Annotated in this window: 60 protein-coding genes and 1 riboswitch (2 of these 61 cut by a window edge); of the genes, 36 read left to right on the forward strand and 24 right to left on the reverse strand. The window is 54.0% G+C overall.

Going from position 1 to position 57671, the window contains the following annotated elements:
• The 10 genes from nadD to lipA form a co-directional block, all read left to right on the forward strand.
• Positions 1-612, forward strand: the 3' portion of a protein-coding gene (gene nadD / locus J5224_RS04195) for a nicotinate-nucleotide adenylyltransferase (RefSeq protein ID WP_264624158.1). It extends 45 nt beyond the left edge of the window; 612 of the gene's 657 nt are visible here — the last part of the coding sequence; the start codon falls outside the window, past its left edge; its stop codon occupies positions 610-612.
• Between the two features lie 210 nt (positions 613-822).
• On the forward strand, positions 823-1140 hold the full coding sequence (rsfS, locus tag J5224_RS04200) for a ribosome silencing factor (RefSeq protein WP_264624159.1): 318 nt from the start codon (positions 823-825) through the stop codon (positions 1138-1140).
• Position 1141: 1 nt separating this feature from the next.
• Complete coding sequence (rlmH, locus tag J5224_RS04205; RefSeq protein WP_264624160.1) at positions 1142-1612, forward strand: 23S rRNA (pseudouridine(1915)-N(3))-methyltransferase RlmH; 471 nt, start codon at positions 1142-1144, stop codon at positions 1610-1612.
• 34 nt (positions 1613-1646) lie between these two features.
• Positions 1647-3551: a peptidoglycan DD-transpeptidase MrdA gene (gene mrdA, locus J5224_RS04210; RefSeq protein ID WP_264624161.1), complete on the forward strand. Its 1905-nt coding sequence runs from the start codon at positions 1647-1649 to the stop codon at positions 3549-3551.
• 8 nt (positions 3552-3559) lie between these two features.
• Positions 3560-4672: a peptidoglycan glycosyltransferase MrdB gene (gene mrdB / locus J5224_RS04215; protein WP_264624162.1), complete on the forward strand. Its 1113-nt coding sequence runs from the start codon at positions 3560-3562 to the stop codon at positions 4670-4672.
• Positions 4673-4686: 14 nt separating this feature from the next.
• On the forward strand, positions 4687-5793 hold the full coding sequence (gene rlpA / locus J5224_RS04220; protein WP_264624163.1) for an endolytic peptidoglycan transglycosylase RlpA: 1107 nt from the start codon (positions 4687-4689) through the stop codon (positions 5791-5793).
• Between the two features lie 163 nt (positions 5794-5956).
• Positions 5957-7168 (forward strand): D-alanyl-D-alanine carboxypeptidase DacA, encoded by a 1212-nt coding sequence (dacA, locus tag J5224_RS04225; protein WP_264624164.1) that lies wholly within the window; start codon positions 5957-5959, stop codon positions 7166-7168.
• Positions 7169-7303: 135 nt separating this feature from the next.
• Entirely contained in the window at positions 7304-7567 is a 264-nt protein-coding gene (ybeD, locus tag J5224_RS04230) for a DUF493 family protein YbeD (protein WP_252319101.1), read from the forward strand.
• A 113-nt stretch (positions 7568-7680) separates the two neighbouring features.
• The gene (gene lipB, locus J5224_RS04235) at positions 7681-8370 is read left to right on the forward strand and encodes a lipoyl(octanoyl) transferase LipB (protein ID WP_264624165.1); all 690 of its coding nucleotides are present in this window, start codon (positions 7681-7683) and stop codon (positions 8368-8370) included.
• Between the two features lie 214 nt (positions 8371-8584).
• On the forward strand, positions 8585-9550 hold the full coding sequence (gene lipA, locus J5224_RS04240) for a lipoyl synthase (protein ID WP_264624166.1): 966 nt from the start codon (positions 8585-8587) through the stop codon (positions 9548-9550).
• Positions 9551-9649: 99 nt separating this feature from the next.
• On the opposite strand, the gene tatE is transcribed toward lipA, so the two are convergent.
• A complete protein-coding gene (tatE, locus tag J5224_RS04245) occupies positions 9650-9859 on the reverse strand; it encodes a twin-arginine translocase subunit TatE (RefSeq protein ID WP_222160988.1) in 210 nt (69 codons plus the stop codon).
• A 172-nt stretch (positions 9860-10031) separates the two neighbouring features.
• Positions 10032-10093, forward strand: a riboswitch (Fluoride riboswitch).
• Positions 10094-10168: 75 nt separating this feature from the next.
• On the opposite strand from tatE, the gene crcB reads away from it, so the two are divergent.
• A complete protein-coding gene (gene crcB / locus J5224_RS04250) occupies positions 10169-10552 on the forward strand; it encodes a fluoride efflux transporter CrcB (protein WP_264624218.1) in 384 nt (127 codons plus the stop codon).
• 53 nt (positions 10553-10605) lie between these two features.
• On the opposite strand, the gene cspE is transcribed toward crcB, so the two are convergent.
• The gene (gene cspE, locus J5224_RS04255) at positions 10606-10815 is read right to left on the reverse strand and encodes a transcription antiterminator/RNA stability regulator CspE (RefSeq protein WP_222159976.1); all 210 of its coding nucleotides are present in this window, start codon (positions 10813-10815) and stop codon (positions 10606-10608) included.
• 220 nt (positions 10816-11035) lie between these two features.
• On the opposite strand from cspE, the gene J5224_RS04260 reads away from it, so the two are divergent.
• Positions 11036-11734 (forward strand): aspartate/glutamate racemase family protein, encoded by a 699-nt coding sequence (locus J5224_RS04260; RefSeq protein ID WP_264624219.1) that lies wholly within the window; start codon positions 11036-11038, stop codon positions 11732-11734.
• 190 nt (positions 11735-11924) lie between these two features.
• Here the strand turns inward: J5224_RS04260 and J5224_RS04265 are convergent, their stop codons facing one another.
• Positions 11925-12140 carry a hypothetical protein gene (locus J5224_RS04265; protein ID WP_264624167.1) on the reverse strand — a complete coding sequence of 72 codons (216 nt, stop codon included), beginning with the start codon at positions 12138-12140 and terminating at the stop codon, positions 11925-11927.
• A 44-nt stretch (positions 12141-12184) separates the two neighbouring features.
• Here J5224_RS04265 and J5224_RS04270 point away from each other — a divergent pair, with 44 nt between their 5' ends.
• Genes J5224_RS04270 through J5224_RS04285 form a run of 4 tightly spaced genes read left to right on the forward strand, consistent with a single transcriptional unit; the run spans position 12185 to position 14538 of the window.
• Complete coding sequence (locus J5224_RS04270) at positions 12185-12547, forward strand: ArsC family reductase (RefSeq protein ID WP_264624168.1); 363 nt, start codon at positions 12185-12187, stop codon at positions 12545-12547.
• A 1-nt stretch (position 12548) separates the two neighbouring features.
• Positions 12549-13676, forward strand: coding sequence for a succinyl-diaminopimelate desuccinylase (dapE, locus tag J5224_RS04275; protein ID WP_264624169.1), 1128 nt, complete (start codon positions 12549-12551; stop codon positions 13674-13676).
• The gene (locus J5224_RS04280; RefSeq protein ID WP_264624170.1) at positions 13673-14347 is read left to right on the forward strand and encodes a M15 family metallopeptidase; all 675 of its coding nucleotides are present in this window, start codon (positions 13673-13675) and stop codon (positions 14345-14347) included. The genes dapE and J5224_RS04280 overlap by 4 nt, the downstream gene beginning before the upstream one ends.
• Before the next feature lie 2 nt (positions 14348-14349).
• Positions 14350-14538 carry a YpfN family protein gene (locus J5224_RS04285; protein WP_195314740.1) on the forward strand — a complete coding sequence of 63 codons (189 nt, stop codon included), beginning with the start codon at positions 14350-14352 and terminating at the stop codon, positions 14536-14538.
• 48 nt (positions 14539-14586) lie between these two features.
• Here the strand turns inward: J5224_RS04285 and J5224_RS04290 are convergent, their stop codons facing one another.
• The gene (locus tag J5224_RS04290; protein WP_264624171.1) at positions 14587-15492 is read right to left on the reverse strand and encodes a LysR family transcriptional regulator; all 906 of its coding nucleotides are present in this window, start codon (positions 15490-15492) and stop codon (positions 14587-14589) included.
• Positions 15493-16167: 675 nt separating this feature from the next.
• On the opposite strand from J5224_RS04290, the gene J5224_RS04295 reads away from it, so the two are divergent.
• The 6 genes from J5224_RS04295 (at position 16168) to J5224_RS04320 (ending at position 21859) form a co-directional block, all read left to right on the forward strand.
• Positions 16168-17490, forward strand: a complete 1323-nt coding sequence (locus J5224_RS04295) for a CitMHS family transporter (RefSeq protein WP_264624172.1) — start codon at positions 16168-16170, stop codon at positions 17488-17490.
• 49 nt (positions 17491-17539) lie between these two features.
• Positions 17540-18880 carry an acyclic terpene utilization AtuA family protein gene (locus tag J5224_RS04300; RefSeq protein WP_264624173.1) on the forward strand — a complete coding sequence of 447 codons (1341 nt, stop codon included), beginning with the start codon at positions 17540-17542 and terminating at the stop codon, positions 18878-18880.
• Positions 18880-19179 carry a hypothetical protein gene (locus tag J5224_RS04305; RefSeq protein ID WP_195314736.1) on the forward strand — a complete coding sequence of 100 codons (300 nt, stop codon included), beginning with the start codon at positions 18880-18882 and terminating at the stop codon, positions 19177-19179. Before J5224_RS04300 ends, J5224_RS04305 begins: the two co-directional genes overlap by 1 nt.
• Positions 19180-19360: 181 nt before the next feature.
• Complete coding sequence (atoD, locus tag J5224_RS04310) at positions 19361-20017, forward strand: acetate CoA-transferase subunit alpha (protein ID WP_264624174.1); 657 nt, start codon at positions 19361-19363, stop codon at positions 20015-20017.
• A complete protein-coding gene (locus J5224_RS04315) occupies positions 20017-20664 on the forward strand; it encodes a 3-oxoacid CoA-transferase subunit B (protein WP_264624175.1) in 648 nt (215 codons plus the stop codon). Before atoD ends, J5224_RS04315 begins: the two co-directional genes overlap by 1 nt.
• A gap of 10 nt (positions 20665-20674) precedes the next feature.
• A complete protein-coding gene (locus J5224_RS04320) occupies positions 20675-21859 on the forward strand; it encodes an acetyl-CoA C-acetyltransferase (RefSeq protein ID WP_264624176.1) in 1185 nt (394 codons plus the stop codon).
• Between the two features lie 41 nt (positions 21860-21900).
• On the opposite strand, the gene J5224_RS04325 is transcribed toward J5224_RS04320, so the two are convergent.
• The 9 genes from J5224_RS04325 to dapA form a co-directional block, all read right to left on the reverse strand.
• The gene (locus J5224_RS04325) at positions 21901-23571 is read right to left on the reverse strand and encodes a methyl-accepting chemotaxis protein (RefSeq protein WP_264624177.1); all 1671 of its coding nucleotides are present in this window, start codon (positions 23569-23571) and stop codon (positions 21901-21903) included.
• Between the two features lie 359 nt (positions 23572-23930).
• Entirely contained in the window at positions 23931-24548 is a 618-nt protein-coding gene (gene ypfH, locus J5224_RS04330) for an esterase (RefSeq protein ID WP_264624220.1), read from the reverse strand.
• A 181-nt stretch (positions 24549-24729) separates the two neighbouring features.
• Complete coding sequence (locus J5224_RS04335; protein WP_264624178.1) at positions 24730-25137, reverse strand: NUDIX hydrolase; 408 nt, start codon at positions 25135-25137, stop codon at positions 24730-24732.
• Between the two features lie 7 nt (positions 25138-25144).
• Positions 25145-25729, reverse strand: a complete 585-nt coding sequence (locus J5224_RS04340; RefSeq protein ID WP_264624221.1) for a TIGR00730 family Rossman fold protein — start codon at positions 25727-25729, stop codon at positions 25145-25147.
• A 64-nt stretch (positions 25730-25793) separates the two neighbouring features.
• Positions 25794-27875, reverse strand: a complete 2082-nt coding sequence (locus J5224_RS04345) for a tRNA(Met) cytidine acetyltransferase TmcA (protein ID WP_264624179.1) — start codon at positions 27873-27875, stop codon at positions 25794-25796.
• A 13-nt stretch (positions 27876-27888) separates the two neighbouring features.
• On the reverse strand, positions 27889-28341 hold the full coding sequence (locus tag J5224_RS04350; protein ID WP_222159962.1) for a DUF441 domain-containing protein: 453 nt from the start codon (positions 28339-28341) through the stop codon (positions 27889-27891).
• A 193-nt stretch (positions 28342-28534) separates the two neighbouring features.
• Complete coding sequence (gene purC, locus J5224_RS04355; protein ID WP_264624180.1) at positions 28535-29248, reverse strand: phosphoribosylaminoimidazolesuccinocarboxamide synthase; 714 nt, start codon at positions 29246-29248, stop codon at positions 28535-28537.
• A 128-nt stretch (positions 29249-29376) separates the two neighbouring features.
• Entirely contained in the window at positions 29377-30414 is a 1038-nt protein-coding gene (gene bamC, locus J5224_RS04360) for an outer membrane protein assembly factor BamC (RefSeq protein WP_264624181.1), read from the reverse strand.
• A gap of 16 nt (positions 30415-30430) precedes the next feature.
• Entirely contained in the window at positions 30431-31309 is an 879-nt protein-coding gene (gene dapA / locus J5224_RS04365; RefSeq protein WP_264624182.1) for a 4-hydroxy-tetrahydrodipicolinate synthase, read from the reverse strand.
• A gap of 187 nt (positions 31310-31496) precedes the next feature.
• On the opposite strand from dapA, the gene J5224_RS04370 reads away from it, so the two are divergent.
• The 4 genes from J5224_RS04370 (at position 31497) to arsC (ending at position 34687) form a co-directional block, all read left to right on the forward strand.
• Positions 31497-32102 carry a glycine cleavage system transcriptional repressor gene (locus tag J5224_RS04370; RefSeq protein ID WP_264624183.1) on the forward strand — a complete coding sequence of 202 codons (606 nt, stop codon included), beginning with the start codon at positions 31497-31499 and terminating at the stop codon, positions 32100-32102.
• A gap of 2 nt (positions 32103-32104) precedes the next feature.
• On the forward strand, positions 32105-32572 hold the full coding sequence (bcp, locus tag J5224_RS04375; protein WP_264624184.1) for a thioredoxin-dependent thiol peroxidase: 468 nt from the start codon (positions 32105-32107) through the stop codon (positions 32570-32572).
• Positions 32573-32894: 322 nt separating this feature from the next.
• A complete protein-coding gene (locus J5224_RS04380) occupies positions 32895-34310 on the forward strand; it encodes a tetratricopeptide repeat protein (RefSeq protein WP_264624222.1) in 1416 nt (471 codons plus the stop codon).
• A 20-nt stretch (positions 34311-34330) separates the two neighbouring features.
• Complete coding sequence (gene arsC / locus J5224_RS04385; protein ID WP_264624185.1) at positions 34331-34687, forward strand: arsenate reductase (glutaredoxin); 357 nt, start codon at positions 34331-34333, stop codon at positions 34685-34687.
• On the opposite strand, the gene hda is transcribed toward arsC, so the two are convergent.
• From hda to upp, 5 genes are all read right to left on the reverse strand, one after another.
• Positions 34682-35389: a DnaA inactivator Hda gene (gene hda / locus J5224_RS04390; protein ID WP_264624186.1), complete on the reverse strand. Its 708-nt coding sequence runs from the start codon at positions 35387-35389 to the stop codon at positions 34682-34684. The two genes, arsC and hda, sit on opposite strands and share 6 nt — an antisense overlap.
• A gap of 88 nt (positions 35390-35477) precedes the next feature.
• Complete coding sequence (locus J5224_RS04395) at positions 35478-35681, reverse strand: hypothetical protein (RefSeq protein WP_264624187.1); 204 nt, start codon at positions 35679-35681, stop codon at positions 35478-35480.
• A complete protein-coding gene (locus J5224_RS04400) occupies positions 35665-35997 on the reverse strand; it encodes an SEL1-like repeat protein (RefSeq protein WP_264624188.1) in 333 nt (110 codons plus the stop codon). Before J5224_RS04400 ends, J5224_RS04395 begins: the two co-directional genes overlap by 17 nt.
• Before the next feature lie 89 nt (positions 35998-36086).
• A complete protein-coding gene (gene uraA, locus J5224_RS04405; protein WP_264624189.1) occupies positions 36087-37385 on the reverse strand; it encodes a uracil permease in 1299 nt (432 codons plus the stop codon).
• Positions 37386-37596: 211 nt separating this feature from the next.
• Positions 37597-38223, reverse strand: a complete 627-nt coding sequence (gene upp, locus J5224_RS04410) for a uracil phosphoribosyltransferase (RefSeq protein ID WP_264624190.1) — start codon at positions 38221-38223, stop codon at positions 37597-37599.
• A gap of 318 nt (positions 38224-38541) precedes the next feature.
• Here upp and purM point away from each other — a divergent pair, with 318 nt between their 5' ends.
• The 6 genes from purM (at position 38542) to J5224_RS04440 (ending at position 46467) form a co-directional block, all read left to right on the forward strand.
• A complete protein-coding gene (gene purM / locus J5224_RS04415; RefSeq protein ID WP_264624191.1) occupies positions 38542-39579 on the forward strand; it encodes a phosphoribosylformylglycinamidine cyclo-ligase in 1038 nt (345 codons plus the stop codon).
• Complete coding sequence (purN, locus tag J5224_RS04420) at positions 39579-40217, forward strand: phosphoribosylglycinamide formyltransferase (protein WP_264624192.1); 639 nt, start codon at positions 39579-39581, stop codon at positions 40215-40217. The genes purM and purN overlap by 1 nt, the downstream gene beginning before the upstream one ends.
• Before the next feature lie 209 nt (positions 40218-40426).
• Entirely contained in the window at positions 40427-41551 is a 1125-nt protein-coding gene (locus J5224_RS04425; RefSeq protein WP_264624193.1) for an ABC transporter substrate-binding protein, read from the forward strand.
• Positions 41541-43661, forward strand: coding sequence for a TonB-dependent siderophore receptor (locus J5224_RS04430; protein WP_264624194.1), 2121 nt, complete (start codon positions 41541-41543; stop codon positions 43659-43661). Before J5224_RS04425 ends, J5224_RS04430 begins: the two co-directional genes overlap by 11 nt.
• 138 nt (positions 43662-43799) lie before the next feature.
• On the forward strand, positions 43800-44375 hold the full coding sequence (speG, locus tag J5224_RS04435; protein WP_264624195.1) for a spermidine N1-acetyltransferase: 576 nt from the start codon (positions 43800-43802) through the stop codon (positions 44373-44375).
• Between the two features lie 427 nt (positions 44376-44802).
• Entirely contained in the window at positions 44803-46467 is a 1665-nt protein-coding gene (locus J5224_RS04440) for a methyl-accepting chemotaxis protein (protein WP_264624196.1), read from the forward strand.
• A 97-nt stretch (positions 46468-46564) separates the two neighbouring features.
• Here J5224_RS04440 and ybbP read toward each other — a convergent pair whose 3' ends face one another.
• On the reverse strand, positions 46565-48994 hold the full coding sequence (gene ybbP / locus J5224_RS04445) for a putative ABC transporter permease subunit YbbP (RefSeq protein WP_264624197.1): 2430 nt from the start codon (positions 48992-48994) through the stop codon (positions 46565-46567).
• Positions 48991-49710: a putative ABC transporter ATP-binding protein YbbA gene (ybbA, locus tag J5224_RS04450; protein WP_264624198.1), complete on the reverse strand. Its 720-nt coding sequence runs from the start codon at positions 49708-49710 to the stop codon at positions 48991-48993. Before ybbA ends, ybbP begins: the two co-directional genes overlap by 4 nt.
• On the opposite strand from ybbA, the gene tesA reads away from it, so the two are divergent.
• The 3 genes from tesA to J5224_RS04465 all read left to right on the forward strand — a co-directional run bounded on the left by tesA (position 49648) and on the right by J5224_RS04465 (position 52239).
• A complete protein-coding gene (gene tesA, locus J5224_RS04455; RefSeq protein WP_264624223.1) occupies positions 49648-50313 on the forward strand; it encodes a multifunctional acyl-CoA thioesterase I/protease I/lysophospholipase L1 in 666 nt (221 codons plus the stop codon). The genes ybbA and tesA overlap by 63 nt on opposite strands.
• A 71-nt stretch (positions 50314-50384) precedes the next feature.
• Complete coding sequence (locus J5224_RS04460; protein ID WP_264624199.1) at positions 50385-51161, forward strand: SDR family oxidoreductase; 777 nt, start codon at positions 50385-50387, stop codon at positions 51159-51161.
• Between the two features lie 199 nt (positions 51162-51360).
• Positions 51361-52239, forward strand: a complete 879-nt coding sequence (locus J5224_RS04465; RefSeq protein ID WP_264624200.1) for a co-chaperone YbbN — start codon at positions 51361-51363, stop codon at positions 52237-52239.
• Between the two features lie 356 nt (positions 52240-52595).
• On the opposite strand, the gene J5224_RS04470 is transcribed toward J5224_RS04465, so the two are convergent.
• Complete coding sequence (locus J5224_RS04470) at positions 52596-53792, reverse strand: nicotinamide mononucleotide deamidase-related protein YfaY (protein WP_264624201.1); 1197 nt, start codon at positions 53790-53792, stop codon at positions 52596-52598.
• A 206-nt stretch (positions 53793-53998) separates the two neighbouring features.
• Between J5224_RS04470 and tyrP the strand changes: the two genes are divergently transcribed.
• A complete protein-coding gene (gene tyrP / locus J5224_RS04475) occupies positions 53999-55207 on the forward strand; it encodes a tyrosine transporter TyrP (RefSeq protein ID WP_264624202.1) in 1209 nt (402 codons plus the stop codon).
• A gap of 87 nt (positions 55208-55294) precedes the next feature.
• On the opposite strand, the gene J5224_RS04480 is transcribed toward tyrP, so the two are convergent.
• From J5224_RS04480 to menC, 3 genes are all read right to left on the reverse strand, one after another.
• Entirely contained in the window at positions 55295-55837 is a 543-nt protein-coding gene (locus J5224_RS04480) for a YfaZ family protein (protein WP_264624203.1), read from the reverse strand.
• Between the two features lie 120 nt (positions 55838-55957).
• A complete protein-coding gene (menE, locus tag J5224_RS04485) occupies positions 55958-57376 on the reverse strand; it encodes an o-succinylbenzoate--CoA ligase (RefSeq protein WP_264624204.1) in 1419 nt (472 codons plus the stop codon).
• Positions 57364-57671: the final stretch of an o-succinylbenzoate synthase gene (gene menC, locus J5224_RS04490; protein WP_264624205.1), read on the reverse strand. It continues 667 nt past the right edge of the window; only the last 308 of its 975 coding nucleotides appear in the window; the start codon falls outside the window, past its right edge — the gene reads right to left on this strand; its stop codon occupies positions 57364-57366. The genes menE and menC overlap by 13 nt, the downstream gene beginning before the upstream one ends.

Raw genomic sequence — 57671 nt, forward strand, 5'->3', positions numbered from 1 at the left:
ACCTTTGATCCGATTCATTATGGGCATTTACGCCCAGTCACCGCATTAGCGGATGAAATAGGCGTAACGCGCATCACGCTGATGCCCAATAACGTACCGCCTCACCGCGAACAGCCTGAAGCCACCGCGCAACAGCGCAAACGCATGGTGGAACTCGCCATCGCCGAGACGCCATTATTCAGCGTGGATGACCGCGAATTGCAGCGCATCACGCCGTCTTATACCATTGATACCATGGAGATGATCCGCGCAGAAATGGGCGATAACATTCCGCTGGCCTTTATCATCGGCCAGGATTCGCTGCTCACATTACACACCTGGCACCGTGGACGCGATCTGCTCAACGTCTGTCATCTTCTGGTCTGCGCCCGTCCAGGCTACCGCACCATGTTGGACACACCAGAACAGCAGGCGTGGCTGGAAGCGCACAGCGCTGAAAATGCCGCCGCTCTTCACACACAGCCGCACGGATTGATCTATTTGGCGCATACGCCACTGGTCACTGTTTCTGCCACAGATATTCGCCAGCGCCGTCAGAAGGGCGAGTCCTGCGACGATTTGGTTCCCCCTGCCGTGCTGCATTTTATGGATGCTCACGACTTATACCGTTAACCCGCTTCCCACATACCACTCTCTCAGCGGGCATGCTATACTCCGCCGCTGGTTTTTCAGTCCGGTAAAAACGGTAAAGCGCGTTGTCTACGCCACCAAATGGGTCGTTAATACCCTGAAACACCAGCGGTGCGTCACGCATAAACACGCAACCTTTTTTACCCCGCCGGAGCACATTTCTCCGGATGAACCGCCAAGCAGGAGGAACCTTTGCAAGGCCAAGCACTCCAAGATTTTGTTATTGATAAAATAGATGATTTAAAAGGCCAGGATATCGTTGCGCTGAACGTGCGTGGCAAATCCAGCATTACCGACTGCATGATCATCTGCACCGGAACATCCAGCCGCCACGTCTCGTCTATCGCTGACCATGTGGTACAAGCCTCGCGCGCCGCCGGAATGATCCCACTGGGTGTTGAAGGTGAACAGGGTGCTGATTGGGTGGTTGTCGATCTCGGTGATGTGATGGTGCACGTGATGCAGGAAGAGAGCCGCCACCTGTACGAACTGGAAAAGCTGTGGAGCTAGCATGAGGCTGCAACTGGTCGCCGTTGGTACCAAAATGCCAGACTGGGTGCAAACAGGCTTTTCGGATTATCTGCGACGCTTTCCCAAAGACATGCCCTTCGAGCTCACAGAGATCCCTGCCGGTAAACGGGGCAAGAATGCGGATATCAAACGCATTCTCGAGCGCGAAGGTGAACTGATGCTGGCGGCAATAGGCAAAGGTAACCGCATTGTGACGCTGGATATTCCCGGTACGCCGTGGGAAACGCCGCAGCTTGCCAGCCAGTTAGAACGCTGGAAACAGGATGGACGCGATGTCAGCCTACTGATTGGTGGCCCGGAAGGGCTGGCCCCCGCTTGCAAAGCGGCGGCGGAGCAAAGCTGGTCGCTGTCACCGTTAACGCTGCCGCACCCGCTGGTGCGTGTATTGGTGGCCGAAAGCCTGTATCGAGCGTGGAGCATCACCACCAATCACCCTTACCATAGAGAGTAAGACTGTACGATGAAACACACGAAATAGTTGCCGGATGAAAACAGAACATAAACCCTTTCGTGATTATTCGGCGGAATCCGCCCTTTTCGTACGTCGTGCTTTAGTGGCGTTCATCGGCATTTTGCTGCTTTCCGGCGTGCTGGTGACCAATCTGTACCATTTACAAGTGGTGCGCGTTGATGACTACCGCACACGCTCAAACGCAAACCGTATTAAGCTGGTGCCCATCGCGCCCAGCCGCGGCATCATTTACGATCGCAACGGTATCCCACTGGCGCTCAACCGCACCATTTACCAGCTTGAGTTGGTGCCGGATAAAGTTGATAACCTGCAAGATACGCTGGCTGCTCTGAAACCCATCGTCAATCTCACTGATGATGATTTGGAAAACTTCGAGAAAGAACGTAAACGCTCACGCCGCTTCACCTCCATTCCGGTTAAAACCGCCTTAAGCGATGTTGATGTCGCCCGGTTTGCCGTCAACCAATACCGTTTTCCCGGCGTGGAAGTCAAAGGCTATCAACGCCGCTATTACCCGTATGGCTCTGCCCTCACCCATGTCCTCGGCTACGTATCAAAAATCAACGATAAAGACGTAGAGCGACTGAGTAAGGAAGAAAAAATTGCTGATTACGCCGCCACGCGCGACATCGGGAAACTGGGCATTGAGCGCTATTACGAAGATATTCTGCACGGTAAACCCGGTTATGAAGAGGTAGAAGTCAATAACCGTGGTCGCGTCATCCGTCAACTGCACGAGCAGCCGCCACAAGCGGGTCAGGATATCTATCTCACCATCGATCTCAACCTGCAAATCTACGTTGAAAAACTGCTGGAAGGCAGCCGGGCAGCGGTGGTGATTATCGACCCACGCGATGGTGGCCTACGCGCGCTGGTTTCCACCCCGAGCTACGATCCTAATCTGTTCGTTGACGGCATCTCGGCCAAAGACTATCGGGCACTGCTTAATGATCCTAACAAACCGCTGATCAATCGTGCCACGCAGGGGCTGTATCCTCCGGCTTCAACGGTGAAACCCTATATTGCCGCCTCTGCCTTAAGTGCCAATGTGATTACCCCCACCACCTCGCTGTTCGATCCCGGCTGGTGGCAATTACCGGGTTCAGAAAAACGGTTCCGCGACTGGAAAAAGTGGGGGCATGGCCGCTTGAACGTGACCAAATCCCTGGAAGAATCTGCGGATACCTTCTTCTATCAGGTCGCTTATGACATGGGTATCGATCGCTTGGCAGAATGGATGAACAAATTCGGCTACGGTGAATACACCGGCATCGACCTGGCAGAAGAACGCTCCGGCAATATGCCCACGCGCGAATGGAAGCAAAAACGCTTCAAACGCCCCTGGTATCAAGGGGACACCATTCCGGTCGGCATTGGTCAAGGCTACTGGATTGCCACGCCGATTCAAATGGCGAAAGCACTGACGACGCTTATCAACGATGGCAACGTGAAAACACCACACCTGCTTTATAGCGCTCGCAATAGCGGCATCATCGTGCCTTATCGTCAGCAAGAAGTGTCACGACTTAGCGATGTACGTGCCAGCTATTGGGAAATCGCCAAAGACGGGATGTACGGGGTGGCTAACCGTCAGAACGGTACTGCGCATAAATTTTTCGCTGATGCGCCTTATAAGATTGCGGCAAAAACCGGTACCGCGCAGGTATTTGGCCTAAAAGAAAATGAGACCTACAATGCGCATAAAATCGCCGAACACCTGCGCGACCACAAACTGTTGACGGCATTTGCCCCCTATAACAACCCCAAAATTGCCATCTCAATCGTTTTGGAGAATGGCGGTGCAGGTCCTGCGATCAGCGCCTTGGTACGCCAAATGCTCGACCACATTATGCTGGGCGATAACAACACCACATTGCCCGATGCGCCCCCCAGCGCACCCGGTTCTGAAAGCGAGTAACCGCCGCCATGACTGAAAGCCAACAAAAAAGGTCGATTTGGACCAAGATTCATATCGACCTGCCCTTTCTGCTCTGTATTCTGGCGCTGCTGGGGTACAGCTTATTCGTGATGTGGAGCGCCAGCGGCCAGGATATCGGCATGATGGAGCGTAAAGCGGCACAGGTAGCCATTGGGCTTGCCGTAATGATCGCCATGGCGCAAATTCCGCCACGTGTCTACGAAGGCTGGGCCCCCTATCTCTATATCGTGTGCGTCATTCTGTTGATCATGGTGGATGTGTTCGGCCAGATCAGTAAGGGGGCACAGCGCTGGCTGGATCTTGGCTTTGTCCGTTTTCAGCCGTCAGAAATTGCCAAAATTGCCGTGCCGTTGATGGTGGCGCGTTTTATCAACCGTGACATGTGCCCACCGTCGCTGAAAAACACCGGAATCGCCCTGATATTAATCTTTTTACCGACCCTGCTGGTGGCGGCGCAACCCGACCTGGGGACATCGATTCTGATCGCCGCATCCGGCCTGTTTGTGCTTTTTCTCGCGGGCATGAGCTGGCGACTGATCACCGTGGCGCTGGTGTTACTGGCCGCGTTTATTCCGGTGCTCTGGTTCTTCCTGATGCACGATTACCAACGCGCCCGCGTGATGATGCTGCTCGATCCAGAAAGCGATCCGCTGGGGGCGGGCTACCATATTATTCAATCCAAGATTGCTATCGGCTCCGGGGGCTTGTCAGGTAAAGGTTGGTTGCAAGGCACCCAGTCACAGCTCGAATTTCTGCCAGAACGCCACACCGACTTTATTTTTGCCGTATTGGCAGAGGAACTGGGGTTGATTGGGGTGCTGATTCTTATCGCCATGTACCTGTTTGTTATCATGCGCGGTCTGGTGATTGCCGCCAATGCCCAAACCTCGTTTGGTCGGGTGATGGTCGGCGGCCTGATTCTCATTCTGTTCGTCTATGTTTTTGTTAACATCGGTATGGTGAGTGGCATATTGCCCGTGGTTGGGGTGCCACTCCCGCTTATCAGTTACGGCGGCTCGGCGTTGGTGGTGTTGATGGCCGGATTTGGCATCGTGATGTCAATCCACACGCACCGTAAGATGCTCTCGAAAAACTTATAAAGTGAGGTAAACACATGCGTAAGGACTGGCTTTGGGTCAGCATCGCCACCGTGATGCTCGCAGCCTGTACCACCACGGAAACCCCGCGAGCACCGGTCACACAAGCCCCGGCGTATAACGGCCCGGTAGAAGAGATTGGCGGAGCCGAGCCGCGCTATGAGCCCTATAATCCGGGCACGTTGCAGGATTACACCGTCAAGGGCAAAACCTACAAGGTTGTCCAGAATGCGCAGAACTTCTCCGAAGTCGGTCTGGCAACCTGGTACGGTGCTGAAGCCAACGGGAATCGTACCTCTATCGGCGAAATCTTCGATCCCAACGCCATTACTGCCGCACACCCCACACTGCCATTGCCCAGCTATGTCCGCGTGACCAACCTGAGCAACGGCCGCCGTCTGGTGGTTCGCGTGAACGATCGCGGCCCGTATACGCCGGGCAGAATCATCGATCTGTCCAAGGCGGCAGGCGATCGCCTCAATATCTCCAATAACACCAAAGTGAAGGTTGAAGCGATCGTGGTCGCGCCGGATGGCACGCTCTCCGGGCCGGGCACCATTGGGACGACCGTCGCCAAGCAGAGTTTCGCCTTGCCCGATCGCCCGAACCTCGGGGCCAGCGGACTGGGTACGCCCATGATGGAAACCAGTGTGCCGACAGCCATCGCCAGCAGACCCGTCAGCAACAGCGCCATCGGCGTGCAAAATAACAGCGACATGCCCGCCAGCAGCACCAGCACGCGCCAAAGCGGGTTTCTTGGTGCCCCTACCGCCCTGCGTTCTGGCGTATTGGAAGATACCCATGCCGCGACGCCCGTGACCAGCGCACCGGCAACCACAGCCGCGCGCCCGATGTCAGTGGCTCCCACAGCGACACCGATTGGCAACAGTAACGGACGCTATCTGGTGCAGGTCGGGGCACTGAGCGACCCACAGCGTGCGCAAACCTGGCTGAAAAGCCTGAGCGAACGCTTCCACGTAACGGGAAAAGTGACGCCGAGCAACGGATTGTATCGCGTTCAGCTCGGCCCGTTTCAAAACCGCCAGCAGGCCACTGACCTTCAGCAGCGTTTGGCAACGGAAGCGCAGCAGCACGCCTTTGTCACAGCGGCAGACGCGCAATAATCCTCTCGCCCCCTGTCCGCCTGATAACGAGCGGACAGGGGGGATGTTACGCCATTCTGCTTTAGCAAAATCACGTAACGGAATGTCTGGTGCCGCGCTATAACGCATCTGCTATAGTACGGCTCGTTTTTCACTTCACTCCACGGATGTTGTAGTTCCAATCATGAATATTGTTATCACGTCTCGTTTCACCCTAGGTACAGCGCTGGGCACGCTGCTTGCCGTCAGCCTTGCCACAACGGCCCATGCGGAAGACGTCAATCTCAAGACGATGATCCCCGGCGTACCACAAATCGACGCCGAGTCGTACATCCTGATTGATTACAACTCTGGCAAAGTGTTGGCAGAAATGAATGCCGATGCGCGCCGCGATCCCGCAAGCCTGACCAAAATGATGACCAGTTATGTTATCGGTCAGGCGCTGAAATCCGGTAAGATCACCCAGAATGACATCGTGACCGTCGGTAAAGACGCCTGGGCAACCGGCAACCCGACCTTCCAGGGTTCATCGCTGATGTTCCTGAAACCGGGCGATCGTGTACCGGTTTCACAACTCAGTCGCGGCATTATTCTGCAATCGGGTAATGATGCTTGCGTTGCGATGGCAGATTATGTGGCCGGTAGCCAAGATGCCTTCGTTAGCCTGATGAACAACTATGTGAAAGCATTGGGCTTGCAGAATACCAATTTCCAGACCGTGCACGGTCTGGACGCGCCGGGGCAACACAGCTCTGCGCGCGATATGGCATTGATTGGCCAGGCGTTGATTCGCGATGTGCCGGACGAGTACGCCATTTATAAAGAAAGAGAGTTCACGTTTAACAACATCAAACAGACCAACCGTAATGGCCTGTTGTGGGACAGCAGCCTGGCCGTCGACGGCATAAAAACCGGTCACACCAATGCGGCAGGTTACAATCTGGTTGCTTCGGCGACCGAAGGTCAAATGCGTTTGATCTCGGTCGTGATGGGCGGACGCACTTTCAAAGGCCGTGAAACCGAGAGCAAAAAGCTGCTCACCTGGGGTTTCCGTTTCTTTGAAACCGTTGCACCGCTGAAGGCTGGCAAAGAATTTGCGTCTGAACCTGTCTGGTTTGGCGATAGCGACAGGGTTTCCCTGAGCGTGGAAAAAGATGCCTATCTCACCATTCCGCGCGGCCGGATGAAAGATCTGAAAGCCAGCTACGTGCTCAATAACACCGAACTGCACGCCCCGCTGAGCAAGAATCAAGTGGTTGGTACCATCAACTTCCAACTTGATGGCAAAACCATTGAGCAGCGCCCGCTGGTCGTGATGAATGAAGTGAAAGAAGGGGGCATTTTTGGCCGCCTGTTTGACTACATTCGCCTGATGTTCCATCGCTGGTTGGGCTAAGCCCTTGGGTTAGCCATTTTTGGCCCCATATTCAGAGATAATTACTCCCGCTGCGGCGGGAGTTATACTTTATGTTGAACCAAACGCTATTTAATCGCGACGATCAGCATGGGCACCGATCCATCTGGAGAACACATGAAAACCAAACTCAACGAACTGCTCGAATTTCCCTGCTCATTCACCTACCGGGTGATGGGACACGCGCAGCCAGAATTGGTAGACCGCGTTGTCGAAGTGGTGCAACGCCATGCGCCGGGCGACTATAGCCCGCAGGTTAAACCAAGCAGCAAAGGCAACTACCATTCGGTTTCCATCACCATTACCGCCACGCACATTGAACAAGTCGAGACGCTCTATGAAGAGCTGGGCGCTATCGATATCGTGCGCGTCGTGCTGTAAGGGCATGACCCTGCCCGACTGTATAATCGCGGGAAAATGTGTTTCAGTGCTGTTCGCTGGCGCTTCCCGCGACTATAATCGGCTCCATTGTTTTCCTTAACCTGAAGATCACGATGTTGCTACAGGATAAGATCATCGTACGCCAGCTTGGCGTACAACCCTATGAGCCAGTCTCATTGGCAATGCATCAGTTTACCGATTTGCGTGACACACAGAGCGCAGATGAGCTTTGGTTGGTGCAGCACCCTCCCGTTTTTACCCAAGGTCAGGCAGGCAAGGCAGAGCATCTGCTGACTACCGGCGATATTCCGGTCATCCAGAGCGATCGCGGCGGTCAGGTAACCTATCACGGGCCGGGCCAGCAAGTGATGTATGTGCTGGTGGATTTAAAACGCCGAAAAGTGGGCGTGCGGGAATTGGTCACCGCGATTGAAAATACCGTGGTCGGCACGCTGGCGCAGTGTGGTATCACTGCTCATGCCCGCGCTGATGCGCCGGGTGTGTATGTGCAGGAATCTAAAATCTGTTCACTGGGGCTACGCATTCGCAAGGGCTGTTCTTTCCATGGGTTGGCACTCAACATCAACATGGATCTGACACCGTTCCTGCGCATTAACCCGTGCGGTTATGCAGGCATGGTGATGACGCAGGTCAGTCAGCACAAACCCGGCGTGGACGTGGCAGATGTCGCTCCGCTACTGGTAACCACCTTCATGCAACAGCTTGGCTACGCGCAACACACGCCGCTGGTGTGGGATTGGGCGACGCAGGGCGCGCCCGCACCGCACAGTATATCAGCGTGAAATCATGCCGTTGGGGTTATGCTTATCGGTACCAAATCACATTCCGTTTACATTATTTATGCATTTGTGCGACGTAAAGGCTGAATGTCAGACGGCAAAGATGGTATAATTTTTTATAGTTTTTAAAAAAAAGTTTAATTAAAAACATAATCCATTGAATCATAGAGCTTAAATCATGATTCAACCTGTGATTCAGAACTGGAACCTGGCTATCATGAGTAAACCGATTCAGATGGAACGCGGCGTTAAATACCGCGATGCAGACAAAATGGCACTCATCCCGGTACGCACCGTCGTCACTGAGCGGCAGGAGCTACTGCGTAAACCTGAATGGATGAAAATCAAGTTACCTGCCGATTCCAGCCGTATTCAGGGCATCAAGGCAGCCATGCGCAAAAATGGCCTGCATTCTGTCTGTGAAGAAGCCTCTTGCCCGAATCTGGCTGAGTGTTTCAATCACGGTACGGCAACGTTCATGATTCTGGGTGCCATTTGTACCCGCCGCTGTCCGTTCTGCGACGTGGCACATGGTCGCCCGGTCACACCCGATGCCAATGAGCCAGAGAAACTGGCGCAGACCATTCATGACATGGGATTGCGCTACGTGGTTATCACCTCCGTAGACCGTGATGACCTGCGTGACGGTGGCGCACAGCACTTTGCTGACTGCATCGCCGCTATTCGCCGTAAAAACCCGCATATTCGCATTGAGACGCTGGTGCCCGATTTCCGTGGCCGTATGGATAAGGCGTTGGATATCCTGAATGTGATGCCGCCGGATGTGTTCAACCACAATCTGGAAAACGTGCCGCGTCTGTACCGTCAGGTACGCCCTGGAGCTAACTACGAGTGGTCATTGAAGCTGCTTGAAAACTTCAAAGCCATGCATCCTGAAATCCAGACCAAATCCGGCCTGATGGTTGGGCTGGGGGAAACCAACGCCGAGATCGTTGAAGTCATGCGTGACCTGCGTCGCCACGGTGTCACCATGTTGACGTTAGGGCAATATTTGCAGCCGAGCCGTCATCACCTGCCGGTGAAACGCTATGTCAGCCCAGAAGAGTTTGATGAGATGAAAGCCGAGGCGATGGCGATGGGCTTTACCCACGCCGCCTGCGGCCCGTTCGTGCGTTCGTCGTATCACGCCGATCTGCAAGCGAAAGGGATTGAGGTTAAGTAAGCACGTCGGGTGTAACAATATTTAGTTACACATTGACCCTATTACTCGTATACCTCAGCAAAAGGGCGCCCAGTGGGCTGCCCTTTTTGATTCAGGCGATTAGTCCTTGTTATGACGAATTTCACCGGCAGGCGCTGCATCATCCCCTGCGGTGGTCGGTTTCACTGACTGATCGTCATTCATCGCTTTCTTGAAGCCTTTGATTGCGGCCCCCAAGTCGCCGCCCAGCGAGCGCAGTTTATTGGTGCCAAACAGTAAAACAATCAGTGCGCCAATCACCAACAGTTTGGCAATGCTAATACCTTCCATCACACACCTACCTGATTACGAATACTGGAATACCAGCGAATAAAAACGATATTTCTTATTTATGCCTGCGACAGCGCGAACACAACATCCATTTGTAACAAAATTAGACCCCACTGCTGATACGCCTATTGCCAGTACTTGAATCCAGATACCCCTAGCTACTACACTGGTGTCGTCACAAGGAGATAGCATTCCTCCCTAACCGCCCTTTGGGCTGATGATGCCTACGTACGCCTCAGAGCAGGCGCGTAGGGATCTGCCCGCTCTGAATCACTTTCAACGAAAAATAATGCACAACACGAGGTCATGATGTGGATGATGTTTCTTGCCGTGTTTATCGGCGGCGGAGCGGGAAGCGTTGCTCGGTGGGCATTGGGAATGCGCTATAACACCACAGCGGTGTCAGTACTGCCTGTGGGTACGCTGATGGCAAACCTGATCGGGGCGTTTGTTATCGGTGGTGCCCTCGCCTATTTTTCCCGTCATGCGGAGTTGCCACCGCATTGGAAACTGCTGATAACCACCGGACTGTGTGGCGGATTAACCACATTTTCCACCTTCTCGGCGGAGACGTTTCTGTTTATCAATCAGGGCCAACTCTCAGCCGCGGTCATCAACATTCTGTGTAATCTGGCCGGCTCACTGCTCATGACGGCGCTGGCATTCGCACTGGTCAACTGGTTGGTATCCTGAAAACAGGATAAAAAAAACCCGCCATAAGGCGGGTTTTCAAGAAATCGGTATTATTAAATAGCGATAACGTTAGCCGCAGATGGGCCTTTAGCACCGTCAGTGATTTCAAACTCTACACGCTGACCTTCAGCCAGAGTTTTGAAGCCATTGCTCATGATTGCAGAGAAGTGTACGAATACATCTTTGCTGCCGTCTTCCGGAGTGATGAAACCAAAACCTTTGGACTCATTGAACCACTTAACGCTACCTTTAATCTTAGACATCAAACTTACCTTTAACATGAATGAAAGACACAAAATGTGTGTCTGGTACAGTACAGCAATTAGTAACGCATTTGTCCAGTTGAACTTGGATAAAAAGTGATGAAAATCGCTAAATATACGTTCCGATTTACCAATAGTTTGAAATGAGACACCTTTGTTACCGTTTTCTCCCCACCCACGGTGTCGGGCAACCGTAAATGCCCCATAGGATAAACGAATGATGAAAACCCTTGGATTGATCGGCGGCATGAGTTGGGAATCCACTGTGCCCTACTACCGCCTCATTAACGAACGCGTTCAACAGCGTCTGGGAGGCTTACACTCAGCAAAACTGATACTGCACAGCGTAGATTTTCATGATATCGAACAGCTCCAGGCACAAGGCGCATGGGAGCAGGCAGCACATCAGCTTTCTGACATCGCTCTCGGGCTACGCCAAGCAGGCGCTGACGCGATCGTCATCTGTACCAACACCATGCACAAGGTGGCCAACCAGGTAGAAAGCGCCTGTCAATTACCGGTATTGCATATCGCCGATGCTACCGCGGACAGTCTGAAACAGCGTGGCATGACGCGTGTCGGCTTATTGGGTACTCGCTATACCATGGAGCAGGATTTCTATCGTGGTCGCTTACGAGAGCGCCACGGCATTGATGTCATTATTCCGCAAGCCGATCAGCGAGACGAGATAAACCGTGTCATTTACGACGAGTTATGCCGCGGCGTATTGCACGACCATTCACGGGAAGCATTTAGCATCATCATCGACAGTCTTGCCCAGCAAGGTGCCGAAAGCGTAATTCTCGGCTGTACCGAAATTCCTCTTTTAATCCATCAATCTGATACAAAAATTCCTCTTTTTGATACCAGCTATCTACACGCCATTGCTGCGGCAGATTACGCACTAAAAAATAACTAATTGATATACATTCATAAATTGTGAAATTATTGTTTTAAATCACAATTTCCCGAGTAAAACACTCAAGATTTCCTCATTTTACCCATGAAAAAAGGCAGTCAGAACGTTCTGACTGCCTTTGCATTGGTTGGAATGTTGTTCCTGGTTCTGTACTCAAATCTATCAATGGGAAAAACTAAGTAACCGATAATTATTTTTTACGTAGCATTTCTTCAATGAAGTCTTTCCAGTGACGCACTTCTACTTCTATCATCATGTCCCCCTGGTGATTAATCGCGGTCAGTATACGCCCACTTTTTAACCAGCGAAACGTTTTCCTGTCGAATAAAAAGCGAACAAGATCCCATTCTGAGCAGATTGCATCGGTGGATCTCCCCGCCATTTTTCGGCATGCTGACACCTTCATTTGCCGCCTTAACGGCCTCCCGATGAGAAAGGACTGTTATCACCATGACGCTAATGATGTACGGTATCAAAAACTGCGATACCATCAAAAAAGCACGACGCTGGCTGGAAGCGCATCAGATCGCCTATCAGTTTCATGATTACCGTGTCGATGGGTTGGATCATGCGCAGTTAACCGCCTTTATCCGTCTTGTCGGTGATTGGCAACCGCTGATCAATACGCGCGGAACCACCTGGCGTCAGTTAACCGATGCAGAGCGCGCCGCCGTCACCGATGCCGAAAGCGCCTGCGCCCTGCTGCTGGTCCATCCAGCCTTAATCAAACGCCCGCTGCTGGTGAGCGGGGAGCGCGCCCTGTTAGGCTTCAATGCCGAAAGTTACCACGCCTTTACCGCGGAGAAAGAGTGAGATGTCCTGCCCCGTTTTAGAACTTGCACAACAATTGATTAAACGCCCTTCGCTCAGCCCGCGCGATGAAGGCTGTCAGGCACTGCTGATTGAACGCCTGAAAGCGGTGGGCTTTACCATCGAAAAAATGGATTTCGGCGATACCGAGAATTTCTGGGCATGGCGCGGTGAAGGCAAAACGCTGGCGTTTGCCGGGCATACCGATGTGGTTCCGAGCGGTGATGCCAGCCGCTGGCAGCACCCACCGTTTGAACCTACCCTGCGCGATGGCTTTTTGTATGGGCGCGGTGCGGCAGACATGAAAGGGTCGGTTGCCGCGATGGTGGTAGCCGCTGAGCGGTTTGTACAGGCAAATCCCCATCATCAAGGCCGTCTGGCGTTTCTGATCACCTCGGATGAAGAAGCCAGTGCGGTGAACGGCACGGTGAAGGTAGTTGAGGCGTTAATGGCGCGCAACGAGCGCCTGGATTACTGTCTGGTGGGCGAGCCCTCCAGCACGGCAAAACTGGGCGATGTGGTGAAAAACGGGCGTAGAGGTTCCATCACCGCCAATTTGACAGTACATGGCATTCAGGGCCACGTCGCTTATCCGCATCTGGCCGACAACCCGGTGCACCGTGCCATGGAAGCTTTGAATGAATTGGTGAGTACCGAATGGGATCAGGGGAATGCCTTCTTTCCGCCGACCAGCATGCAAATTGCCAATATCAATGCGGGCACGGGCAGCAATAACGTGATCCCCGGTGAGCTGTTTGTGCAGTTTAATTTCCGCTTTAGCACCGAATCCACCGATGAAACGATCAAGGCACGGGTCACCGCCTTGCTGGAGCGCCATCAGCTTAACTACACGCTGAACTGGAACCTCTCCGGCCAACCGTTTTTGACGCCGCGCGGCGATCTGGTCGATGCCGTCGTAACCGCCGTTGAGCATTACAGCGAGATCACCCCAGAGTTACTGACCAATGGCGGTACCTCAGATGGGCGCTTTATCGCGCAGATGGGCGCACAGGTCGTGGAACTCGGCCCGGTCAATGCCACCATCCATAAAGTGGACGAATGCGTCAGCGCCGCCGATCTGCAATTACTGAGCCGTATTTATCAACGCATTATGGAGCAGCTCATCGCATGATGACGCACGCCATGCTCACGGGGAAAACCCGTGAGCACCTTGTCCCGCTCGGTGAAGCACACAGCCTGCAACCGGTCGCCCTCGCCGCCTTTACCGGTTTACAGCAGGCGGCTGCGCGTGATGGCTTTCAGTTACAGCCCGCCAGTACCTTTCGTGACTTTGCCCGTCAACGCCACATCTGGAATCAAAAATTCAACGGCGAGCGCCCGTTGCTGGATAAAAACAGCCAGCCGCTGGTGGCCGCATCGCTTCCTGTTGCTGAACGCTGTGCCGCGATATTGCGCTGGTCTGCCCTGCCGGGTGCCAGTCGCCATCATTGGGGCACCGAGCTAGATATCTACGATCCGTCACGCCTGCCTCAAGGGGCTCGTCTGCAACTGGAGCCGTGGGAATATCAGGCGGGCGGCTATTTCGCAGATCTGAGCGACTGGCTTACTGCGCATATGGCCCAGTTTGATTTTTACCGACCGTTTGCCCACGATCGCGGCGGCGTTGCCGTGGAACCCTGGCACATCAGCTACCAGCCCTTGTCCAGACCCGCAGCGCAACTGCTGACGCCTGAGGTTATACTCGAAGCCTGGCAACATGAAGATATTGCGGGAGATGCCTGGTTACGTCCGCATCTGCCTGATATTTTTTCCCGCTTTATCATGAATATCGATGAGGATTGAACATGTCCTGGCTGGCTGATTACTGGTGGGTAATTCTGATTATTCTGGTGGGTATGGTGATCAACGGCATGAAAGAACTGAGCCGTCTCGATCACAAACGCTTTCTCAAGAATAAACCGGAGCTGCCTCCCCACAGAGACAACAACGCCGAGTGGGATAAAGAAGATGACTGGCCGGAGAAAAAACCCTGATGCGTTTCTCTTTCAGCCAGTGACCTGCGGGCCATTTTTAACAACGCGTCAGGGCGCTGAGCGCGGGGTAAAACTCTCGGCTTTTTCCAGCAGAAATTCATAGAACTCTTTGGCGCACTGCGACAGCTGTCGCTCTTTGTCGGTCACCAGATAGATGCCGCGCTGTAGCGACAGATCGCGAAACGGCACAATCGCGATATCCTTGTGCTGAAACTGGAACAACGTCAGACCGGTCACAATGCTCACGCCATAGTTGGCGGCGACCAACCCCATCATGGTGGTCAGTTGACGCACTTCCAGCACGTAGTTAAAGCTGTGCGGGGCCATCAGTTGATCGGTGTACTGCCGGATGCTGGTTCCCTGAGAGAAGCCTACAAAGGCGTGCTGAGCCACTTCAGCAACGTCAACGCTCTGACGCTGTGCCAAGGGATGATTACGGTGGCAAATCAGGAAAAACTCATCGGCAAACAGCATTCGGGAACTGAACGTGCCCGGAGAAGGTTGACCCGCGGTTAATGCCACATCCGCGCGCCCGTCCAGAATGGCTTTCAGACAGCGGTCCCACTGGGTATCCAGCAGCTCAACCTTGATATCAGGATGGGCGCGATGGTGCTGTGCCAGCACCTGCGGCAACCACTCCACCGCCATCGAAGGCAACACCGCCAATACAATTTTGCCTTTGTATCCGGTGGCATACGATTTTATCTCTACGACGGCGTCGTCGTGTGATTGAATCAGTCGGCGAGCAATATCGATAAAGTGAATACCATTACCGTTTAACTGCACCTTGCGCGTATCACGGTCGAAAAGACGATATCCCACCTCATCTTCCAACGCCGCGATCAACGCGCTAAAGGCAGGCTGCGACAAGTTTATTTTCTGCGCCGCTCGGGTAAAATTTTCAGTTTCCGTGAGCGCAATAAATGCCCTCAATTGTTTAATGGATAAGTTCATAACACCTCTATCTGAAATATACCCGTCATACTTCAAGTTGCAGATGCGTTGGCTGCGTTCACTCACCCGAATCACTTACCTAAGTAAGCTCATCGGGATGAATGAACCTCATCCCTGAGGTTCACCCTACGGGCCAGCGCAGGCGCTGTTCAAATTTGTTCCAGACAAATTTGTCATTCACTTGCCGCCTTCCTGCAACTCGAATTATTTTGGGTATAGACCTTACACATCGGTAAAAAATTAACAAACTTCATTTCGTTCAAGCGACTTATTTTATTTTTATGATCATTGCCACAATTATTTAATCTTATTTGGCCTTCAGATAAAAGATGCAATTGCTACATTTTGAAGCAAAATCACAACACCTCACCCACGTCTATCGCAAATTATTCTGAGATAACATTTCAAAACAATCAGTTACTCATATATAGGTAATTGTTGTCTATTTATTTGATCTGCAAATAGAATAAATCAATTCCATTTTCAAATGAATCCATTGCCATTATGAGTTAGTCTGATCCCATTCCAAATGATAAAAATAGCGCAGCCAACAATATCTGTTCTGGGTTAGGCGTTGATTTTCATGCTTGTTATAAAAAAACGATATTTTTTAACATAATCGTTAAACCAACATACATTGTCAACTGCGCACAATAATAAGTAGAGGAGTGCTATATGTTAGCGTTAATCGGGGTGCTCACCATTGCCACCCTATTATTTTTCATTATGACCAAACGAATGTCACCGCTGGTGGCGTTGATTGTCATTCCGATTGCTGGGGCATTATTGGCCGGAAGCGGTACTGACACAGCAAAATACGTCGTAGATGGGATCACCAAACTGGCACCGATGGCCGCCATGTTTGTATTTGCCATCTGTTTTTTCGGCGTAGTGACCGACGCAGGCATGTTTGATCCCATCATTCGCGGCATCTTGCGCATGGTAGGAACCAGCCCGGTAAAGATCATCATCGGTACCGGAGTATTGGCACTGCTGGCACACCTGGACGGTAACGGTGCAGTTACCTTCCTGATCACGGTGCCAGCCATGCTACCGCTGTTTAACAAGCTGGGCATGGACAAACGCATCCTGGTCGGTATCACTGCCCTGAGCGCCGGTGTGAACTTCCTGCCGTGGACCGGACCGATGATCCGCGCCTCCGCAGCGTTGAACATTTCTACCCACGACCTGTTTATCCCGTTAATCCCTGCGCAAATTTGTGGCCTGGTCTTCATGGTGCTGATGGGCTACTACTGGGGCAAAAAAGAGGAGAAACGCCTGGGTCTGTCGGGCAGCAACCCGCTGGCTGGCGGCTCTGCCTCGTTCAATGCACAAGAGCACGTTAAAGAGCTGACTGACGAAGAAAAAGCGCTGCGTCGTCCGCACATGTTCTGGATTAACATCGCGCTGGTCGTGTGCGTGATTGGCACCATGGTCTTCACCAAAATCTCGCCGACCGTGGCCTTTATGGTCGCGCTGACCGTCGCACTGATGGTGAACTACCCCAACGTTGAAATGCAGAAAGCCCGTATCAATGCGCACGCCAAAGCAGCACTGATGATGGCCAGTATCCTGTTCGCCGCAGGTGCCTTCACCGGCATCATGGGGGGCGCAGGTATGTTGAAAGCCATGTCTGAAGCGGCCGTAGGTTTCGTTCCTCCTGCGCTGGCATCCCACATTCCGTTCGTGGTGGGTCTCATCTCCATGCCGCTGAGTCTGGTGTTTGACCCGGACTCTTATTACTTCGGCATCATGCCCGTTATCGCTCACACCGGCGAAATGCTGGGCGTCCCAGCCATTCAGGTGGCACAGGCTTCGGTTCTGGGCCAGATGACCACCGGTTTCCCGGTCAGCCCGTTAACTCCGGCCACGTTCCTGCTGTGCAGCCTGGCAGGCGTCGATTTGGCCGATCACCAGAAATTCTCTATTCCCGTGCTCTGGGCAGCCAGTGTCGTCATGACATTCGCCTGCGTCATCTTTGGTGTGTTCCCGCTCTAAGCGCCAACACACCGTAACCAGAGCCGTTTTAAATATAGAAGGTAAAGCTATGAAAACTATCCGTATAGGTTCCGGCGCAGGCTATGCCGGCGATCGCATCGAGCCCGCACTTGAGCTCGCGCAAAAAGGCGATATCAACTACCTGGTGTTTGAATGCCTGGCAGAGCGCACCATCGCTATCGGCCAGAAACAGAAGCAGCAAAATCCGGAAAAGGGCTACAACGAGCTGCTGGCAGACAGAATGTACGCGGTACTGCCGACCTGTCTGGAAAAAGGGATCAAAATCATCACCAATATGGGTTCTGCCAACCCAACGGCAGCGGGCCAGCGCGTGCTGGAGATCGCCAAAGAACTGGGCGCCAAACAGCTGAAAATTGCCGTAGTGACCGGTGATGACGTGCGCGATGTATTGATTAAACAAGATGCGCGTCTGGATGAAATCGGCCAGCCAGTTTCTACCTGTGGCAAAGACATTCTTTCCGCCAATGCCTATATGGGCGCAGATGCCATGGTCAAAGCGCTGCATGAAGGTGCTGACATCATTATCGCCGGGCGCGTTTCTGACCCGTCGCTGTTCCTGGCACCGATGATGTATGAATTCAACTGGGCCGCCGACGATTGGGAACACTTGGGCAAAGGCACCTGCCTTGGTCACCTGCTGGAATGTGCCGGACAGATCACCGGTGGTTACTATGCCGATCCTGGCTTCAAGGACATTCCGCACCTGGAGCGCCTTGGCTTCCCGATCGCGGAAATTGATGAAAACGGCGATGCGGTCATCACCAAAGTTGCCGGTTCTGGCGGCCGAGTATGTGTGGATACCTGCAAAGAGCAGATGCTGTATGAAATCCACCGTCCGGACAGCTATATCACACCTGATGTCGTGGCCGATTTCACCGGCGTCACCTTCACTCAGGTAGGCGACGATCGCGTTCGCGTTCAGGGTGCTACGGGCCGTGCTAAAACCGACACATTGAAAGTCTCCGTCGGTTATCAGGACGGCTTTATCGGCGAAGGGGAAATCTCCTACGCAGGGCCGGGTGCCGTCGCGCGCGGACGTCTGGCGCTCGACATCGTCAAAGGCCGTTTTGAGGTATGCGGTTTCGCACCGTCAGAAGTGCGTTTCGATCTGATTGGCGTAGACGCGCTGCACGGCGCAGAGCGTTCTCAACGCAGCGAGCCTTATGAAGTACGCGCGCGCGTGGCCGCTCGCTGCGCCACCCGCGCGCAGGCAGTGAAAGTGGGCAACGAAGTGGAAACGCTGTACACCAACGGCCCTGCGGGCGGCGGCGGTGTCAATAAAGGCGTGAAAGAGATTCTGGCCATGGATTCCACCCTGCTGGCGCGTGCTTTCGTTACCCCAGCGGTTAACTACCTGGAGATCAAATAATGAAACTACGTGAAATCGCCCACTCCCGTACTGGCGACAAAGGCAATACGTCGAATATTTCGCTGATTGCTTATCGCGCGGAAGATTTTGAAAAAATCAAAGCGGCCGTTACTGCGGAAAAAGTCAAAGCCTGGTTTGCCGATATCGTCACCGGTGACGTCGTTCGCTACGAACTGCCCGCCATTGGCGCGCTGAACTTTGTCATGTATGGCGCACTGGGTGGCGGTGTTACCCGCTCACTGGCGCTGGATATGCACGGCAAAGGGCTGAGCGCAGCCATTCTGGACATGGATATCTAAGCGATTGCCACGGGTTCGCCCGTGGCACAGCAATAAAAGATCGACAGGGCAATGACTATTGCCCTGATATATCACCTGATTATCTACATAACGAGTTTCGAAAATTGTCACTAATTTTCGACGGGGTCACTGTTGCCTAAAAACAGCAATAAAGCCCTTTGATTGATGGAGTAGCTGAATAATGAAAAACAAAATCATTGATGCCAGTTATTTCCGTTCTTTATTAAAAGACGGAATGACAATTATGTTCGGTGGTTTTATGGGTGTCGGAACCCCGGATTTATTGGTAAAAGAGATCATGAAATCCGGCGTCACTGATTTAACCCTGATTGGTAATGACACGGCATTTCCCGACACCGGCGTTGGCCCATTAATTGCCAACGGTCAGGTTAAAAAAGTCATCGTTTCGCATATTGGCACCAACCCGGAAACCGGCAAACGCATGATTGCCGAAACCCTGGATGTTGAATTGGTGCCACAAGGCACACTGGCAGAACGTATTCGCAGCGGCGGCGCCGGGCTGGGTGGTTTTCTCACCCCGACAGGGGTTGGCACGGTGGTAGAAGAAAATAAACAAAAAATCACCCTCGATAATACAACCTATTTATTGGAATTACCGTTAAAAGCCGATCTTGCCATTATTCAGGCAAGCATCGCCGACACCCGTGGAAATCTGATTTATCACCTCACCGCCCGTAATTTTAATCCTCTGATAGCGCTTGCCGCAGACAATGTTGTGGCGCAATGCGAACAGGTTATCCCCGTCGGCCAATTAGCGCCGGAATGCATTGTGACGCCTGCCGCACTGGTCGATCACCTTTATGTTGGAGAAAAATAATGGACGCTAAATCAATTATTGCTCGCCGCGTTGCGCTGGAGTTAAACGACGGCGACGTTGTGAATTTGGGGATTGGTCTGCCGACCCAGGTAGCCAACTACGTACCCGAAACCATTGAAGTGACGTTTCAGTCGGAAAACGGCTTCCTCGGATTAGGTGCCATCACCGACATCGATAGCAATCTGGTTAACGCCGGCGGGCAACCCTGCGGCATGGTACCGGGCGCAGCAATGTTTGACAGCGCGTTCTCATTTGCGTTGATCCGCGGCGGCCACGTCGATGTGTGCGTACTTGGCGGTTTGCAGGTGGATGAACACGCCAGCCTCGCCAACTGGGTGGTCCCCGGCAAAATGGTGCCCGGCATGGGCGGTGCCATGGATCTGGTGGTCGGTGCCAAGAAAGTGATCATTGCGCTGGAACACTGCGCCAAAAACGGTGCCCCCAAACTGCTGCATGAATGTACCTATCCGCTCACCGCCGCCAACAAAGTCAGCATGGTGGTCACCGAACTGGCGGTATTTGAATTTATCGACCAGCAGATGGTGCTGCGCGAAATCAGCCCGGATATCACCCTCGATGAACTGCGCCAGAAGACAGAAGCCAACTTCATTGTCTCCGACGATCTGCAACCGTTAAAAATCCACTAAGGAGACTCTGATGAACACACAAGATACTGTTGTAATTGTAAGCGCCAAACGTACCGCGATCGGTAAATTCGCGGGCAGTCTGGCCAATACTTCCGCCGTTGAACTGGCCAGCGCTACGATTAAAGACAGCCTGTCATCCCTGCCGCAAGGCCTGAAGATTGATGAAGTGATGCTGGGCAATGTGCTGAGCGCCGGTTTAGGCCAAAACCCGGCTCACCAGGCCGGTCAGGCTGCCGGTCTTGGCATTGAAACCCCAGCCTTTACTGTCAGCAAAGTGTGCGGCTCCGGCCTGAAAGCCGTGGTACTCGGTGCACAATCCATCGTTGCGGGCGACAATCAGGTCTGTATTGCAGGCGGTATGGAAAACATGAGCGCCGCGCCTTACCTGCTGGAAAAAGCGCGTCAGGGTTATCGCATGGGCGACGGCAAATTAATCGACTCCATGATTAAAGACGGTCTGTGGTGCGCTTTCAATGACTATCACATGGGGATCACCGCCGAGAACATCGCCAAACAGTACGGCTTTACGCGTGAAGATCAGGATGCTGTCGCTTTCGCATCGCAGCAAAAAGCAGCCGCCGCGCAGGCCAGCAGTCGCTTTGAGGCTGAGATCACCCCGATTGCGCTGCGCGTGAAAAAAGAGACGCGTATTTTCAATCAGGATGAGTTCGTGCGTGCCGATACCACGCTGGATTCACTGGGTAAACTGCGCCCGGCTTTCCTGCCAGACGGCACCGTCACGGCGGGCAACGCCTCAGGAATCAACGATGCAGCCGCAACGCTGGTGCTGATGCGGGAATCCGAAGCCCGTCAGCAAGGTATCACGCCGCTGGCACGCATTCGCAGTTGGGCTTCAGCCGGTGTGCCGAGCGAAGTGATGGGATTAGGTCCGATTCCTGCCACCCAAAAAGCGCTGCTCAAAGCAGGGCTGACCATACAGGATATCGATCTGATCGAAGCCAATGAGGCGTTTGCGGCGCAATTCCTGGCCGTACAGCGCGATTTGGGTCTGGACCCAGAAAAAGTTAACGTCAACGGGGGCGCGATTGCGCTGGGCCACCCGATCGGTGCCAGCGGTGCACGTATTCTGGTTACCCTGATTCACGCGCTACGCAGCTACGACAAAACGCTGGGGCTGGCAACGCTGTGCATCGGCGGCGGTCAGGGCATTGCACTGATCGTTGAGCGCCTGTAACCGGGCCGCTGCGCGATTCGCGGCCCAGTGTTAATCGCGCTCTAAAACGCCTCCCAGTTGTGTTCTGACCCACGCCCGGAGGCGTTTTTCACCACAGGCAATAATCCTTGTGTGCCGCGTGTATACGGCTGGGTCGTCGCAGGCGGCACGCCTTGATTATTGCCAATATTGAACGCCGACACAGCACCTTGTAAAAAGCCCGCCTGCTCCTCGAGAGAGGCTGCCGCAGAGGCGGATTCTTCCACCAGCGCCGCATTTTGTTGCGTCACCCGATCCATTTCACTGACCGCCTGTCCCACCTGATCGATGCCACGACTTTGCTCATCGGACGCCGAGGCAATATCGCCCATAATATCGGTCACGCGGCTCACCGCTGTGACGATTTCCTGCATGGTGTCTCCTGCTTCCCGCACTTGGATCGCCCCGGTGCTGACGCGATTGACCGAATCGTCAATCAGGGTTTTGATCTCTTTCGCTGCCTGTGCACTGCGCTGAGCCAGCGTGCGCACTTCGCCTGCCACCACGGCAAAGCCTCGGCCTTGATCGCCGGCTCGCGCCGCCTCTACCGCAGCATTCAGCGCCAAAATATTGGTCTGAAAAGCAATACTATCGATCACATTGGTGATATCCGCGATTTTTTGCGAGCTGTCGGAAATCTGGTTCATGGTGATCACCACGTGGCTGACTTTTACGCCGCCTTTATCTGCTGTCTCCGACGCCTCTTTTGCCACCTGCGCCGCCTGCCGCGCACTGTGTGAGTTCTGTTTTACCGTAGCGGTCAACTGTTCCATGCTGGCAGCGGTTTCGCCCAGCGAGGCGGCCTGCTGCTCGGTGCGCGATGAAAGATCGTTGCTGCCTGCCGAGATTTCGCTGGCTCCGGTGTAAATCGACTGCGCACTGTCACGCACCGCACTGACCGTATCAATCAATGAGCGCTGCATATGGTGTAAACCGGTAGCCAGTTGGCTCATTTCGTTGCGCCCTTGCACATCAATGGCCTGCGTCAGATCGCCTTTGGCAATGGCATTGATATGGCGCATCAGCGCACGCAGCGGTTGCAACAGAATACGCTGTAAGCCAACCCAACTGAGCACAATCACCAATACCACCAGCAGAGAAATGGCCCCTAATAGCCACAACATCGCCTGGAAAGCACGCTGGTTATCGCGCAGCCCATTATCGGCGATCTGCGTTTGTGCCTCTCGCCATGCCAGGTAGTTTTCTTGCATCGCGACATTGAGCGGTGCCGCCCCTTCATGCAGTTTCATTGCTGCCCCGGCCAATCCTCCCGCCAGCGAGTTGACGATATCGTTCAACAGTTTCTGATAAACGACATAGCTCTCTTCCAGCTTTTTGATAAGCGCCGGATCCACCCCCGGCGAGGGGGGGATGGCCTGATAGGCCTTATAGCGACTTTCGGAACTGGCAATACGCTCCTTCGCCATTTGCAACAGTGACTGCATCGCGTCTTTATCCGCATTCCCCATCATCATATTTTGAATCATGGTGCCGACGGCAATACGCGTTTGGTTCATCATAATCCAGGCATCGGTAAACGCCGCCACGCTCTGATTCGCACGCTGTGAAGCATGAAATCCTTCTCGGTCATTGACCAGCGCACGCATGGAAAGCGCACCAGTGAGAAACTGTGAAATACCCAGAGTTAAAAGAACAATAATAAGAATGGTCACAACTTTTATACGTTTAAACATATAACACCCTTATTTCCTAAAAGGACGTGACATGTAAATACCCTCGATGATTCGCGCCGCGTCGCTGACGCAATGATGCGGCGGCGTGAATAACCGGCGTTAACTAGACCAGTGACGCGAATACATATGGGTATAGCGGGAAAAACGTCAGACATTATGGTGTGTGTAGTGCAATAACATCGTCGACCATTCAACGTTATTTAAATATGGAAAAAATCACTTTTTATATGGACAGAAAAACTACTCGACATGATTTTGGCGCGATATCTCATTCAGTGCGGGGTAAAAATAACGAGAAAAGGCAAAGAAAAATAAAGGCGATTCATGGGTAGAACCGCCTTACCGACAACAGAACCCGGTTATGCCAGATAACCCAGCGCCTGTTGCAGCATCAGACCGTCAATCGAGTGACCGACTCCCGCAATCATATCGAGTGAATGCTCACTGCCCAACGTTTGCAGACGCTGAGCAGCAGCCTGTGCGTGCGCAGGCAGAATCACGCTGTCCTGATCTCCGTGGATAAAATGCACCACCGCCGGCGTCAATGCAGATTCTGGCAGCGAGGCAAAACGACCGCTAAAGGCGATCACCGTACCGGCAATAGAGGAATCCGCTTTAAGCGCTTCCAGAGACATGATGGTCCCCTGCGAAAAACCAACCAGCACGGTATGAGCGGCATCGACCCCAACCTTCTCCTGCCAATGGCGCACCGTTGACAGAAATCCCGGCATCGCCGCATCAACGCGAGCCTGACGGTTCTCTTCAGTCACCCCTTGCACGGAGAACCACTGACGCCCCGCGCCCCATTCGGTGCTTTCTGGCCCATTGAGGCTGACAACACAGGCATCCTTCAAGGCATCGGCGAAATAACGCCCCAGTGCCGCCATGCCGTTGGCACTGTCGCCAACGCCGTGAAACAGCAGGACCAAACGCTGCGCCTGTTCCGGCTGCTGTACTGTAATTGCATCGCTCATGATATGTCCCGTTTTGTCATGGTATCCTTCAATGATACCCCTGCGGCTATCACGTGCCATCGGGATTTATTGAACAAGTCATTCCATTATTTCCAATGACCCGCCCCCATCGCGCTCACCCCATAGACCGGAAAGATAAAGAAAAATACCAGGCTGACGCGGCGGCAAGCCTGTCATAACGGCATCAAAATGCAGCGGCAAGGGGCAATAGCTGTTGCTGAGTCAACGGGGCTAAACGCAACGTCGTCGGCGCTGTTGGGTTAACCCAAGCGATTTCAGCAATTTCAGCCGCCGGGGTTACGACGCTAGTCACACCCTGCACACGGTACACATCGGCCTCAACAACATACCCAGGCTCATTGACCGCTTGATCGGAAAAATGGCCAAGATACGTCAGATCAGAGAGTGCTATCTGAATCGACAACTCTTCTTTCAGTTCACGCACCAGCGCCTGCTCTGGCGTTTCACCGGGCTCCATCTTTCCCCCCGGTTGCATAAATGCCGTTGTGCCTTGTTTGCGAACCAGCAGACAGGCGCCTGTCGCATCGGTGATCACGGCAGCGGCGATGCGAATCACACGGGACGTTTCCATCACTGTCTCACCCAACCTGACGAAACGCAGGCGTCCACTTATGCGGCGGCGGCGTATAGGTGGCGAAAACGCGCAGAATATCCTCGATGCTGTCAGAAAATGTGAGCATATCGGCATAGGGTTGCTTCATAAAACCCTGACGGACCATCGTCTCATTCATGGTTTTCAGCGGGTCAAAATACCCGTTAACATTGAGAAATGCGCAGGGTTTGTCATGAATCCCCAATTGCGCCCAGGTCCACTGTTCAAAAATCTCTTCCAGCGTCCCCGGACCGCCCGGCATCGCGATAAAGCCATCGGCAATCTGCGCCATTTTGGCTTTACGTTCATGCATGTTCTCCACCACATGCAGCGTGGTCAGGCCCGGATGAGAAAGCTCTTGATCGGCCAGCAAACGCGGCATGACACCAATCACCTCACCGCCCTGCGCCAGCGCTGCATCCGCGACCGCGCCCATCAACCCGACACGACCACCGCCGTAAACAATGGCAATACCGGCCTGCGCCAGGGTTTTTCCCGTTGCACGCGCCGCATCAATAAAGGCGGTATCACTTCCCGCACTCGAACCGCAAAAAATACCCATCACCATAATATATCGCTCTTCTCCATGTGGATTACTCCGTATGCCGGCAAACCGATCCATTCCGCCAAGGCATTTATTTATTCAGCCGGAAACCACCCGGTTGCACCCAACGTTGCCAACGGGCACAGGCCTCTGCATCACGCTCGGCAAGTACCTGAGCCGTTTCCTCACGCCAGCGCTGTAACAATGCTTTTTTACCGCTTAATGAAAACTGCGTCACACCGCGCTCTGGTTCTTGCGGATACGCATGAAGTAAACGCAATGCCGGCAGCGGCAAACCCGATTGCGCCATCAAATGTGTCAACGCGGCAAAGGTGGGCTCCATGCCGCGATGTGCAAAAGCAAATCCAGCCAAACTACGCCACTCTGTATCTTCGAGCGTAGAAAGCGCGAACACCGGCAGTTGCAACGGCAGCGCCAGAGGGATAATACGGCACAAAGCAGGCCACGCCTGAGCAAGACACCGCTCAGCACGCGTCGCCAATTGTCGTCCTTCCTCACTGATAGGCAAAATCGCCATCGCGCTATAGCAGCCACTGCTCGCCTCGCGATGGCTGCCGATGCGCACCAGCCGAAACCCGCACGCCTGCCAGAATGCCCACAACTCAGGCTGATAACCGAAGCTGACCGACAGAAAATCAATGCCATCATCACTCGCAGTGTCCCGTTGTGCAGCAATCAGGGCATGACCAATACCACAGCGCCGCTGCTCGGCGACCACCGCGATACGGCTGATACGCCGCGAGCGTAAACAAGGGGCTTGCCACTCATCACCGTGCGCCGCCAGCGATTGTGCCACCAGATTGCCGCGTGGGCGACGGCGGCCTGCCCACACCTCGTGCGCTAACGCGGGTGACAAGTTGCCTTCATCAACCCACCAGGCTACGCCGCACAGCGCTTCGCCCCGTTGGGCGCCGTAGAGATGCATGCCGGGCGCATCCAGCAATCGCCGCAAATCAAGCGGCGAGGTGCGGTAATGCGCGCTGCACAATAAGGCATAATACCGATGCAGCGCTGCTGGTTCACTCAACCATGCCGTCGCCAGACACTTCGTGACTACCGCAGGCAATCTCGTGGACCTCGAATTCAGTGTATCGACATCGGTAAACGTGTCACGAAAAAGCAGAGCCTCATCCAGAAAACGCTCCAACGGATCGTTTGCGGCCCAGCGCAGCGGTTGATCCAACGTCAGTATGTCGCACTGTGGCAGCGAGGCACAGAACTTCAGTAGAAAACCTCGCCCCGTCCCTTCATACCCCTGCACCGTGGTGAGCATCAACACGCGAGGAAAATAGCTTACCAGCGCCTGCAACACTGACGCAGGGATCGCCGCCGCCTCATCGATCAACAGCCAGTCGAGTGGCGGCACCGTTGACGATTGGCAATATGCAAGCAAGGCATCTGGAGACCAAAACGGCATTTCAGCGCCACCACATTGTAGCAACTGAGCCGCAGTGTCGCGGGAAGGTGATGTAACCCAACAGACGCCAGTACACTGCGCGGCCAGCATACCCGCCAGCGTCGATTTACCGCGCCCGCGCGCGGCGGTGATCACATAAACGCCCGCCGCCGCTTCTTGTAGACGGGTCAGCAATGCCTGCTGCTGTGGCGTTGGGTCACCGTTGGCAGGGCGCCATGGTGCACGAGGAGCCAGCGGCGTTATTGCCCCCGCCTCCCCTTGCCGCCATAACGTGATCTCATGGTCCGCCAGCAGTTGTTGCTGAAAATGTGTAATGAAATTCGGCGTAGCTATCGCCTGCGACTGCTCACTCCAGCGCAGACTGTCAACATCAGGCTGTTGTGCCCACGCGCGCCAGGGTGGGACCAGCAGCAGTAGCCAACTGCCCGCGCGCAGGGTGCCAGCCACGATCGCCAGCGCTTCCACATCCAGTCCGATACGAGCATCAAAGACGGCATGCTGATACTCCTGTCCCAGCAGCCTTCGCGCTTTGCTAAAGGGGATGCTGTCAGGCTGCGTCCCCCCCAACCAAAGCCAATCCCCCGGCGTCTGTCGGCACAGCGCTTCCGCCTGCCTTTGCACCCAGTGCATCTCACCGCTGACAACCAGCAGGCGGCGCGCGCCAACATGTCGCAGCAGCTCAGGATCGCCGTTCGCGTCAGCACTGAGCAGGTTTGGGGTGATAAGCTCAGACATACCAAGGCTGTTCTCAGGATTTGCCAATCAACAACGAGAGCAGACCCGCTGCAATCAGCGGACCTACCGGCACGCCGCGGAACAATGCGACGCCAGCCACGGTGCCAATCAGCAATCCCGACACCACGGACGGTTGATTGCTCATCAGTGAAACACCGCGACCACCGAGCCAGGAAACCGCAACGCCCACCGCAATCGCTACCAGCGATTTCCAGTTGAGGAACGCTTGAAAGAAGTCATGGGCGCTAATTTTCCCACTGGCGATCGGGGCCATCACACCGATGGTTAGAATCAGTATCCCGATGCTCAATCCATATTTTTCCACCAGCGGGAAATAACCATTGAGCGGTGTCAAACGTACCGCCAGCAGCGCCAGCATCGCCCAGGTGACCGTCATGTTGTGACTGATGATGCCAAGTCCCGCAAGGCCGAGCAGGATCAGAAGCGTGGGATCGAAAGAAGTCATGAGGAAGGGGTTTCCTGCCATGCTGAAGTCAAGATATCGGTTTCATTCAAGACTAAGATGATAGCACTGTTTTGACGCGGCTCATTAGCCCAATACCCACATTGGTGTGAGTAAGCAGCCATTCTCCGCGTAATGCAGAGAATGGCAGGCAACGGCGCGCGCGCTATGCTTTAACACGAAAACGATTGCGCGTTTAGTCCAATTTTACGCCAAGACGGTGTGCAACTTCTTCATAGGCTTCAATCAAACCACCCAGACTTTGACGGAAACGGTCTTTGTCCATCTTGTTCAGGGTTTGCTTATCCCACAGGCGGCTACCGTCCGGGGAGAACTCATCACCCAACACCACTTCACCTTTGAACAATCCGAATTCCAGTTTGAAATCCACCAGAATCAGACCCGCGTCATCAAACAGCTTGCTCAGCACCTCGTTAGCTTTGTAGCTCAGTGCTTTCATGCGTGCCAGGTGGGTTTCATTCACCCAACCAAAGGTTTTGCAGTAAGACTCATTCACCATCGGGTCGTGCAGGGCGTCATTTTTCAAGAACAGGTCGAACAGCGGCGGGTTCAGGGTAATACCTTCTTCCACACCCAGGCGTTTCACCAGAGAACCGGCAGCACGGTTACGCACCACGCACTCAACCGGCACCATCTCCAGCTTTTTAACCAGTACTTCGTTGTCGGACAGCAACTTGACCATTTGCGTCGGGATGCCCGCTTCTTCCAGTTTGCTCATGATGAAATGGTTGAACTTGTTGTTCACCATACCTTTACGATCAAACTGTTCAATGCGCGCGCCATCACCGGCTGACGTATCATTGCGAAACTCCAGCACCAGCAGATCAGGATCTTCAGTGGTGTAGACCGTTTTCGCTTTTCCGCGATACAACTCAGCTAGCTTTTGCATCTTTTATCACTCCACACAGTTGTGGGCCACCGACAACGGGCCCGATGATTTAAAACTTGGTTAACAATAAAAATACCGGCATGCGCCGGGCCGAATAAAGAAGGGCCGGATGTGACCGGCCCTTGCTGTTAGTGACTGAGTGCCGCCTGGAAGACGGCGACGAGCGCGTCGTTTTTCGACTGGCTGAGCGTATGCCCTTTCGCGTCGATAAACTGCAACGTGCTGCGGTTACCAAGATCGCCAACCTGCAATTTGTAATCGCCGTTGGTCAGTTCAGGATCTTTCGCCCCCAGACGTTCCCAGGCGCTGCTGCCCGGTGCTTTGTAGGTTATCGCGATGGAGCCTTGTGGACGGCTGCGATCGTTCACTTTCATGCCCACTTTTTCCAGTGCGGCAGGAAGACGATCCCAGACCACCGAATAAGGGCCACGTACCACCAGCAACGGCAGACCGCTGTCATCCGCACCGCTCAGCACGTCCAGCGTACCGACTGCACGATTGATCTGCGCATTCTCACGCGCAGCCGCCTGTTTCTCTAACGCATCTGACAGGGTATTGGCCATCAGGCTGGTATAACGTTGCACCTGAAGCGCCTCTGCCACTGGCGTATTTTGCACTTCGAGGCCAAGCAGTTTCACCACAACCGCAACCTGATACCCTTGAGGTTGAACAGAGATCTGATAACGCGCGCGGTACGGCACACTTTCATCGTCACGCGGCCAGAAGATCCAATCGGTGGTCAGCGTCTGCGAGGCATCCTGTCGGCTGGCAATCACATAGCCCTTGTCCTGAACGATTTGCACCACCTGCGGCCATAGGCGGTTCGCCTGCGCGCTGTTTTCGATCAACAAGGTGGCGGTATCACCGGAAATTTGCGTGCGCGATCCGCTTAACAATGCCAATGGTTGGAGAGGAGGACGAATGTCTAACGCTTTACCCAGTTCACCGGTTGATGAGATTGCCGGGATCTCGTAATCCCCATTCTGCACCGGAAGGATCATGCCCGCCGGTGCCACTAACGTCTTCGGTTGTGGCGCTTTCAAATAGGATTCATCGCCACTGACCTGACGTTTGTGACGCTGATCGCTAGAACATGCTGCTAACAGCATAACCAGCGACAAACCAACCACTTTTGCCACCATGGACTTTTGCACTGAAGAAGTCATCAAATCTCCCTAAGGGTTACTGCAAACCAGCTTGCTTCAATGCGCGCTCCATCACTGCCCGACCGGCGTCAGTCAGCGGCGTCATCGGCAAGCGAAGCGTATCGGTCGCCATCAAACCTAATGCCTTGCATGCCCATTTCACCGGGATCGGATTAGGTTCAACAAATAATTTCTGATGCAGTGGCATCAGGCGCTGGTTCAAACGGCGCGCCGCAGCGAAATCACCTTGTGCCGCCAGTGCGCACAGCTGTGCCATTTCCCGCGCAGCAATGTTCGCCGTCACGGAAATCACGCCTCGTCCACCGAGTTGCATAAAATCCAGACTGCTGGCGTCATCACCGCTCAGCAAAATGAATTTATCATCAACCAACTCTTGGATCTGACTCACACGGCTTAAGTTCCCGGTAGCTTCTTTCACCGCAACAATATTTTTTACTTCGGAAAGACGGGCGATGGTTTCCGGCAGCATGTCACAACCGGTACGCGACGGTACGTTGTACAGAATCTGCGGTAAATCGGTGTGCTCGGCAATCGCTTTAAAATGCTGGAACAACCCTTCCTGCGTCGGACGGTTGTAGTAAGGGGTTACTGTCAGGCAGCCCACCACGCCAGTACCGTGAAAACGCTTAGTGAGAGAGATGGCTTCCGACGTCGCATTGGCACCCGTTCCGGCTATCACAGGGATACGTCCGTCCGCCAGTTCCAGCGTCATCATCACCACATCGCCATGTTCATCATGGCTCAAGGTGGCGGACTCGCCGGTGGTTCCAACGGACACTATCGCCGCGGTTCCGCTAGCAACATGATAATCAACAAGTTTTTTCAAGCTTGCACGATCGACGGCTCCGTTGTCGTCCATCGGCGTAACCAGTGCAACAATACTTCCCGTAAACATTCGCCATCCCCTCCAAAAACAAGTTCTTCATGGTACTTTTGACTTCACTGCAAAAGCAAGCACGCAACCGCGTTGTCGGCGTCTGACATGCGGTTTTTTTCTTTTCGCATGCCGCGACTGACGGCGAGACGGAAAAATGCACGCAGAACAAACTCAAAATTGCCCCAGACAATTTTTTGTGTTTACCATGTTACTCTCAACCCGATGCAGAGGAAGCAAGATTTTGCCGAGCCAACAAGAACACTCACTGGTTATCACCGCCCTCGGCGTCGATCGTCCCGGGATTGTGAACGCCATCACACGTCACGTGAGTAGCTGTGGCTGTAACATTGAAGACAGTCGTCTTGCGATGCTGGGCAAAGAGTTCACGTTCATCATGCTGCTGTCGGGAAGTTGGAATGCCATCACGCTCATCGAATCCACGCTGCCGCTCAAAGGGGCGGAAATGGAATTATTGATCGTGATGAAGCGTACGGAGTCTCAGGCTCGCCCGCCGATGCCCTCAACGGTATGGGTCAAAGTTGAACTGGCGGATTCACCGCATATCATTGAACGTTTTACCGCCCTGTTTGACGCCCATCATATGAACATTGCGGAGCTGGTTTCAAAAACACAGCCCGCCACCAGTGGACACCCGTCAACGTTATATATTCAAATCACCGCACATAGCCCTGAAACCCTTAATGGCACAATTATTGAGCCAGCCTTTCATCAGCTATGTACAGAACTGCACGCACAAGGCAGTATTAGCGTCGTGAACTATCCACAGCATGAAGAGAAAGATGGAGAGTAGTGATGAACACACTGAAAGCCGGTGATACCGCACCGAAATTTAGCTTGCCCGACCAGGATGGCGAACAAGTAAATTTAACCGACTTCCAGGGACAAAAAGTGTTGGTCTATTTTTACCCTAAAGCGATGACGCCGGGATGTACCGTGCAAGCCTGCGGTTTGCGCGACAACATGGACGATCTGAAGAAACATGGCGTGGAAGTGCTGGGTATCAGCACCGACAAACCGGAAAAACTGTCTCGCTTTGCGGAAAAAGAGCTGCTGAACTTTACGTTGTTGTCCGACGAAGATCATCAGATCTCACAAGCCTTCGGCGTGTGGGGCGAAAAGACATTTATGGGAAAAACCTACGACGGCATTCACCGTATCAGCTTTTTGATTGGTGAGGACGGTAAAGTGACGCACGTATTTGATGATTTCAAAACCAGCGATCACCACGATATCGTACTGAACTATCTGAAAAGCGCCTGATAGCACGTCAGGTATCCACCGGCACGGTTAAGGTGCCGGTGTTTTTTGCGTTACCCTGATTCACACTGCGCGCACATCTTGTGCTTACTTTTTTTGCACGGCGCGCTGTTATGCTGCACTTTTCCCGCATTCCACTTTGCATGCTCCCTCCGTGCTGGCTAAGATAGGCGCTAATCGCTTTTACCGTGCAGTCGAGAAGGTCCCACTCATGGTCTTCAATTGGTTAGGTGCTGAACGTCCTCGCATTACCGCTCCGGCAGGCAAGACGTTTGTGCGTGGATTCAGAGTAAAGAAAACCCTGACTGCGCTGCTGTTCGGCGCAATGCTGGGCAGCGTCGCGGCCCCCGCCGTTGCTGATATGCAGGACCAGCTTCCCGATATGGGAACCACTGCGGGCGGTACGCTCAGTATCAATCAAGAAATTGCCATGGGCGATTTCTACCTGCGGCAAATGCGCGGCGGTGCACCACTGATTGACGATCCGCTGCTGGCACAATACATCAACCAGTTGGGCCAACGGTTAGTCAAAAGCGCTAACTCAGTGCGCACCCCTTTTCACTTCTTCATCATTCGCAACGATGAGCTGAACGCCTTTGCCTTCTTCGGTGGCAATGTGGTCATCCATTCTGCCTTGTTCCGCTACGCGGAAAACGAAAGCGAACTGGCCTCGGTGCTGGCGCATGAAATATCGCACGTCACCCAACGCCATCTGGCGCGCGCCATGGAATCACAACAGCGCAGCGCCCCACTTACCTGGGTGGGTGCATTGGGTTCCATACTGCTCGCAATGGCAAACCCCCAGGTGGGGATGGCGGCCCTGAGCGGCACGTTGGCGGGCGCGCAGCAGGGAATGATCAGCTTCACACAGTCCAACGAGCAGGAAGCCGATCGCATTGGTTTGCAAGTGCTGCAGCGGGCGGGGTTCGATCCGCAGGCTATGCCTAACTTTATGCAAAAATTGGCCGACCAATCACGCTATGCCACTAAACCGCCGGAAATGCTGCTGACACACCCATTACCGGAGAGCCGCCTGGCCGATGCTCGCAACCGAGCCAACCAGATGCGCCCAGCACCTACCCAATCCTCACAGGATTTTCTGTTTGCCAAGATGCGTGCACTAACGATGTACAGCACCGCTTATAAGGCCACTGCCGATGAGACCATTGATAACTGGCTAAAAGGCAATGTACGCGAGCAGCTTGCCGCACAGTACGGAAAAGCCGTGCGCGCCTATGAAGAGAAGAAATATGACGATGCGCGCGCTGTGCTTCAGCCGCTGCTGGATAAAACCCCGGACAGCCCCTGGTTTCTCGATCTGATGACGGATATCGATCTGGCGCAAAATAAAGCCGCACAGGCCATCGCGCGCTTACAAAAAGCGCCGGGCGCTCAGAACAACCCGGTACTGCAATTGAACCTGGCTAACGCCTATGTCACAGGCGGTCAGGCCGCCGCAGCCAGCCGTCTGCTCTATCGTTACACCTACGCTAATCCGGGCGATCCCAACGGTTGGTCGCTGCTGGCGCAGGCCTCCGCCGCACAGGGCATGCGCGCCGAAGAACTTGCCGCGCGTGGAGAGGAGTTGGCGTTATCAGGAAAACTGGATCAGGCCATTGGGCTGTTCAGCAATGCCAGTTCGCTGAGCAAACTCGGCAGTCTGGAGCAAGCGCGCTATGATGCTCGCATTGACCAGTTACGCCAGTTACAGCAACGCTTCCGTCCGTTTGAAAAATCTTGATATACCGCGAGGAACAGCCCATGTCCCACGATGTCGTTATTTATCACAATCCGCGCTGCTCCAAGAGCCGTGAAACGCTGGCGCTGTTGCAGCAACACGGCGTTACGCCGCGCGTGGTGCTCTATCTGGATACGCCACCGGATGCCGCACAGATTCGCCAGCTGTTATCACAGTTGGGCTTTGGCAGCGCACGTGAATTAATGCGCCAGAAAGAAGACCTGTACCGCGAATTAAACCTGTCGGATTCGACGTTAAGTGAAACACAGCTGATTGCGGCGCTGGTTGAACATCCCAAGCTGATGGAACGCCCGGTTGTGGTCAACGGTGAACGGGCACGTATTGGCCGCCCACCGGAGCAAGTGCTGGCGCTGTTATAGCCCCAGAATTTCTTTGACGAAGGGGATAGTCAGTTTACGCTGGGCAGTAATAGAGGCGTGATCGAGCTGATCGAGCGTCATAAACAGCGTGCGCATTTCACGATCGAGCCGTTTTAATAAAAAGCGGCTCACATCTTCCGGCAGCTCAAAGCCACGCAGGCGGGCACGCAACTGCAACGCTTCCCCTTTCTCTTCATCGGAGAGCGGCTGCAATTTATAAATCTGCCCCCAATCCAGACGAGAGGCCAAATCAGGCAGGTGCAAGTTAAGCTGACGCGGAGGGCGATCGCCAGTGATCAACAGCCGGGTGTGCCCGCCTTCCTGAATGCGGTTATAGAGGTTGAACATCGCCATTTCCCAGGCATCATCACCCGCAATCGATTCGATATTATCGATACAGACCAGCGCGAGTTGCTCCATCCCTTCCAGCACTTCGGGCACAAAATAGGCACGCTTATCTAACGGCACATAACCTGCCGTATCGCCCTGACGTGATAATGCCGCGCAGGCCGCATGCAGCAGATGGCTGCGCCCGCCCCCTTCTCGCGACCAGAAGTAAATATAGCTACTGTGCTCTTGCTGCAACACGTTGTGAAGGGCGGCCAGAAGTGACGCGTTTTCTCCCGGGTAGAAACTGGCAAAGGTTTCGTCATCAGGCAAAGAAAGTGGCAGTGAAAGCTGTGCCGGCGTGTTCAGAAGCACCTCATGTTCAATTCGGCGGGAAAACGGGCTAAGTTTATCACAGAATGCGAGCCCTGTTGATAGTACATCAACCGGGCTCTCAGCCTGATTACCCGGCATTTTTCACATAGGGCTTGATAACACCTGCCGCCAGCAGGTCTTTTTCCTGTCCGTTGATCCGCGCCGTTGCCGCGTTGATCTGAAAAGTCACATCACCGCGCTGGCAAAAATCATGGGTCTGTTGTGCAAGCAAGGTGGATGAACGAAAGGAGCTGTATTCCCGACCACTCAGGTTTTCATTCATTGTGTTCATACCAAACGCCGCAAACGCCAGCGTGTATTTCCCGCTTACCCCCTCGGTATTGGTTAACGTCACCCTGCTCGCAGGCTTGCTGATAATAGTCGATGGCTTGTTGGATATTTTTGGGAACGGAAACGCCAAACTCGTAGACAAACCCTAATACAGAGAGGGCATAAGGGTCCTGACGTGTAGCCACATCGGTGAGGGCAGTCAGCGCCGTGTTATCCTGCTGTTCAAGGCGATCGTAGAGACTATCAACGTCATCAGCATCTTGGGCAAAAGCAGAGCACGAGAAACCCAGTAACAACGCCAACGTTGTTTTCTTCATGATTAACAATCCGTTGCCATATTTTTTCTGTTTCCGGGGATGATACCATCCCCGGAAACCCATCCCCGGAAACCAGAGCAATGCTCCATTTATGACGCGCGCGAGGTCTCCTCGGCATCATCTTCGGCATCCAGCACCACTTCTTCGCTTCTGAAGCGGTTGATCAGAGCGAACAGCAGGCTCAGTGCAATACCCACCACGGTGGCTAACGCCATGCCTTTCAGTTCAGCAGCACCCAAATGCACTTTCGCCCCGCTCACCCCGATGATCAGGATAACCGAGGTCAGAATCAGGTTTTGTGCTTTGTTGTAATCCACTTTGGATTCGATAAGCACACGGATACCGGAAGCACCGATCACACCGTACAGCAGCAGAGAAACGCCGCCCATGACCGGTACCGGCACCGCCTGAATGGCGGCCGCCAGCTTGCCCACGCAGGAGAGCAGAATGGCAAGAATTGCCGCACCGCCGATAACCCAGGTGCTGTAGACCTTGGTGATAGCCAGCACGCCAATGTTTTCACCGTAAGTGGTATTCGGGGTAGAACCGAAGAAACCGGAAATCATGGTAGAAAGGCCGTTGGCAAACATCGAGCGATGCAAGCCAGGATCGCGCATCAGATCTTTTTTCACGATGTTGGCGGTAACCACCAGATGGCCCACGTGTTCCGCAATCACCACCAGCGCCGCAGGCAGGATAGTCAGAATCGCAAACCACTCAAAGCGCGGAGTGTAGAAGGTCGGCAGGGCAAACCAGTGAGCCTGAGCGATGGGAGCAAAATCCACCACACCCATCACGAACGACAGTGCGTACCCCACCAAAACCCCAACCAGAATCGGGATAATCGCCAGAAAACCGCGGAACAGCACGGAGCCCAGCACGGTCACGCCCAGGGTCACCAGCGAAATAATCACGGTTTTGCTATCGACTGACGCGCCATCCGCAGGCAGCAGACCCGCCATGCCCGCCGCAACACTCGCCAGTTCCAGACCGATGACCGCAACAATGGCTCCCATCGCCGCCGGTGGGAAAATCACATCCAGCCAGCCGGTGCCAGCGCGTTGCACAATCAGCGCCACCACGCAGAACAAAACGCCGCACATGATAAAACCGCCCAGCGCCACTTCATAGCCCAGCGGCAACAGCAACAGTACAGGAGAAATAAAGGCGAAGCTGGAGCCCAGGTACGCTGGGATCTTGCCCTTACAGATAAACAGATAGAGCAGCGTGCCAATGCCGTTGAACAGCAGCACGGTCGCAGGGTTGATTTTGAACAGAATCGGCACCAGCACCGTCGCGCCGAACATGGCAAACAGGTGCTGGAAGCTCAGCGGGATGGTTTGTAGCAAGGGGGGTCGTTCACTCACCCCGATGGCGCGACGAGTCATCGTTTATATCCTCTGTAAAAGTCACTTGATGTTGTGGTTAGCCGGTTTGTCCAGCATCGTTATCACAGCCCAGCCGCCCCCACGCGTCACCGCGTAGGGAAGCGAGGCTGATTATAAAAATCGTGCGAATTATGGGTGAAAAACCGTTATGCGCGTTATGCAACGAAACTGACGCAAAAAAAAGCCGACTTACTCAGTCGGCTGATACGGCTTATTTAGTACCAAAGAGCTTATCGCCCGCGTCACCAAGCCCCGGCATGATATAACCATGCTCGTTGAGCCCTTTGTCGATGGAAGCGGTGTACAGCTCAACGTCAGGGTGCGCTTTTTCCAATGCAGCAATCCCTTCCGGTGCGGCCACCAGCACCAATACCTTGATGCTCTGGCAACCCGCTTTTTTCAGCAGATCGATAGTGGCAATCATCGAACCACCGGTCGCCAGCATCGGATCCACCACCAGCGCCATACGTTCATCAATGTTGGAGACCAGTTTCTGGAAGTAAGGCACCGGCTCCAGCGTCTCTTCGTTGCGATACATACCTACCACGCTGATGCGCGCGCTCGGTACGTTTTCCAGCACGCCTTCCATCATGCCCAGACCAGCACGCAGGATAGGCACCACGGTAATTTTTTTGCCTTTGATCTGATCGACTTCCACCGGACCGCACCAGCCTTCGATGGTCACTTTCTCAGTGGCCAGATCGGCAGTGGCTTCATAGGTCAATAAACTGCCGACTTCGGATGCCAGTTCACGAAAGCGTTTTGTACTTATATCGTTTTCACGCATCAGGCCAAGTTTATGTTTGACGAGCGGGTGTTTAACCTCGACGACCTTCATTCTATTCCCCCTATAGAAAGTGGACGGATATCCTCACGACGCAGAATCGGTGCGCCGAGGGCGGACATGGCAGCCCATCATAAAAAAAATCGCGGGATTATACCGCTTTTTTGCTTAAGCGCTACAGGTTATAGCCTGATCCAGATCAACCGGGCAGGGAAATTCTCATTGAACAGGAAAAATGCAAAGCAGGCAACACACCACTCGCAAACGATTGCTCTCGCTGTTAGAATTAGCGCGCTTCGATAGGGGTAGATCCACCAGGCTGGATATGCTCACTATCTCACCACCAATTGTATTCTCCGTGGGGACTCCGCAGTGACCGACAAAACCTCTCTTAGCTACAAAGACGCAGGCGTGGATATTGATGCTGGTAACGCATTGGTAGACCGTATTAAAGGCGTAGTGAAACAAACCCGCCGTCCTGAAGTGATGGGCGGTCTGGGCGGTTTCGGTGCCCTGTGCGCCTTGCCCCAAAAATACCGTGAACCGGTTCTGGTTTCCGGTACTGACGGGGTCGGCACCAAGCTGCGTCTTGCCATGGATCTGAAACGCCACGACACCATCGGTATCGATTTGGTGGCCATGTGTGTCAATGACCTGGTAGTTCAAGGGGCCGAGCCGCTGTTCTTCCTGGACTACTACGCCACGGGGAAACTGGATGTCGACACCGCTGCCAGCGTGATCACCGGTATCGCCGAAGGGTGCAAACAGTCAGGGTGTGCGCTGGTCGGCGGCGAAACCGCTGAAATGCCCGGCATGTACCACGGTGAAGATTACGACGTCGCCGGTTTTTGCGTCGGTGTTGTTGAAAAATCAGAGATCATCGACGGAAGTAAAGTGCAGGCAGGTGATACGCTGATAGCACTGGCAGCCAGTGGCCCGCACTCTAACGGCTACTCGCTGGTACGTAAGATTCTCGAAGTTAGCAAAACCGATCCGGAACAGACGACACTTGAAGGCAAATCGTTGGCCGATCATCTGCTGGCCCCGACCAAAATCTACGTCAAATCCATTCTGGCGCTGATTGAAAAAGTGGATGTTCACGCGATTGCTCACCTGACCGGTGGTGGTTTCTGGGAAAATATCCCACGCGTGCTGCCAGAAGGCATGCAGGCCAACATTGATGAATCCAGCTGGCAGTGGCCCGCCGTATTCAACTGGCTGCAACAGACGGGCAACGTCAGCCGTCACGAAATGTACCGTACTTTTAACTGCGGTGTGGGTATGATTATCGCACTGCCTGCTGAACAGGCAGAGGAAGCCGTGGCATTCCTCAATAGCCAGGGTGAAACCGCATGGAAAATTGGCGTTATTCAACCCGCTAACGCCGGAGACGCAGTGGTCATTAATTAATGAAAAACATCGTTGTCTTGCTCTCAGGTCAAGGAAGCAACTTGCAGGCGTTGATTGACGCCTGTGCACGCAAGCGTATCAAAGCGAATATCGCGGCCGTGTTCAGCAACAACCCAGACGCCTATGGTCTGGTGCTGGCACAAGAAGCGGAGATTCCGGCCCACGTCATCGACCCACAAGGGTTTGCTGACCGAACCGCCTTTGACGCTGCAATGGCACAAGAGATAGCGCAATATCAGCCGGACCTGGTGGTACTGGCGGGTTATATGCGCATCCTCAGCCCAGAGTTCGTTGCGCTGTTTGCAGGCAAAATGCTGAACATCCACCCGTCCCTGCTGCCCAAATATCCGGGCCTGCATACCCATCGCAAAGCGCTGGAAAAGGGCGATAAGGAACATGGCACCTCGGTCCACTTCGTAACTGACGAGTTGGACGGTGGCCCGTTGATTCTTCAAGCCAAGGTTCCGGTGTTTAGTGATGATACGGAAGAAGCGCTTGCCGCTCGGGTACAAACTCAGGAACACACCATCTATCCTCTGGTGGTGAACTGGTTTGCCGAAGGGCGTCTTAAAATGCGCGAGGGCGAAGCCTGGCTTGACGGCGTGCGTATTCCCAAACAGGGTTACGCCGCCGAATAGCAGCAATTCTCCACTGACTTTCAGGCGGTAGTTCCCCGCCGCTCTGAAAGTTCCCACTGCATGACACTTTATTTACTTACGAAATTATTACCATCCTAATGATATAAAACAACATTATCCTTTTGTCGCACTTTCCCCACCTTAGCATTATTGATAATCACTCTCATACTCATTAACTTCCCCTGCTCGATGTAGTGCAGAGGGTAAATATGCGCGCGTTATTCCTGACCAAAGCGTTACTGGTCATGCTGCTGTTGGCGAACACCACCGCCTGGGGAAAGACCGTTACCGACCTGCTGGGACGTCAGGTAACCATTCCCGATAATCCTTCGCGTCTTTTTCTCGGTGAAAGCCGTTTGCTCTATACCCTTGCGTTGCTGGAACCCGGCAATCCGGCACAGCGTGTGGTGGGCTGGCCCGGTGATATGGCGCGGTACGATGCGCAAAGCTGGGAAAAATACATCGCCGCATTTCCCGCCATTGCACAAATCCCACGTTTTGGCGATGGGGGGCCGCACACGCTAAATGCCGAAGCCATTCTGCCGTTAAAGCCCGACGTGGTCATCCTGCCGCGTCTGGCTAAAACCTCGGCGGAAGATGATGCGCTACAGCAGACGCTTGAACGCGCAGGCATCCCGGTGATTTATGTCGATCTGCGCGTCGAACTGTTGAAAAACACCCTGCCCAGCCTCCGTTTACTCGGCGAAGTACTCAACCGCACCGAACGGGCTACCGCATTCAGCGCATTTTATCAGCAGCATATGGACACCATTTCGCAACGCCTGGCGCACTATCACGGTCAAAAGCCCACTGTGATGCTGCACCTGCATCTGGGTCGCCGCGATACCTGCTGTACCACGGCGGTAGGTGGCAATCTTGGTGAGCTGCTACGTTTTGCCGGTGGCGATAACATCGCCGCCGACAGCATTCAGCGCGTCTACGGTGAACTCAACCCGGAAAAAGTGCTGGCAGCCAACCCCGATGTCTACATCGCCACCGGCATGGCAGGGCCAGAAGGAAAACGATTCTCAGCACTGATGCTGGGCCCGGACGTTTCCGAGCAGCAAGCGCAAAACAGCTTTACCACCCTGCTACAACAAGAACCCCTGCTGTCACACCTCAACGCCGTGCAGCAGGGGCGCGCCTGGAGTATGTGGCACAACTTCTACCTAAGCCCGTATCACGTGGTGATGGTGGAGATGTTTGCCAAAGCGCTCTACCCCGATCTGTTTGCCGATTTGCAACCGCAAGACACCTTAAAACAACTCTACCAACAATTCTTACCTATTGAATTTTCAGGGACATTCTGGAGTCACATCGCACATGAACGCTAATTTTATACGTCGCAGTTGGCCACTTATCGCGCTGTTGCCACTGGGTTCACACGCAGCCTCATCAAGCGTGCAGGAAGATACCGTGGTGGTCACACAATCGGACCGCACCGCCGCCGATACAGACAGCAGCTATCAACCGCACAAAAGCGTGACCGGCACACGCACCGAAGCACGTCTGCTGGACGTGCCGCAGGCGGTTAACGTTGTGCCGCCGCAGGTGTTACGCGATCAGGCGGCACGCACGCTGGACGACGCGCTGTACAGCATCAGTGGGATTACCCAAGCCAACACCCTCGGGGGGACGCAGGATGCGGTGATCAAACGTGGGTTTGGCGACAACCGCGATGGGTCTCTGTTTCGCGATGGCATTCGTTCGATTCAGGCCCGCAACTTCACGCCTACCAGCGAACGTGTTGAAGTCCTCAAAGGCCCCGCTTCCATGCTGTACGGCATGGGTGAACCCGGCGGCGTGATCAATATCATCAGTAAAAAACCAGAACTGGTTCAGAAAACCCATATCGAAGGCTGGCAAAGCAGCTTTAACGGGGGCGGCGGGCAGGTGGATGTCACCGGTCCACTGGGAGACAACGGTTTGGCTTACCGTATGCTGGTCGATCACGACGAAACCGATTACTGGCGTAATTTTGGCCGCAAACGCCAAACCACCGTTGCGCCGTCAGTGATGTGGTATGGCGATGACACCACAGTGCGCCTTGCCTATGAACATCAGGAATACCTGACGCCGTTCGATCGCGGCACCATCATCAATCCCAATACCGGCAAGCCGGTCAATACGCCGCGCGACCGCCGCTTTGACGAGCATTACAACGCCACGCGCGGCGATCAGGACACCGTGACGCTCCAGATGGAGCGAACGCTCAACGATCGCTGGAAAAGCAACCTCGCCTATTCCTATGCGCGCAACCGCTATAGCGACAATCAGGCGCGCGCCACCAAATTCAACGCGGCAACCGGAATACTGACCCGCCAACCGGATGCCACGGCAGACGCACGCAGTCAGGCGCAAATCGTTCAACTGACCCTGAATGGCGACGTAGACTGGGGACGCATCAACCACCAACTGCTGTTTGGCGTTGACTATGAAGCCGATCGGACCTTCCGTGGTGACATGATTCGTGGCACGGCGGCCTCTGGCTTTAACATTTACAACCCGGTCTACGGCACGCTGCCCGCCTCCACCACGGTCAGCGCCAAAGACAGCGATCAGCGTGAGAATATCGACAGCACCGGCTTTTTCGTGCAAGACACCCTGCGCCTGAACGACCGCTGGCAGCTGTTGGGCGGGTTACGCTACGACAGCTTTGATATCATGGCAGGCAAAGGTCGTCCGTTTGTTGCCAATACCGACGGATCCTACCACCGTCTGGTGCCGCGCACTGGCATTATCTATAGTCTGACGCCAAACAGTTCGCTCTACGCCAGCTACAGCGAGTCGTTCAAACCCAATTCGTCTATTGCCACTCAGATTGGCGCACTTCCCCCTGAACTGGGCCGTTCTTATGAAGTGGGCACCAAAATCGATCTACCAGAGCGTATTACCGCCAACCTGGCACTGTTCGATATCGTGAAACGTAACGTGATGGTGGATGAAACCATCGGCAATGAAACCGTGACGCGCACCTCCGGCAAAGTACGCTCACAGGGCATTGAGCTGGATATGGCCGGTAAGCTCACCGACTCACTGAGCCTGATCGGTAGCTACGCCTTTACCGACGCGCGCGTGGTTGCCGATCCGAAAAACAACGGCAACGAAATGACCAATGCCGCCCGCCACACCGCCGCGCTGTTCCTGACGCAAGATTTTGGATCGCTTGGCTGGCATGCCGGAGACGACCTGCGGGCAGGTGCCGGTGCGCGCTACGTGGGTCGCCGCGCGGGAGATGCCGCCAACAGCTTCTATATTGATGATTACACCGTTGCTGACGCCTTCGTTGCCTATACCGTGCCGTTTAACGGCTACAAGGTGAAATGGCAGATGAACGTGAAGAACCTGTTTGATAAAACGTATTACCCATCCAGCGGTAACAACCTGCGAGTGGCTGTGGGCGAACCACGCCAGGTGCTGCTGCGTGCCAGCGTAGATTTTTAATTCCACCATCCCGCGCCCTTTGACTTTAACGATAAGGGCGCCCTTCTTTCCCTCCCCCCTCTGTCAACGGTGGTTCTGCCAACAAAGCGCGCTATACTTGGCATGTTGCCATGTGGCAAGAATATGCTGGGAGGAACCATGTCTGGCGCAAGTAATATCGTGCGTTTACGACCTCTCGAACGAGAGGACCTCAATTTTGTCCATCAGTTGGATAACAATGCCAGCGTGATGCGTTATTGGTTTGAAGAACCCTATGAAGCCTTTGTGGAACTGTGCGATCTCTACGACAAGCACATTCACGACCAAAGCGAGCGACGCTTTATCATTGAATACGAAAAAAATCGGGTAGGTTTGGTCGAACTGGTGGAAATCAACCATATCCACCGCCGTGCTGAATTCCAGATTATTATCGACCCCGCACATCAGGGGCGTGGTTATGCCAGTGCGGCCGCCAAACTGGCGATGGATTACGGGTTTTCCGTGCTGAACCTGTACAAACTGTACCTGATAGTGGATAAAGAGAATACCAAGGCTATCCACATTTATGCCAAGCTGGGTTTTGAAGTTGAAGCTGAATTACGCCACGAGTTTTTTATTAACGGCGAATACCGTAATACCATTCGCATGTGCATTTTCCAGCACCAGTATATGGAACGGTATAAAGCGAATACAACAGCAGATAAACTTTCACCGGAAGCGGATATCACGCATTAGTTTACACACTACCATACTAGGACAATATTATATCACGTTATTTTGAGCACTTTGCCATCGTATTATCGGCGCATCATGCCATAACTTGATTAGTATATAGTCATATATCTCATTGTTGTGACAAAAATCATACGTTGACTTATGGTTGGATCCGATGATTTTATTCCTCCCTCTTCCCCCTACCGAACAATCCTCATAATAAAATCACTATTGTGATCTTGGTCAAGAAAAAACATCGAAAATTAAGACTATCTTAATGTTAAAAGGATAGCGTTAAGGGTATAGGAAAATTCACAGCATAACAGGAGATTAGTTAGCAACTATTGTAGTTAATTATAAAGAGTATAAAAAGCTAGCAATCATTAAAATTACTTTAACTTGGACATGTGCAATTCACATTATTTTAATTTATATGGCGGGGGGATACATGAACATATTACGAGACATCAGCATTAGAAAGATGGTTATTATTATACTGGCACTATTCAGTATTATTTGGGGAGCAGCAACATTTTTAACATTTGATAACTTTGGTAAGATAGACAGCTTACTTATTGATAATACATTGCAAAAAAAGTCTTATTCATTTTTGGTGAAAGGAAACGATCAATATTTTCGCACGATGACTCGAATGCTAAGAGCCATTGACTATCGTCAATCCAATGATGAATCCAATGCAATAAAAACCTTTGATTCCGCTGCCAGTGCGTTAAAAATCAGTCAAAGTATGTTGGATCAATTCCGTATAGCACAGCACCCAGGCGTGAGTGATGATCTTGTGCAATCGATGGTCAATGACTGGGATACGCTACTAGCTACAGCAATTGTTCCGATGCTAGATATGGCACGTAATAACCAATCTGACAAGTTTCGTGAGTTATTTCGGAATGTATATCCCGCATTGAGCGTACAATTTGGTGCAACTGCTGAGAAATACACCCAAGCGATTCAGTCAGATGAAACCATTAATCAAACCCAAACCAGGGTCATTTATAATAAATACATACTCATTAGTGCATTAATCGCAGGAATTATCACATTATTTTTAACTGATCGTTATATTGCAAATTATCTTAATAAGCCTCTAAATATTATCAAACAGCATTTAGAGCTTCTTAAAGCCGGGAAGTTACACTATACCCTCAACCATTTTGGAAATAACTGCATTGGTCAATTAGTCCCTTACATCTGTAATATGCAAGAAAGTTTATTCACTACGGTGAAAGCGATACAGGAAAGCTCAGAAAACATCTATTCCAGTACGAACCATATCCGTCGTGGTAATGAGGAATTGTCAGCACGAACCGATCAACAGGCAGCCGCGCTACAACAAACCGCAGCCAGTATGGAAGAGCTAACATCAACAGTAAGAAATAATGCAGAAAACGTGCGCATGGCTAGAAAGTTAACGGAAGATGCACAAGGTACAGCGAAGACAGGGGGAAATATTACGACGACTGTTGTTGCCACGATGGATGGCATTTCGGAAAGTTCGAAAAAAATAGCAGATATTACCAGTGTCATAAACAGTATTTCATTTCAAACTAACATTCTGGCATTGAATGCTGCCGTTGAGGCGGCGCGTGCGGGAGAACAAGGAAGAGGCTTTGCAGTTGTCGCCAGTGAAGTTCGGGCATTAGCGCAACGCAGCGCAGTGGCAGCAAAAGAAATTGAAGGATTGATTAATGACTCGGTGCATCGAGTAAAATCTGGATCAGAGCAAGTTAAAGAAGCAGGAAATGCTATGTCGCTGATTATCAATTCTGTCGCTCAGGTAAATACGCTCATGGGAGAAATTTCTATCGCATCCGATGAGCAAAGCCGAGGTATAGAACAAATTGGCCAAGCCATGGCAGAAATGGATCGGGCAACGCAGAAAAATGCGGTTCTTGTTCAAGAATCTGCTTCAAGTGCAGTCATGCTTGAAAGCGAGGCTGAACAATTAACGAACACGATTTCCCTTTTTGAACTGGGTGAAAATAATAAAAAAATGGCGACACCAACAACACGTCAATCAATAAGTAAACCTCAGTTACCCATGTTGGAACATACCCAGACCAAGAACACCAAAGATAACTGGCAGGCTTTCTAAAGAACGTTAAGACAACATGTTGATATCATTGCCGGGAGAGGCTTCCCCACTCCCGGCTTTTTTTCTCATCAATAAGCAGGCGTCAATATTTGTTGCACTATCCTGAAAACTGTCGAAATAGCGCCTTACCGCTTAACAACCGCAGCCCCAGCCAACCGCCGCACAGTGACAGCAGCAAGGCAGCACTGAGTGGCAACACGCCCCACATCACCACATTAGGCTCCCAGGGGAAATCAAACACTTTGCGTTGCAGTAGCCACAGCGCCACCTCCGCGCCAATAGCGGCCGCGACGCCAGACATCAAGCCCAGTGCAGCAAACTCACACCACAGGGTGCCACGCAGCAAGCGACGTCCAGCCCCGAGCGTGCGATACACCATCAACTCCTGGCGCCGCTGACGCATACCAACCTGTATTTGCGCCAACAGCAGCAGCACACCGCAGAACAACACCAACACCACCATCACTTCCAACGCGCGGCTCACCTGCTGCAACACCTGACTAATCTGGCGCAGCATTGTGCCCACATCCAGCACGCTGATCGTGGGAAATTGACGATTAAGTTGCACGATAAGCTTGTCGTCACCGTCGTGGCGGAAACTGGTCAGTAGCGATTGAGGCTGTGCATCCAACGCACCGGGCGGGAAAATAAAGAAGAAGTTCGGCCGCAGGCTCTCCCAATCCACTTGCCGGAAGCTGGTCACCGTGGCGCTAAAAGGCTGAGTATCGCCGGTGAAAGTCAGGGTATCGCCAAGCTTGATCCCCATCTTCTGCGCTTCATTCGCCTCCATCGAGACTTCCCCGGCTTTCGGCGCTTGTCCTGCCGTCAGCACATTGTGCTCCGGCAAGCCCTCCATCCAGGTCAGGTTCAGTTCGCGGTTGACCGTATTGGCACCCGGATCGTTTTCGTGGATACGTTCGGTCGCTACCTGGCCATTAATAGCCGTCAAGCGCGCACGGATGATCGGATAAAACGTCTCCGGTTTTACCACGTGCTGCTCAAGGAAGGTTTTCAGCGGTGCCGCCTGAGGTGGCGCGATATTCAGCAAGAAAAAGTTGGGGCTTTCCGGCGGTAACTGACGCTGCCAGCGTTCCAACAGATCGCCACGCATCACCAGCAGCAACGCCAGCAACATAAATGACAGGGAAAACGCCGCCAGTTGGCTTAGGGTGGACCACGGTTGGCGCAACAGGCGATTAACCGCCAGACGCAGCGGCAGATGTTTGACCGTCAGACGGCGCAATACCAACAGCCCCCCCCAGCCAACAATACCCAGCAACAGCGCCAGCACGGCCGTGCCGCCGAGCAACGCCCACAGCAGCATGCCACCACCAGAAAGCAGCGCCAGACCAGCCACCACAATCAGCGCTACGGCGGGCAGATAGTAACGCAACGGCCAGACGTTCGCCGTAATATCCTGGCGCAGCACCCGCAGCGGCTGGGTTGCCAGCAGCAGGCGGTAAGGGCGTAACCCCACCAGCAGCGAAATCACCACCAGCGATCCCAATGCCCATACCCACGGCCACAGCCCCGCCGCAGGTAGCGCAGCGGGCAGCACCGGCGCTAACAAACGCGTGAGTATCGCTTCAAACCCCAACCCCACCAGACTGCCGCACACACCGGCCAACGCCAGCACCGACACCCATTGCCCGACAATCAAACGCCGCAGCGCGCGTTTATCCGCGCCCAGCGTTTTGAGTACCGCCACCAAATCGTAGCGGCTGCGGCAATAGTGCCCCATGGCAACGGCCACCGCCGCTACCGATAACAACAGCGTCAACAGCGCCGACAGCAATAAAAACTGCTGCGAACGTTGCAGGGATTTACCCAATGCCCCGTCGCTGTCTTCCATGCCGTACCAGCGCTGATCCGGTTTTAGCAACGGTTTGATAAAATCGCTGAACAGCACGATACGCTGTGCATCACCGGCAAACATATAGCGCCAGGTAATGCGCCCGCCCGGCTGTATCGCGCCGGTTTTTTCCACATCGGCGCTGCTCATCAACACGCGCGGTGCGGTATCAAACGGATTAAACCCTTCATCCGGCTCCTGAATCAGTTCCCCGGCTATCCGCAGCGTGGTATCGCCGACATCGAGGTTATCCCCGACCTTTAATCCCAGCAATGCCAGCAGTCGTGGAGCCACCAATACCGAACCCGGAACCGGGCGTAATCCTTCAGGGCGCGTCTGGAGTTGACCATAGAGTGGGTAGCGATCGTCCGCCGCTTTGACGCGAGCCAATTGGGCCTGTTCGCCCGCATAGGTCATGGTCATGAACGACACCTGACGACTGACCGTCAACCCTTGTTGCTGTGCCGTTTGCAGCCAATCTTCATCGACCGGACGCGCGGCGCGCAGCACGCGATCGCCCGCCAGAAAATCACGGCTTTGCTGGCTTAGCCCTTTCTCCATGCGATCGCTGATATTGCCCAAGGCCAGAACGCACGCCACTGCCAGCGTTAACGCCAGCCACACGATCAGCAGCGACGGGGATCGCCACTCCCGCCAAAACCAGCGCCAGATCATGCCACCTCCTGCAATTTGCCGTCCAACAGACGCAAGCGCCGCTCGCAGCGTGCCGCCAACTGCTCATCATGGGTAACCAGGATCAGCGTGGTGGCGTAATCGCGATTCAGCGAAAACAACAGATCCACAATGCGTTCACCGGTTTTGCGATCCAGATTGCCGGTCGGTTCATCCGCAAACAGCACGCGGGGCCGCCCGCTAAAGGCACGCGCGATAGCGACACGCTGCTGCTCACCGCCGGATAGCTGCGCGGGTAAATGGTGCAAGCGCTCACCCAATCCTAACTGACGCAACAACTGTTCCGCCTGCGCACGGCTTTGTGCATCACTTTCACCGCGTAGCAGTGCAGGCAACTGCACATTTTCCAGCGCATTCAGCGTCGGCACCAACATGAACGCCTGAAACACAAAGCCGACATCGCGGGCACGCAGCGCAGCACGCCCATCTTCATCCAGGGCACCCAACGATTCGCCAAGCAGTCTGACATCACCTTCACTGCCGTCATCCAGCCCAGCGAGGATTCCCAGCAGCGTCGATTTTCCCGAACCGGACTCACCGATCAGCGCAATCGACTGCGCGGGTTTGACAACCAGCTCAACTCCGGTGAGGATGGAAAGCCGATGTTCACCCTGACCGACGTGCTTACTTAAATGATGAACTTCCAGAATATTTTCCGCCGACGCGGTGGCTGCCGAAGAGACGCCATTCAAAGACATATCTACATCCTTTTGCTGCTGGGATTACTCAGCGCCCGCGCCTTTGCGGCGGAAACGCTCCTGGTATTGGGAGACAGCCTAAGCGCGGGCTATCGCATGCCTGCGGCTTCCGCCTGGCCCGCTCTGCTCAATGATCAATGGCAAAAAGCAGGCCCTGACGGCATCACAATCGTCAACGCCAGCATCAGCGGCGATACCACGTCACAAGGGCTGGCACGCTTACCGGCACTGCTGCAACAACATCAGCCACGCTGGGTGCTGATCGAAATGGGCGGCAACGATGGCCTGCGCGGCTTTCCGCCTCCGACCATCGAACAGGACCTGACCACAATCATTAATCAGGTGAAAACGGCTAACGCTCAGCCCTTGCTGATGCAAATACGCCTGCCGGCCAACTACGGTCAGCGCTATACCACCACGTTCAGCGCCATTTACCCACGACTGGCGCAGCAATTTTCCATCCCGCTGGTGCCGTTCTTTATGGAACAGGTTTATCTTAAGCCGGAATGGATGCAAGACGATGGTATCCATCCCACACGCGAAGCGCAGCCATTCATTGCCGACTGGATGGCAAAACAGCTTAAACCGTTAGTGAACCTGTGACCGCTTATTTGCGTCTCATTGCTAGTTAACCATGACTCTTGAAAAATAGGGCTTTTTACTTAGGTAAAGTTATGCAAAAAACGGTTTTGATTACCGGTTGTTCCAGCGGTATTGGCTTGATTGCGGCAGTAGACTTACGTCAGCGCGGCTATCGGGTGCTGGCCGCCTGCCGCCGCGCCGAGGATGTGCAGCGTATGAACACGCTGGGGCTTGAAGGGATCGCCCTGGATTTAGACGATCCCGACAGCGTGGATGCCGCGGCCGAGCAGGTTATCGCGCTGACCGGCAATCGATTGTACGCGCTGTTTAATAACGCCGGCTACGGCGTTTATGGCCCGTTGAACACCATTTCGCGCCAGCAACTCGAACAACAGTTTGCCAGCAACCTGTTCGGCACACACCAACTGACGCAGCGCTTGCTGCCCGCCATGCTGCCGCACGGCGAAGGACGCATTATCCAGACCAGTTCCGTGATGGGGTTTGTCGCCACACCGGGACGCGGTGCCTACGCGGCCAGCAAATATGCGCTGGAAGCCTGGTCCGACACGCTGCGCATGGAACTGCACGGCAGTGGGTTGCTGGTCAGCCTGATCGAACCCGGACCAATCGCCACGCGCTTTACCGACAACGTATCGCAAATGCAGGCGGAAGCGCCCGTCACCAATCCCGGTATCGCCCGGCGTTTTACCCTGCCGCCCGAAGCCATTCTTCCCAAATTGCGCCATGCGCTGGAAAGCCCGCGCCCCAAACTGCGCTACCCGGTAACGCTGGTGGCACATGCGCTTACCGTACTGCGCCGCCTGCTACCCGCCCGCTGGTTGGATGGGATATTGCGTACCCGTTCTTGATTAACGGCATATACTATTGACCCATAGCCATCACGATTCCGCACATAACACGGCGGAACGATGCACGTTACAACTGCTTGAAATGGTGTTATTCGCCCCCATTTATACCCTAAATAATTCGCGTTGCAGGAAGGCAGCCAACACACCTGCAACGTGAAGTATGACGGATATATCCCTGAAACGGATGAGAGAGACTGCCATGCTAGACCCTAATGCCAACACCGCCCATTACGCGACCGTGATGGATGTTAACGAGACCAACCTGCACCAGTTGTTGGAACAATCCATGCAACTGCCGGTGCTGTTTTATTTCTGGTCAGAACGCAGTCAACACTGCCAGGCACTTACGCCGGTGCTGCACAAACTGGCACAGGAGTATGCCGGTCAGTTTATTCTGGCGCAGGTAGATTGTGATGCCGAACAGCGCGTGGCGGCGCAGTTTGGTTTGCGCGCCATTCCGACGGTTTATCTGTTTAAAGACGGCCAACCGCTGGACGGTTTCCAAGGCCCGCAGCCTGAAGAAGCGATCCGCGAGTTGCTGCAACGGGTATTGCCGCGTGAAGAAGAGCTGAAAGTGGCAGAAGCGCAGCAGCGTATTCAGGAAGGCGATCTCCCGGCAGCGTTGACGCTGTTGAAAGACGCCTGGCAGTTAAGCCAGCAGCGCAGCGATATCGGCCTGATGCTGGCTGAAGTGCAGATTCAGTTGAACCGCAGCGATGATGCGCAAGCGGTACTGGACACCATCCCGTTACAGGATCAGGACACGCGTTACCACAGTCTGGTGGCACAGATTGAATTGCTCAAGCAAGCCGCCGACACGCCAGAGATCCAACAGTTACAGCAACAGCTTGCTGCCGACCCTACCAACGCGGAACTGGCAGTGAAACTGGCGTTGCAGTTGCATCAGGTGGGACGTAACGAAGAAGCGCTGGAAAGCCTGATGGTGATGCTGAAAAAGGATCTGGCTGCCGCCGACGGCAACGCACGAAAAACCATGATGGATATTCTGGCGGCGCTGGGCACCGGCGATGCGCTCGCTTCACGCTATCGTAGACAGCTATACGCATTACTGTACTAAGCCGCATTGTTGTATGAGGTTTTAAGGTCTTGACCTCCCCCGCGTCCAATGATGCTGAGCAAACGGGGACGCCAGGATGAGCCGCAGGGATGCGGCGAAAGCGCCTGCCGTGCCGGGAGCACGTCAGGCGCGGTCCGTCCGGCGACCCCGCTTGCGAAGGTACCGCGCAGCGGCATCATTGCGCAAAAGCGCGGGGTCGAGGGGTGTGGGCGACTGCACACCCCTCGTCGGGCGCGTGCTACGCAAGCAGTAGAGAACCCCTGTGCGATTCGCGCACGAAAACATGCGCGTTACTCACATAAATCGCCATTGGACGCGGGGAACCAAAAACACCAAAAACAAAACACGTTACACTTTTACCCCAGCGTCTCCACCACCGTGATCCAGCCATGTCCGCCATACGGTGACCAGCCGTTCAGCCAGCGGCGCAGCATGTTCATCGCCAGCATAGCAACCACTTCCTGATGGGTTTGCAGGCTGTAGCGCGTCACGTTAAACGAAATCGCCTGAGCAAACGAGCCCTGCGGAGTGTGCAATGCAAGGGACAAACGATCGTCCTGACGATCGCTCACTACCAGCGCCAGTGAAGATTGATGCTCGTCAGCCAAGCGGTTTGCCACCTCCGCCAGCACGGTCAACGAAGCAAACGGCGTCTGCGACCACAGCGCACCACCATTAAGCGGCACCTGTGCGGCATTCAGTTGCCAATGGAGCAGACCCGCGGTAAATGACTCCCCGACGGTCAACGTCAAATCTTTCTCAGTCAAACGCTGCGCCAGTTGTGCCGGCAAACCTTGCGTTCCTTCGAACAAGGCGTTTTCACCCGCCACTGCGCGCACCGTCTCCCAGGCGGATTCCATTGCGGTTCGCTGCGACGCCGGGCCAGTCAGCTTCAGTTCAATGATCGGCATGGAAGAACGATAGCCCAGCACCACCCCTTCCGGCAGCGGCAAGCTGTCGAGCTGGTTTGCCAAATCGCTCTCTGAACGGCCAAAAGTGGTTAACCGCAGACACAGCGGTGCAGATGCTACAGAAAAACGCTCGCGCAGACGCGGCACAATCTGCTCATCCACCATTCGTTTAAATTCAGACGGTACGCCGGGCGTAAAGAACATCAAACAACGGTTCAGCGTTAACATAAATCCGCACGCTGTCCCTATCGGGTTATCCACCACCTCGGCACTGACCGGAATCTGCGCCTGTTTACGGTTGCTCGGTGCCATTACCCGACCGCGTTCAGTGAAAAACGCCTCCATGCGCGCAATCCACTCAGGATGTTCTACCAGCCCTTCACCCGCCGCCGTTGCCGCCGCCAGCGCGCTCAGATCGTCACTGGTGGGCCCCAGGCCGCCGTTCACAATCAGCACATCGGCAATATGGCTACGTTGCGTCAGCGCCGCCACCAGTTCTTCCAGTTTGTCGCCGACCGTCATGCGACTGGTCATCGGGATACCTTGTTCGAACAGGTAATCCGCCAACCAGGCCGCATTAGTATCCAGAATCTGTCCGTGGAGCACTTCGTCTCCGGTACACAACATCTCCACCCTCAGCATGTGCTACTCCTGTGTTTTTCTTTCACTGTAAAAATTCCCTCGCAGAAAGACAATCGCTGCGCTCACCGCTGCCCACTTTTTGTGAAAGCGCCTAAATCGTAACGCCAACTTTACAGGTGTCGTAACGGTGTTTTGACATACTTTACGGAATACTCTAGTCTGCGCTGCCATAAGAAAAAGAGATACCATCACACTCAGGAGAAAGAGTGAAAAATCGTACATTTGGCAGCATATTTATCGTTGCAGGCACCACCATTGGTGCGGGTATGCTCGCCATGCCGTTGGCAACCTCCGGCGTGGGTTTCAGCGTCACCTTCGCTATCTTGTTGAGTCTGTGGCTGTTGATGTGCTACAGCGCGCTATTACTGGTCGAAGTCTACCAATATCAGCCATCCCATACCGGTTTGGGCACCTTGGCCAAGATTTATCTGGGTCAGTGGGGCCAATGGATCACGGGCTTCAGCATGCTGTTTTTGATGTATGCCCTCACCGCCGCCTATATCAGCGGCGCGGGCGAACTGCTCGTAAGTAGCCTACACCAGTGGAGCGGCTACGCGCTTCCATCGTCTGCGGGTATTCTGCTGTTTACCCTGTTAGCGGGCAGTGTGGTATGCATCGGTACTACGTCGGTAGATTTCTTTAACCGTCTGCTGTTTAGCGGAAAATTGCTGATGCTGCTGGTTATGCTGGGGATGATGATGCCGCACGTCGAAAAACAGAACCTGTTGACACTCCCACTGCAACAAGGGCTCACGCTCTCCGCACTGCCGGTGGTACTGACGTCGTTTGGCTTTCACGGCAGCATTCCCAGCATTGTGCATTACATGGGAGGAGACAGTCGCAAGCTGCGCCGCATTTTTATTATCGGCAGCGCCATCCCACTGTTTGTGTATCTGTTCTGGCAATTGGCAACGCTGGGTGCGCTGAGTGGCAACACCTTCACGGCTATTCTGGCGCAGCAAGCCGGTTTAAATGGGCTGATGCAAGCGATCCGAACGTTGGTGGCCTCCCCTCACGTAGAAGTTGCGGTACACCTCTTTGCCGATCTGGCGCTGGCGACCTCCTTCCTTGGCGTGGCGCTTGGCCTGTTTGACTATCTTGCCGATTTGTTCAAACGCAAGAACAATGCCCGTGGACGACTACAAACTGGCGCACTGACGTTTATTCCGCCGCTGGTCTTTGCGCTGTTTTACCCACAAGGGTTTGTCATGGCGCTGGGTTATGCCGCCATTGCGCTCGCGGTGCTGGCATTGTTAATTCCGGCGCTGCTCAGTTGGCGCGTGCGGCAACAGCATCAGGTAGGCACATCGACGCCGGGCGGTACGCCAGCGCTGCTGCTGGTGTTTTTATGCGGTATCGGGGTTATTGCTATCCAGTGCGCCATGGCGAGTGGCTGGTTGCCGATGGTAGGCTGATAGCCTGCTCTACTAGGGTTAAATGCCGCCCAACAAAAACGGGTGTCGCTTTGCGAACACCCGTTTTTTATGACGCTACGCGTTGGCTTAGAAATTAAAGCCTGCGCCCAGGTAAAACGTATCGGCCACTTTGTTATCAGAACGACCGCTTTCGCCACCGATATTGATATAACGGTAGCCAAGATCCAGGTTCAGAGGACGCAATACCTGCCAGCGCACGCCACCTTTTGCCTCTACATAGTGATCGATATGGCTGGAGAACGCATCCGGCGCATAATACCCTTCACCATACAGGGATAAAGAACGGTTGATCGGGAACTGCAACCCACCGCCCAGTGCCACACCATAACCGTCGGTCGCGTGTTGCTGGTTCAAATAGAGTGCTTTGCCGCCCACCGTCAGTGATACCGCGCCCAGCGGCAGCGTATAGCCTAAGCCGAAACCGTACACGTCATTGTTGTCTTTACCGTGCCCGTAACTGACATTAGCGCCAAGACCAGGAACGCCCAGACCAAAGCCCGCACTCGCGCCCGCATAGTCATCACCCGCTTCCCCGGAGAAGCTGATAGCCTGAGCCGTCGCTGTTGCCAGCAGCAAGCTGCCTGCCAGGGCAATCGCAATCTTTTTCATTGTGTTTATCCTTAAATCAATCATTAAACGCTGAGAGCAACACATCGCATCTGGTGGGATTCTACCTGAATCAGCCACGGTGACCAGCAACAAATTGCATTAATATCATCAGCGAACGTGTCAAACTGCCCTTTGTTCCACGCCATTACGATAGATTTTTTCCGCCCAGGCTTGCACCTGTACGCGCGCAATTTTGATGCCGCCGCCGTGTAAATCGGCGGGCATAGCGTAGTAGGCCACCGGCCGTTGAAAGCCCGCCAACTGCGGCGTGAGCCAATCACGGATCGCGGCGAGCGTCACATCGGGGGAGACGTCAATGACGGCCACTGGACGCTGACCAAATTCGGCATCCGTCACCGGCACTACGCAAGCCTGTTGCACCTTCGGGTGCGCCAGCAACAGCGCTTCAATATTTTCCGGCTGGATGCCTTCACCGCCGCTGAAGAACTGATTGTCCAACCGCCCTAATACGTGCCACTCATTGTGTTGGAACACGCCGCTGTCACGCGTATGAAACCAGCCGTCACTGTCCGTGAGCGGCAGCAACGTACCGTCACGCCAGTACCCTGCGGCCATGCTGTCACCGCGCAGCAGAATCTCCCCCTCCTGCACGTCTATTTCACGCGCCAGCAACGGAAGACCGACGCCAGCCTGACCATCAGCCCGTTTGGCACAAACCGTAGAGGCCATTTCCGTCATGCCATAACCGCACCAGCAGCGAATGCCTCGTGCCTCGGCCTGCTGCGTCAATTCCAGAGGAATCGCCGCACCGCCGAGCAGCACGGCACTCAACGAATCAGGCAAGGTGCCTTGCGCCAACAACCGCCACAACTGCGTCGGCACCAGTGAGGCATACGAACAATCCTGCAACGCGTGCTCCAGCGGTTGCGCACTGCGCAACACCAGTCGAGCCCCCGCCGTCAGCCAGCGCCAGACAATGCCTTGCCCCGATACGTGAAACAAGGGCAGCGACAGTAACCAACTGTCCTGCGCCGTAAAGGCCATCAGTTCAATGACACCTTGCGCACTGGCAATATGGGCGGAGAAAGCGTGCACCGCCGCCTTCGGCAGCCCACTGGAACCGGAGGTCAGCGTCAGGGTAGCAAGGCGCGAGGCCTGCCATTCAGGCAATGGTCGCTCAGCCGGCGTCGTCACAGTGACACTATCGGGATAGTGAAGTGGATTGCAGAATACCGGAGCGTCATCATCGGGCGGTGCGACAGAAAGCCAATGCGCCACGCCAAGCGAGGGTAACAGCGTAGACAGCAGTGACGCTGGCAATTGCGGATTCAGCGGTAACACCCGCGCACCACATTGCAGCAACGCCAGATAGCTGAACAGCATCGTGGCACTGTTTTTACCGCGCAGAGCCACGATATCGTCAGGGTTAACCCCTTGCCGGGAAAAGTCTGCGGCAAGCGCTTCGCAATGAGACGCCAGCCGTTGCCAACTCCAGGCCTGCGCCTCTACCGTCAACGCAAAGGTCTGCGGTTTACGCGCGGCCCAATATCGCCAGGGCCAGTCGGTTATGCCTGCCATACCTTATCCAATGATTCCAACGATTGCAGCGGCAGCACACTGTCCGGCCAGGCGCGTACCACCTGTCCCTGCATCAGATCCAGCGTATCCAAACCGGGAACAACGTTCGGCGTCAACCACTGGGCGATGCGCGCCAACTGCGTTAGCCCGAAACTCGACTCAATGCTGGAACTGATTACCGCCGTCAAACCGGCCTGATGCGCCTCGCGCACCAACTGTTCGCAGCGCGTCAGGCTGCCCACCAGCGTCGGTTTGATGATAATCGCGCTGACACCGGGTTCGGCTTGCACGCGAA

Source organism: Candidatus Symbiopectobacterium sp. NZEC135 (assembly GCF_025962695.1).

Bases quoted from the DNA above. Each gene is read 5' to 3' on its own strand.
- bcp (WP_264624184.1), top strand. From the start codon at position 32,105: ATGAACACACTGAAAGCCGGTGATACCGCACCGAAATTTAGCTTGCCC.
- J5224_RS04300 (WP_264624173.1), top strand. From the start codon at position 17,540: ATGAAAACTATCCGTATAGGTTCCGGCGCAGGCTATGCCGGCGATCGC.
- arsC (WP_264624185.1), top strand. From the start codon at position 34,331: ATGTCCCACGATGTCGTTATTTATCACAATCCGCGCTGCTCCAAGAGC.
- lipB (WP_264624165.1), top strand. From the start codon at position 7,681: ATGTTGCTACAGGATAAGATCATCGTACGCCAGCTTGGCGTACAACCC.
- J5224_RS04305 (WP_195314736.1), top strand. From the start codon at position 18,880: ATGAAACTACGTGAAATCGCCCACTCCCGTACTGGCGACAAAGGCAAT.
- J5224_RS04315 (WP_264624175.1), top strand. From the start codon at position 20,017: ATGGACGCTAAATCAATTATTGCTCGCCGCGTTGCGCTGGAGTTAAAC.
- lipA (WP_264624166.1), top strand. From the start codon at position 8,585: ATGAGTAAACCGATTCAGATGGAACGCGGCGTTAAATACCGCGATGCA.
- dapA (WP_264624182.1), bottom strand. From the start codon at position 31,309: ATGTTTACGGGAAGTATTGTTGCACTGGTTACGCCGATGGACGACAAC.
- J5224_RS04430 (WP_264624194.1), top strand. From the start codon at position 41,541: ATGAACGCTAATTTTATACGTCGCAGTTGGCCACTTATCGCGCTGTTG.
- J5224_RS04400 (WP_264624188.1), bottom strand. From the start codon at position 35,997: ATGAAGAAAACAACGTTGGCGTTGTTACTGGGTTTCTCGTGCTCTGCT.
- ybbA (WP_264624198.1), bottom strand. From the start codon at position 49,710: ATGTCTTTGAATGGCGTCTCTTCGGCAGCCACCGCGTCGGCGGAAAAT.
- J5224_RS04380 (WP_264624222.1), top strand. From the start codon at position 32,895: ATGCTGGGCAGCGTCGCGGCCCCCGCCGTTGCTGATATGCAGGACCAG.
- J5224_RS04290 (WP_264624171.1), bottom strand. From the start codon at position 15,492: ATGAACTTATCCATTAAACAATTGAGGGCATTTATTGCGCTCACGGAA.
- menE (WP_264624204.1), bottom strand. From the start codon at position 57,376: ATGGCAGGCATAACCGACTGGCCCTGGCGATATTGGGCCGCGCGTAAA.
- J5224_RS04470 (WP_264624201.1), bottom strand. From the start codon at position 53,792: ATGCTGAGGGTGGAGATGTTGTGTACCGGAGACGAAGTGCTCCACGGA.
- purC (WP_264624180.1), bottom strand. From the start codon at position 29,248: ATGCAAAAGCTAGCTGAGTTGTATCGCGGAAAAGCGAAAACGGTCTAC.
- dacA (WP_264624164.1), top strand. From the start codon at position 5,957: ATGAATATTGTTATCACGTCTCGTTTCACCCTAGGTACAGCGCTGGGC.
- crcB (WP_264624218.1), top strand. From the start codon at position 10,169: ATGTGGATGATGTTTCTTGCCGTGTTTATCGGCGGCGGAGCGGGAAGC.
- J5224_RS04285 (WP_195314740.1), top strand. From the start codon at position 14,350: ATGTCCTGGCTGGCTGATTACTGGTGGGTAATTCTGATTATTCTGGTG.
- J5224_RS04295 (WP_264624172.1), top strand. From the start codon at position 16,168: ATGTTAGCGTTAATCGGGGTGCTCACCATTGCCACCCTATTATTTTTC.
- J5224_RS04480 (WP_264624203.1), bottom strand. From the start codon at position 55,837: ATGAAAAAGATTGCGATTGCCCTGGCAGGCAGCTTGCTGCTGGCAACA.
- speG (WP_264624195.1), top strand. From the start codon at position 43,800: ATGTCTGGCGCAAGTAATATCGTGCGTTTACGACCTCTCGAACGAGAG.
- atoD (WP_264624174.1), top strand. From the start codon at position 19,361: ATGAAAAACAAAATCATTGATGCCAGTTATTTCCGTTCTTTATTAAAA.
- J5224_RS04395 (WP_264624187.1), bottom strand. From the start codon at position 35,681: ATGAACACAATGAATGAAAACCTGAGTGGTCGGGAATACAGCTCCTTT.
- J5224_RS04260 (WP_264624219.1), top strand. From the start codon at position 11,036: ATGAAAACCCTTGGATTGATCGGCGGCATGAGTTGGGAATCCACTGTG.
- J5224_RS04325 (WP_264624177.1), bottom strand. From the start codon at position 23,571: ATGTTTAAACGTATAAAAGTTGTGACCATTCTTATTATTGTTCTTTTA.
- J5224_RS04270 (WP_264624168.1), top strand. From the start codon at position 12,185: ATGACGCTAATGATGTACGGTATCAAAAACTGCGATACCATCAAAAAA.
- rlpA (WP_264624163.1), top strand. From the start codon at position 4,687: ATGCGTAAGGACTGGCTTTGGGTCAGCATCGCCACCGTGATGCTCGCA.
- J5224_RS04425 (WP_264624193.1), top strand. From the start codon at position 40,427: ATGCGCGCGTTATTCCTGACCAAAGCGTTACTGGTCATGCTGCTGTTG.
- ybeD (WP_252319101.1), top strand. From the start codon at position 7,304: ATGAAAACCAAACTCAACGAACTGCTCGAATTTCCCTGCTCATTCACC.
- J5224_RS04460 (WP_264624199.1), top strand. From the start codon at position 50,385: ATGCAAAAAACGGTTTTGATTACCGGTTGTTCCAGCGGTATTGGCTTG.
- J5224_RS04465 (WP_264624200.1), top strand. From the start codon at position 51,361: ATGCTAGACCCTAATGCCAACACCGCCCATTACGCGACCGTGATGGAT.
- purN (WP_264624192.1), top strand. From the start codon at position 39,579: ATGAAAAACATCGTTGTCTTGCTCTCAGGTCAAGGAAGCAACTTGCAG.
- tesA (WP_264624223.1), top strand. From the start codon at position 49,648: ATGAACTTCCAGAATATTTTCCGCCGACGCGGTGGCTGCCGAAGAGAC.
- J5224_RS04280 (WP_264624170.1), top strand. From the start codon at position 13,673: ATGATGACGCACGCCATGCTCACGGGGAAAACCCGTGAGCACCTTGTC.
- mrdB (WP_264624162.1), top strand. From the start codon at position 3,560: ATGACTGAAAGCCAACAAAAAAGGTCGATTTGGACCAAGATTCATATC.
- mrdA (WP_264624161.1), top strand. From the start codon at position 1,647: ATGAAAACAGAACATAAACCCTTTCGTGATTATTCGGCGGAATCCGCC.
- tatE (WP_222160988.1), bottom strand. From the start codon at position 9,859: ATGGAAGGTATTAGCATTGCCAAACTGTTGGTGATTGGCGCACTGATT.
- bamC (WP_264624181.1), bottom strand. From the start codon at position 30,414: ATGACTTCTTCAGTGCAAAAGTCCATGGTGGCAAAAGTGGTTGGTTTG.
- upp (WP_264624190.1), bottom strand. From the start codon at position 38,223: ATGAAGGTCGTCGAGGTTAAACACCCGCTCGTCAAACATAAACTTGGC.
- J5224_RS04335 (WP_264624178.1), bottom strand. From the start codon at position 25,137: ATGGAAACGTCCCGTGTGATTCGCATCGCCGCTGCCGTGATCACCGAT.
- J5224_RS04345 (WP_264624179.1), bottom strand. From the start codon at position 27,875: ATGTCTGAGCTTATCACCCCAAACCTGCTCAGTGCTGACGCGAACGGC.
- cspE (WP_222159976.1), bottom strand. From the start codon at position 10,815: ATGTCTAAGATTAAAGGTAGCGTTAAGTGGTTCAATGAGTCCAAAGGT.
- dapE (WP_264624169.1), top strand. From the start codon at position 12,549: ATGTCCTGCCCCGTTTTAGAACTTGCACAACAATTGATTAAACGCCCT.
- rlmH (WP_264624160.1), top strand. From the start codon at position 1,142: ATGAGGCTGCAACTGGTCGCCGTTGGTACCAAAATGCCAGACTGGGTG.
- J5224_RS04350 (WP_222159962.1), bottom strand. From the start codon at position 28,341: ATGACTTCTTTCGATCCCACGCTTCTGATCCTGCTCGGCCTTGCGGGA.
- J5224_RS04320 (WP_264624176.1), top strand. From the start codon at position 20,675: ATGAACACACAAGATACTGTTGTAATTGTAAGCGCCAAACGTACCGCG.
- J5224_RS04265 (WP_264624167.1), bottom strand. From the start codon at position 12,140: ATGAAGGTGTCAGCATGCCGAAAAATGGCGGGGAGATCCACCGATGCA.
- J5224_RS04370 (WP_264624183.1), top strand. From the start codon at position 31,497: ATGTTACTCTCAACCCGATGCAGAGGAAGCAAGATTTTGCCGAGCCAA.
- ybbP (WP_264624197.1), bottom strand. From the start codon at position 48,994: ATGATCTGGCGCTGGTTTTGGCGGGAGTGGCGATCCCCGTCGCTGCTG.
- J5224_RS04440 (WP_264624196.1), top strand. From the start codon at position 44,803: ATGAACATATTACGAGACATCAGCATTAGAAAGATGGTTATTATTATA.
- uraA (WP_264624189.1), bottom strand. From the start codon at position 37,385: ATGACTCGTCGCGCCATCGGGGTGAGTGAACGACCCCCCTTGCTACAA.